The 40,788-nt window shown below is 61.7% G+C and carries 39 protein-coding genes and 2 pseudogenes; 21 read left to right on the forward strand and 20 right to left on the reverse strand.

Annotation, left to right across the window (positions count from 1 at the left end; all coding sequences use genetic code 11):
• The 3 genes and pseudogenes from JCM12178_RS07410 to JCM12178_RS07415 all read right to left on the reverse strand — a co-directional run.
• Window positions 1-1,063: pseudogene (locus JCM12178_RS07410) on the reverse strand (carbamoyltransferase family protein); the annotation flags it as partial.
• Window positions 1,064-1,072: 9 nt separating this feature from the next.
• Window positions 1,073-1,222 carry a DUF5989 family protein gene (locus tag JCM12178_RS18660; protein ID WP_172677088.1) on the reverse strand — a complete coding sequence of 50 codons (150 nt, stop codon included), beginning with the start codon at window positions 1,220-1,222 and terminating at the stop codon, window positions 1,073-1,075.
• 9 nt (window positions 1,223-1,231) lie between these two features.
• Window positions 1,232-1,639 (reverse strand): SxtJ family membrane protein, encoded by a 408-nt coding sequence (locus JCM12178_RS07415; RefSeq protein ID WP_054650127.1) that lies wholly within the window; start codon window positions 1,637-1,639, stop codon window positions 1,232-1,234.
• A gap of 104 nt (window positions 1,640-1,743) precedes the next feature.
• On the opposite strand from JCM12178_RS07415, the gene JCM12178_RS07420 reads away from it, so the two are divergent.
• Complete coding sequence (locus tag JCM12178_RS07420; protein WP_054650129.1) at window positions 1,744-3,192, forward strand: HoxN/HupN/NixA family nickel/cobalt transporter; 1,449 nt, start codon at window positions 1,744-1,746, stop codon at window positions 3,190-3,192.
• Between the two features lie 4 nt (window positions 3,193-3,196).
• On the opposite strand, the gene JCM12178_RS07425 is transcribed toward JCM12178_RS07420, so the two are convergent.
• Together JCM12178_RS07425 and JCM12178_RS07430 are read right to left on the reverse strand one after the other, a co-directional pair.
• The gene (locus JCM12178_RS07425; RefSeq protein ID WP_245628666.1) at window positions 3,197-4,276 is read right to left on the reverse strand and encodes a lytic transglycosylase domain-containing protein; all 1,080 of its coding nucleotides are present in this window, start codon (window positions 4,274-4,276) and stop codon (window positions 3,197-3,199) included.
• Between the two features lie 16 nt (window positions 4,277-4,292).
• Window positions 4,293-5,483, reverse strand: a complete 1,191-nt coding sequence (locus JCM12178_RS07430; protein ID WP_054650131.1) for a PhoH family protein — start codon at window positions 5,481-5,483, stop codon at window positions 4,293-4,295.
• 259 nt (window positions 5,484-5,742) lie between these two features.
• Here JCM12178_RS07430 and JCM12178_RS19540 point away from each other — a divergent pair.
• Together JCM12178_RS19540 and JCM12178_RS19545 are read left to right on the forward strand one after the other, a co-directional pair.
• Window positions 5,743-5,877 (forward strand): annotated as a pseudogene (locus JCM12178_RS19540) (type II toxin-antitoxin system HicB family antitoxin); the annotation flags it as partial.
• Window positions 5,878-5,929: 52 nt separating this feature from the next.
• Window positions 5,930-6,139, forward strand: a complete 210-nt coding sequence (locus JCM12178_RS19545; RefSeq protein WP_245628668.1) for a hypothetical protein — start codon at window positions 5,930-5,932, stop codon at window positions 6,137-6,139.
• Window positions 6,140-6,176: 37 nt separating this feature from the next.
• On the opposite strand, the gene JCM12178_RS07440 is transcribed toward JCM12178_RS19545, so the two are convergent.
• Window positions 6,177-6,383, reverse strand: coding sequence for a flagellar biosynthesis anti-sigma factor FlgM (locus JCM12178_RS07440; RefSeq protein ID WP_054650133.1), 207 nt, complete (start codon window positions 6,381-6,383; stop codon window positions 6,177-6,179).
• A gap of 345 nt (window positions 6,384-6,728) precedes the next feature.
• On the opposite strand from JCM12178_RS07440, the gene JCM12178_RS07445 reads away from it, so the two are divergent.
• Both JCM12178_RS07445 and JCM12178_RS07450 read left to right on the forward strand, forming a co-directional pair.
• Window positions 6,729-8,762 carry a methyl-accepting chemotaxis protein gene (locus tag JCM12178_RS07445; RefSeq protein ID WP_054650135.1) on the forward strand — a complete coding sequence of 678 codons (2,034 nt, stop codon included), beginning with the start codon at window positions 6,729-6,731 and terminating at the stop codon, window positions 8,760-8,762.
• A 12-nt stretch (window positions 8,763-8,774) separates the two neighbouring features.
• Complete coding sequence (locus JCM12178_RS07450) at window positions 8,775-10,433, forward strand: glycosyltransferase family protein (protein WP_054650137.1); 1,659 nt, start codon at window positions 8,775-8,777, stop codon at window positions 10,431-10,433.
• Here the strand turns inward: JCM12178_RS07450 and JCM12178_RS07455 are convergent.
• Window positions 10,430-11,308, reverse strand: a complete 879-nt coding sequence (locus JCM12178_RS07455) for a tetratricopeptide repeat protein (protein ID WP_054650139.1) — start codon at window positions 11,306-11,308, stop codon at window positions 10,430-10,432. The genes JCM12178_RS07450 and JCM12178_RS07455 overlap by 4 nt on opposite strands.
• A 50-nt stretch (window positions 11,309-11,358) precedes the next feature.
• Window positions 11,359-12,954, reverse strand: coding sequence for a flagellar hook protein FlgE (locus tag JCM12178_RS07460; RefSeq protein ID WP_054650141.1), 1,596 nt, complete (start codon window positions 12,952-12,954; stop codon window positions 11,359-11,361).
• 477 nt (window positions 12,955-13,431) lie between these two features.
• On the opposite strand from JCM12178_RS07460, the gene JCM12178_RS07465 reads away from it, so the two are divergent.
• Window positions 13,432-13,956 (forward strand): OmpH family outer membrane protein, encoded by a 525-nt coding sequence (locus JCM12178_RS07465; protein WP_054650143.1) that lies wholly within the window; start codon window positions 13,432-13,434, stop codon window positions 13,954-13,956.
• Between the two features lie 74 nt (window positions 13,957-14,030).
• On the opposite strand, the gene JCM12178_RS07470 is transcribed toward JCM12178_RS07465, so the two are convergent.
• The 3 genes from JCM12178_RS07470 to JCM12178_RS18235 all read right to left on the reverse strand — a co-directional run bounded on the left by JCM12178_RS07470 (window position 14,031) and on the right by JCM12178_RS18235 (window position 16,893).
• Complete coding sequence (locus tag JCM12178_RS07470; protein ID WP_054650145.1) at window positions 14,031-14,372, reverse strand: Hpt domain-containing protein; 342 nt, start codon at window positions 14,370-14,372, stop codon at window positions 14,031-14,033.
• Window positions 14,373-14,441: 69 nt separating this feature from the next.
• Window positions 14,442-15,566 carry a glycosyltransferase family 4 protein gene (locus JCM12178_RS07475; RefSeq protein ID WP_054650147.1) on the reverse strand — a complete coding sequence of 375 codons (1,125 nt, stop codon included), beginning with the start codon at window positions 15,564-15,566 and terminating at the stop codon, window positions 14,442-14,444.
• A 70-nt stretch (window positions 15,567-15,636) separates the two neighbouring features.
• Entirely contained in the window at window positions 15,637-16,893 is a 1,257-nt protein-coding gene (locus JCM12178_RS18235; protein WP_172677089.1) for an MBL fold metallo-hydrolase, read from the reverse strand.
• A gap of 279 nt (window positions 16,894-17,172) precedes the next feature.
• On the opposite strand from JCM12178_RS18235, the gene JCM12178_RS07490 reads away from it, so the two are divergent.
• Window positions 17,173-17,667, forward strand: coding sequence for an RlpA-like double-psi beta-barrel domain-containing protein (locus JCM12178_RS07490; protein WP_054650153.1), 495 nt, complete (start codon window positions 17,173-17,175; stop codon window positions 17,665-17,667).
• Window positions 17,668-17,767: 100 nt separating this feature from the next.
• Here the strand turns inward: JCM12178_RS07490 and JCM12178_RS18240 are convergent, their stop codons facing one another.
• The gene (locus JCM12178_RS18240) at window positions 17,768-18,298 is read right to left on the reverse strand and encodes a hypothetical protein (RefSeq protein WP_157054819.1); all 531 of its coding nucleotides are present in this window, start codon (window positions 18,296-18,298) and stop codon (window positions 17,768-17,770) included.
• Window positions 18,295-18,726 carry a membrane lipoprotein lipid attachment site-containing protein gene (locus tag JCM12178_RS07500; protein ID WP_054650157.1) on the reverse strand — a complete coding sequence of 144 codons (432 nt, stop codon included), beginning with the start codon at window positions 18,724-18,726 and terminating at the stop codon, window positions 18,295-18,297. Before JCM12178_RS07500 ends, JCM12178_RS18240 begins: the two co-directional genes overlap by 4 nt.
• 111 nt (window positions 18,727-18,837) lie before the next feature.
• Between JCM12178_RS07500 and JCM12178_RS07505 the strand changes: the two genes are divergently transcribed.
• From JCM12178_RS07505 to JCM12178_RS07525, 5 genes are read left to right on the forward strand one after another with little or no spacing between them, the layout of a single operon-like run.
• Window positions 18,838-19,323 carry a hypothetical protein gene (locus JCM12178_RS07505; RefSeq protein ID WP_054650159.1) on the forward strand — a complete coding sequence of 162 codons (486 nt, stop codon included), beginning with the start codon at window positions 18,838-18,840 and terminating at the stop codon, window positions 19,321-19,323.
• Window positions 19,320-20,096: a GGDEF domain-containing protein gene (locus JCM12178_RS07510; RefSeq protein ID WP_054650161.1), complete on the forward strand. Its 777-nt coding sequence runs from the start codon at window positions 19,320-19,322 to the stop codon at window positions 20,094-20,096. The genes JCM12178_RS07505 and JCM12178_RS07510 overlap by 4 nt, the downstream gene beginning before the upstream one ends.
• Before the next feature lie 26 nt (window positions 20,097-20,122).
• Window positions 20,123-23,545: a PAS domain S-box protein gene (locus tag JCM12178_RS07515; protein ID WP_054650163.1), complete on the forward strand. Its 3,423-nt coding sequence runs from the start codon at window positions 20,123-20,125 to the stop codon at window positions 23,543-23,545.
• 59 nt (window positions 23,546-23,604) lie between these two features.
• Complete coding sequence (locus JCM12178_RS07520) at window positions 23,605-26,076, forward strand: EAL domain-containing protein (RefSeq protein ID WP_054650165.1); 2,472 nt, start codon at window positions 23,605-23,607, stop codon at window positions 26,074-26,076.
• 2 nt (window positions 26,077-26,078) lie between these two features.
• Window positions 26,079-26,555 carry a thermonuclease family protein gene (locus JCM12178_RS07525; protein ID WP_083465802.1) on the forward strand — a complete coding sequence of 159 codons (477 nt, stop codon included), beginning with the start codon at window positions 26,079-26,081 and terminating at the stop codon, window positions 26,553-26,555.
• 42 nt (window positions 26,556-26,597) lie between these two features.
• Here the strand turns inward: JCM12178_RS07525 and JCM12178_RS17710 are convergent, their stop codons facing one another.
• The 6 genes from JCM12178_RS17710 to JCM12178_RS07555 are packed head-to-tail and all read right to left on the reverse strand — an operon-like array spanning window position 26,598 to window position 32,888.
• Window positions 26,598-27,026, reverse strand: a complete 429-nt coding sequence (locus JCM12178_RS17710) for a tail fiber assembly protein (RefSeq protein WP_083465803.1) — start codon at window positions 27,024-27,026, stop codon at window positions 26,598-26,600.
• Window positions 27,027-27,037: 11 nt separating this feature from the next.
• Window positions 27,038-29,260 (reverse strand): DUF7483 domain-containing protein, encoded by a 2,223-nt coding sequence (locus JCM12178_RS07535; RefSeq protein ID WP_054650169.1) that lies wholly within the window; start codon window positions 29,258-29,260, stop codon window positions 27,038-27,040.
• Window positions 29,260-30,108, reverse strand: coding sequence for a hypothetical protein (locus tag JCM12178_RS07540; protein WP_054650171.1), 849 nt, complete (start codon window positions 30,106-30,108; stop codon window positions 29,260-29,262). The genes JCM12178_RS07535 and JCM12178_RS07540 overlap by 1 nt, the downstream gene beginning before the upstream one ends.
• Window positions 30,109-30,110: 2 nt before the next feature.
• Window positions 30,111-30,308: a hypothetical protein gene (locus tag JCM12178_RS07545; protein ID WP_054650173.1), complete on the reverse strand. Its 198-nt coding sequence runs from the start codon at window positions 30,306-30,308 to the stop codon at window positions 30,111-30,113.
• Between the two features lie 3 nt (window positions 30,309-30,311).
• The gene (locus tag JCM12178_RS07550; RefSeq protein WP_054650175.1) at window positions 30,312-30,788 is read right to left on the reverse strand and encodes a hypothetical protein; all 477 of its coding nucleotides are present in this window, start codon (window positions 30,786-30,788) and stop codon (window positions 30,312-30,314) included.
• 39 nt (window positions 30,789-30,827) lie between these two features.
• Window positions 30,828-32,888, reverse strand: coding sequence for a phage tail protein (locus JCM12178_RS07555; protein ID WP_245628667.1), 2,061 nt, complete (start codon window positions 32,886-32,888; stop codon window positions 30,828-30,830).
• Between the two features lie 168 nt (window positions 32,889-33,056).
• On the opposite strand from JCM12178_RS07555, the gene JCM12178_RS07560 reads away from it, so the two are divergent.
• From JCM12178_RS07560 to JCM12178_RS07600, 9 genes are all read left to right on the forward strand, one after another.
• Complete coding sequence (locus JCM12178_RS07560) at window positions 33,057-34,079, forward strand: tRNA dihydrouridine synthase (protein WP_054650195.1); 1,023 nt, start codon at window positions 33,057-33,059, stop codon at window positions 34,077-34,079.
• Window positions 34,080-34,116: 37 nt separating this feature from the next.
• Window positions 34,117-34,731 carry a cyclase family protein gene (locus JCM12178_RS07565; protein WP_083465804.1) on the forward strand — a complete coding sequence of 205 codons (615 nt, stop codon included), beginning with the start codon at window positions 34,117-34,119 and terminating at the stop codon, window positions 34,729-34,731.
• Window positions 34,728-35,618, forward strand: coding sequence for a DMT family transporter (locus JCM12178_RS07570; protein ID WP_054650178.1), 891 nt, complete (start codon window positions 34,728-34,730; stop codon window positions 35,616-35,618). The genes JCM12178_RS07565 and JCM12178_RS07570 overlap by 4 nt, the downstream gene beginning before the upstream one ends.
• A 211-nt stretch (window positions 35,619-35,829) precedes the next feature.
• Window positions 35,830-36,984, forward strand: coding sequence for an iron ABC transporter substrate-binding protein (locus JCM12178_RS07575; RefSeq protein ID WP_054650180.1), 1,155 nt, complete (start codon window positions 35,830-35,832; stop codon window positions 36,982-36,984).
• Window positions 36,985-36,986: 2 nt separating this feature from the next.
• Window positions 36,987-38,057 carry a FecCD family ABC transporter permease gene (locus JCM12178_RS07580; protein ID WP_054650182.1) on the forward strand — a complete coding sequence of 357 codons (1,071 nt, stop codon included), beginning with the start codon at window positions 36,987-36,989 and terminating at the stop codon, window positions 38,055-38,057.
• Window positions 38,054-38,860 (forward strand): ABC transporter ATP-binding protein, encoded by an 807-nt coding sequence (locus tag JCM12178_RS07585; protein ID WP_054650184.1) that lies wholly within the window; start codon window positions 38,054-38,056, stop codon window positions 38,858-38,860. The genes JCM12178_RS07580 and JCM12178_RS07585 overlap by 4 nt, the downstream gene beginning before the upstream one ends.
• 9 nt (window positions 38,861-38,869) lie before the next feature.
• On the forward strand, window positions 38,870-39,481 hold the full coding sequence (locus tag JCM12178_RS07590) for an FmdE family protein (RefSeq protein WP_054650186.1): 612 nt from the start codon (window positions 38,870-38,872) through the stop codon (window positions 39,479-39,481).
• A gap of 78 nt (window positions 39,482-39,559) precedes the next feature.
• Window positions 39,560-39,772 (forward strand): SlyX family protein, encoded by a 213-nt coding sequence (locus JCM12178_RS07595; protein ID WP_157054820.1) that lies wholly within the window; start codon window positions 39,560-39,562, stop codon window positions 39,770-39,772.
• Between the two features lie 4 nt (window positions 39,773-39,776).
• Window positions 39,777-40,283 (forward strand): cupin domain-containing protein, encoded by a 507-nt coding sequence (locus tag JCM12178_RS07600; protein ID WP_054650190.1) that lies wholly within the window; start codon window positions 39,777-39,779, stop codon window positions 40,281-40,283.
• A gap of 41 nt (window positions 40,284-40,324) precedes the next feature.
• On the opposite strand, the gene JCM12178_RS18665 is transcribed toward JCM12178_RS07600, so the two are convergent.
• Window positions 40,325-40,788: phage connector family protein (locus JCM12178_RS18665; protein ID WP_054650197.1), on the reverse strand; the 464-nt coding region annotated here is incomplete at its 5' end.

A 40,788-nucleotide genomic window follows, 5' to 3' on the forward strand; every position in this document is an offset into this window, starting at 1 on the left:
CCACCCGGCAAGGCTGCGCCGAGCGCGCCGCCAGCGTCGCCCGCAGCGGGCTGAATCCAGACGTCGTCATACGTGCCGCGCCGGATGAGCTTGCCGTTGGCCACGCAGTTGAGCGCCACGCCGCCCGCCATGACCAGATTTCTGCACCCGGTCAGCTCCCGCGCGGTCTCGGCCAGCTTGAAGACGATCTCTTCCGTGACCTGCTGGATGGCCAGCGCAAGGTCCATGTACTCCTGGCCGATTTCGCTCTCGGGCTGCCGGGCCGGGATGCCGAAAAGCGGCTCCCACTTGTCGTTGCGGCACATGGTCAGCCCGGTGGCGTAGTTGAAGTAATCCATGTTCAGGAGCATGGACCCGTCTTCGCGCACGTCGATAAGTTCTTCGTAGACGAGCTTCTTCCAGCGTTCGATTTTCTCGGAACCGACAGAGCCATACGGGGCGAGCCCCATGAGCTTGTATTCGCCCGAGTTGACCTTGAACCCGCAGAAGGCGGTGAACGCGGAATAGAGAAGGCCGAGGGAATGGGGGAAATGCAGTTCCCTGAGGATGGTGACATCCTTGCCAGAGCCCTTGCCGATGGTCGTGGTGGCCCACTCGCCCACACCGTCAACGGTGAGGATTGCCGCCTCTTCAAAGGGCGAAGGGTAGAACGCGCTCGCCGCGTGCGAGAGATGATGCTCCGGAAAGAGCACCTTGGGCTTGCCCGGCCCGAGCTTGGCCAGCTCCTCGTTGAGCATGCGGCGCATGAAGAGCTTCTCCTTGATCCACACGGGCATGGAAGAAAGAAAGCTCTTGAGCCTTTGGGGGCGAAACCGTTGTAGGTCTCCAGAAGCCGTTCGAATTTCAGGTACGGCTTGTCGTAAAACGCCACCGCAGTCAGATCGGCAAGTGTGTAACCGCCTTCATCAAGCACGTACCTGGCCGCGTTGGCCGGAAACTCGGAGTCGTGCTTTTTTCGGGTAAAGCGCTCCTCCTGCGCGGCGGCGACGACTTCGCCGTCCACCAACAGCACAGCGGCAGAATCGTGATAAAACGCGGAAATGCCGAGAATGGCTTCTGGCACGGCGCCCTCCTAAAAGACGGTATAAATGAACGGGGCGATGGCCGAACCGCTGGTGAGCACGATCAAAGCGCCGAAAAGCAGCAGCACGATGATGATGGGCAGCAGCCAGAACTTCTTGCGTTCACGCAGAAAGCCCCAAAGATCCTTGAGAAAGTCCACGGTTATCTCCTAGAAGGGATTTTCAATTTCTTTTGCGGTGAAGTGATGGTCACGCTTGACGAAAACGGATTCATCGCCTTTCTTCCACTGCCTGAGCGCCATGGGATCATGGCCGAGAACGCGGCGCAGCAGGGCAAGGGGGGTCACGACGCCAAAAAAGATCACGGAAAGGATGACCTTTGACATGACCGTTCCCAACAGATGGGAAAAGCCGAACCACGCCCGCGCCGGTAAGCGGTAGAGCATGGGCGCGGTCATGTTCACGACGAGCAGCACCAGCGCCGCGATGAACCAGTTGCGTTCATGCGTGACAAGGCCCGCGATAAGACAAATGAGCGTCATTGCCATGCCGGTATCGACGGCCTGCCGCCTGCCGATGCACTGGCCTTCCTCGCCATGCGACTTCGTATCGATCATAATATATCCCACCCTTGCTGAAATGTCCGATCTGTCATGCCCGATGAACGGCTAAAATGCAACTCCTCTTGCCTGCCGCGAGGCCAGAGGATACAACCCGCTGCATGAAGACGCTCAAGGCTTTTATCCTCATGCTCATGCTCGCGGCATTCCCGGTGATCGCCACAGCCCACCCCCACGTGTTCATCGATACCTTCCTGACCCTTGAAGTGGATGACTCCGGCCTCACCGGCATCCGCCAGCACTGGGAGTTCGACGAAATGTTCACCCGGGCCATTCTCGGCGACCTCGGGCTGGAGCTTGACGACTCCGCCCCGGGCTGGAGCGAGACCCTGAGGAAGGGCGCCTTCGCAAACCTGCAGCACTCCAACTACTTCACCATCGTCCAGTCCGACGGATGGGAGGTAGCACCGATGCCGCCCGAGGAGTTCAAGGCCTCCCTCAACGAAAAGAACCATCTGGTCTACGACTTCCTTTTGCCGGTAGCCATTCCTGCGCCCGCAGCATTCCGGGTGGCCGTGTTCGACAAGGAATACTACGCGGACATCCTGCTCGTTGAGAGCGAAATCCGCGTCAACAACACCGGCTCGCTCAAGGCCGAGTACACCATCGGCAACGAAAAGGACCTCGCCTATTGGGCCGGATTCAACGTGCCGCGCGGCATTCACATGCAAGTCGGCACCCTGCCCGCCAGCGACATTCCCAAACCTGTCCCGCCGTCCGCCGCCGCTGCGGAAGACGAGGATACCGGACTGTTCCGCATGGCGGTATTGCAGGCGCAGCAGTGGCAGAAGACGCTCAAGAAAGAGATCACCACGCTGGGCACCGACATCCAGTCCAACCCATTCGGCCCGGCGCTATGGACCTTCCTGATGCTCTCGTTCGTTTACGGCGTCGTGCATGCCATCGGCCCCGGCCACGGAAAGTCCGTCGTCTGCTCCTATTTCCTTGCCCGGCCCGGCGACCTCTGGCTCGGCGCGCTCATGGGCAACGCAATCACCTTTGTCCACGTCGGCTCGGCCGTGGCTGTGGTGGCCCTTGCCTACCTGCTGCTCGGCGCGGGCATGGGCGGATTCCACGAGGCCGCCCGCATCATGCAACCAGCGAGCTACGGCCTGCTGATCCTCATGGGACTGTTCCTCGCAGGCAAGGCCGTCATCGACATGCGACGCGGCGGCATAATCCGCGATGTGGCAGAGGGATCCAGCTGTTCTGCCGGGGATGTGGTCAAAAGCCGGGAACGCACCGGCCACGTGCTGCTGATCTCCTTCGTGACCGGACTCATCCCCTGCCCCGGCGCGGCGGTGGTACTGGCGTTCGCCGTGGGGCTGAACATCCTCTGGGCCGGGCTTGCCGCCATGTTCGCCATGGCCGTGGGCATGGGCCTTACCACCACGGTCTTTGCCTGGGCCGCTGTCAGCGCGCGCGGCGTAACCATGAAAGTCGCCGGCCGCAACAGGACCATCCTCAACTGGACCCATGTCCTCCTGTCCACGACCGGCGCGCTGTTCATCGCCGCATTCGGCGCGAGCATGCTGGCCGCGTCGCTCTAGTCCGTTACTCCAGCCGGAGCACCTGCCCCGGATGGATGATGCCCTTAGCGCCCAGCCCGTTCAGCCGCTTGAGCCGACGGATCGACACCCCGTATCGTCTTGAGATACGCGTCAGCGAATCGCCCGACTGCACGCGGTACGTTCTTGGGCCGTGTTCCTTGCGATACTCCGCAAGCACTGCGCTGTAGCGCTTCAGGAACCCTTCCGTAGCCCCGACAGGCAGAAACACGGGATGCTCGCCCACCGGGACTTCGTCCGAAAGTAGCTGCGGGTTCAGGTCCTTGATGGTCTTGTAATAGGTGTTGGCCGACTTGGCGATGACCATGAGCGGCACGGCACGACGGGCCTTCACACGCACCCTGTCGAACATGATCGGCGTGTAGTAGTCCTCGGGCCGCAGGTCGAACCCGAACCGGGCCGGGTCCTCCATTATCATCCGGGCGGCAATGGCCCGCAGCACGTACCGCTCGGTCTCCGTTGGCAGGTGCAGACGGTAGAAGTCGTCGGTTTCCTGCTTTTCAACGGCCCGCTCAAGACCGTTTTCTCCCATGTTGTAGGCAGCGGCGGCCATGGCCCATGACCCGAACTGGTCATAAAGCTTCTGCAGATAATCCAGTGCGGCGCGGGTGGCGAAGTAGAAGTTGCGCCGGTCATCCACACGCCGATCCACGGTCAGGCCGTACTTGCGCCCGGTGGCGGGCATGAACTGCCAAAGCCCCTTGGCTCCGGCCCACGACCCGGCCTCGGGTCTGAGGGCGCTCTCGATGACCGCGACGTACTTGAGGTGGTCCGGCATGTTCCGGGCCTTGAGGAGCTTTTCGATGTGCGGGAAGTAGCGCGCCGAACGCTTGAGCCATAAAATGACCTGCGCGCGATCCCAGAGCATGAGCAGCAGCTCTTTCTCAAAGCGTTCGCGCACCTCGGCGATGTGCATGGGCACGGGCTCGCCGCAGAAGTCGGCCTCTTTGACCGAGCGTACTGCGGATTCCAGAGAGGGAAACGCCGCCGGGACGTGCCCCTGAGCGGCGTTTGCCGTTGTCGTCAGGGCAATGAGCATTGCCGCGACGCAGACCAGATGTCTCATCCGGATTTCAGTTCTCCTAAAGTTTCGACTTCAGCACGATGTCCGTGATCGGGCCGCGTGACCGGTCGCCCTTGAGCACCATGTGGGCGTAATTGCGGTACCCTTTCAGCTTGCGCACCGTCCAGTTCAGTCCGTTGTTCGATTCATTGAGGTATGGGTTGTCCACCTGCCGGGTATCGCCGAGGCAGATACACTTGACGTTCTCGCCCATGCGGGTGAGCAGCGCCCGCGTCTCGTTGCGCGAGAGGTTCTGCATTTCATCGATGATGACCACGGCGTTTTCGATGTTCATGCCCCTGATGAACGCCACCGGCTGAATCTCGAACCGCTTGGGATTGAGCTTCAGGCTGTCGGCACTCGGGTCCGCAAAGATGCGGTTGGCCGAACGCATGTCGTGCAGCTTTGCCAGAAGATCAGTGACGTAGCGCACATACGGCGTCATTTTTTCCTCGATGTCACCGGGAAGATAGCCCATTTTTGCGCCGATCTCCACTACGGGCTTCACGAGGTAGATTTTCTTGAAGGGGTTATCCTTGCGCTCCAGCACCAGATACAGGGCCGCGGCCAGCGCGAGGAACGTCTTGCCGTACCCGGCCTCGGACTGGATCGAAACCATGTCGATGCCCGAATTGAGCATAAGTTCCAGGGCGAGGTTCTGGTAGACGCTGCGAGGGCGCACGTTCCAGACCTCATGCTGATAACTCATGGACTTGGGACCCTCGGGGCCGTGGAAGACCGGTGTTCCGCTGTCCCAAACGAAACAGTTCGGCACGACCTCGTCTTCAGGCTCCACAAAGCCGGTGTACCGCTGGCTTTCGGAACGGAACGGCACCGAGTCCCGGTAGGCTTCACAGGGGATTCCGTAAACCTTGGCCTTGATCTGAAGGATACGGTCGTTGGTAATGAGAATGGCCTCTTCGGGGGCCATGTGCAGGATTTCCTTGAGGATGCGGTCGTCGTAGGTCTCGTCGGTCAGGTCCTGCGCATAGTCGGGCGGCAGGATGTCGACGTTGTCGTCGTGCAGGATGGCACCGACGGCCTTGGCAACGATGTGACCGATGCGCGGGTCCTTCTTGAGCTTGTCCAGCTCGGTGAGGACAGTGTAGGGAATGTGGATGTGGTTTTCCTGCCCATTGCGCAGGGCAGCGATGCTGTTGGGATTTTCGATCAGGACGTTGGTGTCGAGGACGAAATGCTTCTGGGCCATAATCCCCCGTCCGGTTGCGGTTGATTCATGTTGTATACGACAGCCTGAAAACCCCTTCGGGGCTTGCCTCGCCCGGTTCCATGACGCCTCCTTTTTTGATGCTATTACTATGCGGGGCTTTCGTGAAAAAGTCTAGATAAACCTTGCCCGAGCCCTGTGACCGCATCGTTTCCGCCGGGTGACGATTATGCCAACCACGGTTGCCTTTCCACGCCCGGAGGGCTAACACGGCAGCCAACACAAGAAGGAGAAGCGAACAATGCGATACATTGCTGTACTGAAAAAAGAGAAACGGGGTTTTGGCGTAACCTTTCCGGACTTTCCGGACTGCGTCACCTTCGGGGCTGACATGGACGAGGCCGTGGACATGGCCAACGAGGCGCTCTCCATGTTCGCCCTGCTCAGGCGCGAGGCTGGCGAGACGCTGCCCGAACCCCGGGGATTCGATGCGGTGCGCCCTGCCCGCCACCGGCGACGCAAAGCTGGTGGGCATCGAGCTGGACGACAACGACGAAGACTTCGAGGAAGTGGGCGTGACCTTTCACAAGCATCTTCTGGAGCGCATCGACCGATACTGCACGCACCACGGCGTGGACCCGGCTGACTTCCTCTCGGTTGCAGCGCGCGAGGCCATCCGTAACGACGTTTTCAAATAGGATTGCGGGCATTGCCGCATAACGGGCGGAGTTCGAACTAGAGGGAAGGGTCCATCGCGGACGTCAGCAGCCGGGCAATGTCCTTGATGTCCGGCTGATATTCGCCGTCCTTGACCTGCTGCTTGAGTTCCTCGATGCGGTCGCGCCGGGTGCGAGGCTCGCTTTCCGAGCCAGCAGCCGCCTCCCGATTCGAGGCACAGATGGAGTGCAGGGCCTGATCCAGGCCTTCCCATTCCCGTGACACCAGTCTCCCCTCCGGTGTTTGGATAGTTCTTTTTGTAGGATGAGGAAGGGGGAGCCCCCCTTCCTCATTCTCTCCCCGTACCCCGCTTCAGGCCTTCCGCACACGCTCTGTGCGGGAGTTTCCGGCCTGTCACCGGGCGTGTTACCTCTCTTATCGGTCACCTCCGAAAACAGATTAGCCCTCTCGGGAAGGTTATTTGCCCGAGCCCTGACAACTATCCGACATTACTGCCAAAGGCTCCCAGCAAACAAAACAGGCACCACAGAAGGGGTTGTGTTTTCCGACCTTTTGCCGATATGTACGTGATACGGCTCGAATTTCTACAATGAGTTAAGGGGACATGGCATGAAGACAATCAAGGCGAAACTCATATTCGGATTTGCACTCGTACTGATCCTGACGTTTGCCGTGGGCAGCATCGGATTCTACCAGATCTACGTCAATTCCAAGAAAAGCGAGGCCATGATCGAGTACGAGCTGGAATTCTCCAGAGCATCGATCAACCTGCAGCGGCTCATTCTCCAGCACCGCCGCTACGAAAAGGACTTCCTGCTCAACTCCGGCAAATTCGCCAAGCAGGACAGCTACCTGAAGAAATTCGACCAAGCGGCCATGAGGCTGCGTGAGGAAGTGCACAAGCTGCGCGAACTCGCCGAGAAAATCCCCCACGTCAGCAGCGCTGAACGAAAAGCCCTTGAGACAATCCTCGCCGATTACGAACGCTACTACTCGTCCTTCCGCAAGAAGGCGGTCATGATTCAGGCGCGGATGATGGACCCCATCAAGGGCAACGAGGAGCTTTCGGAAACCAAGGACCACATCTACCAAGTCGAGGAAGCGATCCGGAAGTCAGAGCTCGGAGATCACGTTGTCAGGCATGCCATCAGCGACATCATCGACAACAGCCGAATAGCCGAGATTGAACTTGCAGTGCTCACCTCGGCGGCAGTCGTCATCGGCCTGATAATATCCTTCTTCATTTTCCGCTCGGTCGAGATCCCGCTCAGGCGAATGGTCGACTACGCCGACCACGTCAGCAACGGGGATTGGGACGCCAAGGTGGACGTTCCCGACCACGGCGAGATGGGCCACCTGAAACAAGCCCTGCAAGCGCTTGTCGCCACCATGAAGAACCGTCTCGGCTTCACGGACGGCATTCTCAAAGGCATGACCAACCCGTGTCTGGTGGTGGATCGCGACGAGAACCTGACCTTTGTCAACCAAGCCTACATGGATCTTTACGAACGTCAGGGCGACACCGAGGACTTCCTCGGCATGCGTCTTGGCGAGTTCTTCTACGGCGACCCCGACCGCGACACGGTTGCAGGCGAAGCCATGCGCAAACGCGCACCGTTGGTGAACAACGAGATCGAAAGCTCTCTACCGAGCGGCAAGACCATCTACGTCAACTACGACGTGGCCCCGCTGTTCGACCTTGACGGTGAGCTCATCGGCGCGTTCGCCATGATGAACGACCTCACGAGCATCAGGAATACGCTGCAGCAGATCGAGGAAAAGAACGCCACCATCGAGGATGCGGCCAGCCGCGCCAACCATGTGGCCGATCAGGTGGCTTCGGCCTCGGAACAGCTTTCGGCCCAGATCGAACAGTCCAGCGCCGGTGCGGAGCGTCAACGCGAAAACGCCTCGGGCACGGCAACGGCCATGGAAGAGATGAACGCCACGGTCTACGAGGTCGCCAAGAACGCCTCCGGGGCTGCGGAAATGGCCGACAAGTCCCGCGAGCGCGCCCAGCAGGGTGCCGAAGTGGTGGACATGGTGGTGGAGACCATCAAGCAGGTCCACGGCCACGCCACCGAACTCAAGACAAACATGGACGAGCTGGGACAGCAGGCCGAAAGCATCACCAAGATCATGAACGTCATTACCGACATCGCGGACCAGACCAACCTGCTGGCGCTCAACGCGGCCATCGAGGCTGCCCGCGCAGGTGAGGCGGGCCGTGGATTTGCAGTGGTCGCTGACGAGGTCCGTAAGCTGGCCGAGAAAACCATGCAGGCCACCAAGGAAGTGGGCGACAATATCGGCGCCATCCAGAATTCGGCCCGCAAGAGCATCACCGGAACGGAACAGGCCACGCAGGCCATCGACCGCAGCACGGAACTCGCCGACCAGTCCGGCGCGGCCCTTTCGGAAATCGTCACGCTCGTTGAAAACACCGCGGATCAGGTGCGCAACATCGCCACCGCAGCCGAGGAACAGTCTTCGGCAAGCGAGGAAGTGACCCGCTCCACCGAAGACACCAGCCAGATCGCCACGGAAATGGCTCAGGCCATGGCGGAATCAAATGAGGCGGTGACATCCCTGGCCAAGCTGGCGCAGGAACTGAAAGTGGTCATTGAAGACATGCAGCGATAAACCTGCCTGACCATGACCGCGCAACGCATCTGCCTGATCGACGCCAGCGTCCCGCTCATTGAGGGTTTCAAGGCTCTCGGCTGCGAGACGCTGGCGCTGCGCCCCGCACCGGGCGAGACCCTTCTGGACCTTCCCGCCGCGCTTGAGAAGCACGGGTTTGAACCGGAACTGGTCTGCCAACAGGAAAACCTTGCCCGGCGCATCTTCATTACCGGTCTCGAATCGGTTGACTGCCCGAGATTCTTCTGGGCGATCGACCCGCATCTCAACGCCTACTGGCATTCCTGCTACGCCAAGCTGTTCGACCTGACCTTCTGCACACAGGACCGCTGGCGCGAAGCCGTGGGTGCGCACGGAGCCCGAACCGCGCATCTGCCATGGTACGGGCAGCGCATGGAATGGCGACCCTTTTCCACCCGGAGCACGACGCTGGCCTTTGCAGGGAGAGTGACGCCCCAGCGCCCCAGCCGCCATTGGATGATCGAAACGCTCAGGGAACGTTACGGAGAACGGCTCACTGTCCGCGACGACATGACCGTCCCGGAAATGATGGACTTTTATGCGGATGCGAGGATAGCCCCGAACGAGTCGATCCTCGGCGAGGTCAACTTCCGGCTCTTCGAGGCCGCCTCTTGCGGCTGCCTGCCGGTGACGCAGAACCTCGGATCGGAACAGGACGCCCTGTTCGAACCCGGAGTCGAGACAGCCGTCTACTCGGACGTTGCAGAAATGCGCGCGGTCATCGACCGTCTGCTCGCAGACGAACGCGGCTGCCAAGCCATGGCCCGCGCCGGATGGGAACGGCTCAACCGCGACCACCTGCCGGAGCACAGAGCTAAGACGATTCTCAATGCCGCCGACGACGTTGCGGCCTCGGCCGCCGCGCCGGAAAGGGAAAAATGGTTTGTGCTTGCAGCCGCGAGGCTGCTTGAGTGCGGCCCGGCCATGCTGGACAACCATGCCCTCCTCAGACGTCTGGGCAAGCTGGGCGATGATCCGGACGTTATGGCCGCACAGCTGCGGCTTCAGGCCTTGGCGGGCGACACAAGCGGGCTTGCCGCGTCGGCAGCGTCGCTCCTTGCGGCCAATCGGCACCCGTCACATCTGGATATCAACCTCTGCGCATCCATCGGGGCACTGCGCAGCGGCACCACGGGACACCCCTTTGAGCTGGCCCGGGCCTTTCTTCTGCGCCAGTTCGCATCCGAAGGACGCTCCCTTCGCTCCACGCCGGATTCCCCGACCGCGCTCCTGCGGGAATGGGCTCGCGAACTGCTCCGGCACGGACGTGTCATCCGGCACGGCTTCCCTTTCGCAAAGGACAGACACCTGCCGGGCGCTGCCACCGACTGTCTCGTGCTGGCGCTTGACCACTCCCCTGATGATCTTGAATCCCTCAAGCTCATGGAAACGGCCACGCGCGGCCAGCGCGGACTTGAGCACGCCCGGATGGGCTACCTGTCCGCGCTCACCCTGCACCTGCGCCAGGACTGGCGGCTGGGACTGGAAACGGCGCTCGCGAACCTGCGCTGCTACCGCTACCGGCAGGGGATTGAAGAGCTGCTCGCCGCACAGGAGGCAGCAGCCAAAGCCGATGCCGACAAGGCCTTTGCCCGCGCACTGCGTGCCAACGATCCCGGCGGCCTGCTCGCGGCCGCCCTCTCCCTCTAGCGGCCGCTGCCCAAAAGATTCAGGCACTCGGCCAATCTCCCTTCCGGCTCCACCGGAAGGTTGCCGAAGTGCTTTTCAAACAGCTTGGAGGCCCGGCCCGCCAGCTTCACGGCCTCACGGTGCTCGCCCAGCGCGCGCAGGGACAGTGCCAGCCCGGCAAGAACCGGAATCAGGGCCTGATTGTCCTCGGTCCACTCGCTTTCCAGCAGGTCCTTGCAGCGGCGAAAGGTCATGACCGCGTTCTGATGGTCCTCGGCTGCGGCCAGTATCGTGCCCAACCCTTCAAGGTCGGCGACGATGTCCGGGTGTGCCTCGGGCTTGAGGGCAAGGTCCACGGTCAGGGCCGCGTCCACAAGCTCGGCTGCTTCGTGATGGCGTCCGGCGAAATGCAGGGAAAAGCCGTACTGGTGCAGAACACGGTTGACGTCGGGCGTTGCAAAACCCTCACGGGCAAGGTCAAGGCAGACCTGAACGTGCGGGGCAAGGACCTCGAGCACTGGGGTATCCGGGTTTGCGTCGGGCACGGCAAGGGAGAGCGCGTGGATCGCCCGGGTCTGCCAGCGCAGGGTTTCATCGTCACTCATGGTGGCCCGCACGGCAGTTCGCACGTCCGGTGGCACGCTAAAGGTGCCCGTGGTGTGGTCCATCTCCGCAAGGCCTCGTGAACACAAGGGATCAAGCGTGGCGGCCACGGCGAACATGGCAGCAGCAGGGTTGATGAGGGCGGGGTTGTGCATGGCCCCTTCTGCGGCAATAGCCATCTCAAAGGGGATCGGGGCCTCGGCCAACAGGCTGGCGCAGCAAAGCGCTTCGGCTGCTGCCGGGGATTCCTCAGCGATTTCCGCAAGGGCGCGTTCGACGGTCTCGGATTTCATGGGCACCTCCAACGCATGGGGATACCTGTCCGAAGCCTCGGCCTCAAGGACTATCTCTTCACGTTGATGGTCGTGTTGAGAATGGAATCCGAGGTGGTGATGACCTTGGTGTTGCTCTGGAAGGAGCGCTGGGTCATTATCATCTTGGCGAATTCCTCGGCCATGTCGGCGTTGGACATCTCCAGCGAGTTCTGGTTGGTGGTGCCGAACGCCGGGTCGCCCGCTCCGCCGGATATCATGGTTCCCGAATCGGGCGTGGCCGAAAAGAGGTTGCTCCCCTCACGGCGCAAGCCGAAATTGTTCTGGAACCGGAAGAGCGTTATCCGGGCCAGCCGCTCGGTCTCCCCGTTGGTGAAGAACCCTTCCAGATACCCGTCTGTGCTAATGCTGACGCTGCGCAGATACCCTTCCGTGTATCCGTCCTGGTCCATGAACTCCGTACGCGAGCCGTTGTCGTAGGAGGTAGTGTTGGCCACGGCCGGAGTCGGCGAATTGAGACCGGGCAGCGCGTCCACATTGGTGCCCACGCCCGCAGCGTTGCTGGCTCCCCCCGCTGCCCACGATGTGTTTGAAGTGGTCACGCCGAAATTCAGCCCCACGCTCTGGACAGCCGTTGCCCCGTTGGACGAGACAAAGGCCACGTCGAGCATTGGCATGCCGTTGGAACTCACGAGCCCGAGATCGGCCCTGCTCCAGTTACTGAGCGAGCCCGGCGCGTCGGCAGTGAAGGCGCTGATGTCCCTGAGCGCACCATCCGGCCCGAAGGTCATGGTCCCAAGCGCCAGAAGACCTGCCTGCGAAGTGCCCTGAAAGCCTGCCCGACCGTCCTCGGACGAAGGGATGGCAACCGCGAACTCCCAGAAGGTCTCGCCGCCGCCGGCATTGGAAAGCTGTGCCGTCGAGACGGGATCGTAATAAATGCTCAAGGCATGAGAAGCACCGTTCTCGTCATATACCTTCAAGGAAGACGAATAGGCGGGGATGCCGTTGCCGAAAGGAGAAGCATTGGAGGCGCTGTAATTGTTAAACAGCGCAAAAAAGGGATTGGAACTGCTGGTGACGGTATCGGGCGAGTTTCTGTCGAGGTTGGTGATCATTGTCACTTCAGACGTCTCGCGCGGCGGGCTGATGGCCGTGCGGATGGTCTGTCCGTCCACGACCACGTCTTCCATGGGCAATTGAATGTCCGTGATGGATTCCGTGTAGAGGCCCGTGTCCCGATCGATTTCATAGCCCTGCAGCCGGTGGCCGTGAGACGTGGTCAGGTACCCGAACTGGTCGAACCGGAAATCCCCGGCGCGCGTGTAGTACATGTCTGACGTGTCGGCAGGCGAAACACCGAAGAAACCGTGGCCCTCAATGGCGATGTCCGTGACTTCGTTGGACGACTCCATGGCCGACTGCCGGAAGTTGGCGAGCACGGCGGCCACGCCGACGCCCTTGCCCATCTGGCTCGCCTCCATGACGCCGCCGGGCATCCGGTTCGTCCCGGTCGCCATCTGCGAGTACATGAGCGAGTTGAAATGGATATCCGCCTTGCGGTATCCGATGGTGTTGACGTTGGCGAGGTTGTTGCCCACGACCTGCATGCCGTCGCTGTAGGCCTTGACCCCGGTTGCGCCAATATACATTGATCCGAAACCCATGATTTCCTCCTTCGGGAACTGCCCGGTTCCCCAACCCGGCATTTCATTCCCGATCTTCTCCGACATAACTTAAAGCAACAGCCGTGCCACCACGCAAATCGCATGATTACAATATGTTAGCACCAAAGCACAGCGGAACAAATTGCCATCCGGCAGTTCATGCGCCGAAGGAAAAACGCCTCCTTCTGGACAAGACAGGGGCCATTGCGTAGGGTGTCCGGCAATTGAAACTTCCAGCAACGGAGTCGAAATGGCTCGCACGCTCTTTCGGAGCGCCTTCCCACACACTCTCGGCTTTCCCGGACACGCAGCACCGCCCGCCTCGCTGCAGGCACGGTTGCCTCGGATGGAGTTGTCCGCGAACCGATTGTGCGCGAGGCCCGAGAGGGTACGGCAGGCTTGCCATTTGGTCCCCCCGTGCGTAGACAATTATTCTTTGAACCAACGAACCCAACAAAATTAACGGAGTCTCATCACATGAAACGCTTTGTGCCCGCGCTTTGCGCTCTCGCCCTTCTGATTTCCCTCGCCGCCTGCAACCAGCAGCAGGCCCCGACCCAGACGATCGGCGTCGTGGACGAAACCGTGGCCTTCCAGAAGAACAGTGCCACCACCGAGGCCATGGCCTATCTGCAGAAAAAGGGCGAAGCCCTTCAGGCAGAAGCCCAGCAGGCTTACGAGGCCGTGCAGAAGGAAGAGTCCGAAGAGAACGTGGCCGCGTACAAGCAGGCCATGGGCAAGCTCCAGCAGACCATGGGTGCAGAACAGAAGCGCATCTTCGGCATGCTCAACGACGAGTTCGTCAAGGTCCTTGACGACTACCGCCAGGAAAAGGGTCTGGACATCATCCTGCCCAAGCAGTCCACCCTGTCCTTCGGCGACGCCATCGACGTCACCGACGAAGTGGTGGAACGCATGAACACCATCAAGATCGATTTCAACGCCAAGGGCGATATCAGCGAAAACGCCAAGAGCGAAGAAAGCGAGTCCGCCGAGCAGTAGCTCGCGGCAAACCGCATGCAAAAGGCCCCGTCCGCAACAAGCGGACGGGGCCTTTATTTATCTGAAAAAAAACTCTAGAGCGTTTCCCGGAAGTGGTGCATTTCCCCAAGGGCGGTGGCGAACGCCTGATCGAACTCGGCAAAAAGCTCCTTGAGCCGCTCGACCTTCTCCTCCTTGGCTGCCATCTCCATGCCCAGAGCCATGTCGACAAGACCACCTGCCCGGACAACGCCGGACATGCCCTTGAGCGAATGTGCGGCCTTGGCGGCTACGGCGCAGTCGCCGTTGTTCACGGCCTCAAGCAGGGTGGCCCTGCGCACCGGGCTGTCTTCCAGATAGGCGTCCATGAGCTCCGCCGCCAGCTCGGCATCTTCCCCAAGGCTGGACATGAACAACTTGGAATCAAAAAACGTCATACCCTCTCTCCGAATCTACTTTTTGTGGAACAGCGTTCACACCATGCACTATCTTTTTCCTAAAGGAAATTATTTCCGCAATGACTGAAAGAATCGCACATATCGATCCGTAATGGAAGGCAACGCGTAGTCCCGGACCATTCTTTCCCTGCCGCGCTGCCCCATATCCCTGCGCGTCCCCGAAGGCATGGCAGCCATTGAGAGCAGGCTCTCTGCCAGCGCCTCGGGGTTTTCGGGGGGACACAGCAGGCCGGACTCCCCGATAATGGCCCGCGACTCGCCCACATCCGTGCTCACGCACGGGACCTCGCAGCACAGCGCCTCGCTCAACACGTTGGAAAACGCCTCTCCCTTCGAGGAGAGGACGAGCATGTCCAGCCCCGCTATGAAGCCCGGCATGTCCTCGACCCTGCCGAAAAGATGTGTCCTCTCTCCCACTCCGGCCCGGTCGATCAGGCCCAGCAGCTCGGTGTTGTCCGTTGTCACCCCGTCGCCGCAGAGTACAAACCGCAAGGCCGGGTTGCGTTTCAGGGCCACCCCCGCCGCACTCATGAACGTGGCGTGGTCCTTCATGGCATCATATCGCCCTGCCAGCCCGACGACGATGTCGTCCTTTCCCGCTCCCACCGAGGCCCGAAGCCGCCGCCTTGCATCCGGATCGGGTCTGAAGCGGTCCGTGTCGAACCCGTTTGGAATGACCTCGGTGCGTCTGGGCCGATAGCCGAGGGTTTCATGAAAACGTATGGCCTCTGTGGAATTGCTGATGACCGCCTCGGGAAGTCGAGACAGCAGGGCGCACAGGCGTACTGTCCACGCAGTGGTCCGGCGGTATTGGCTAAAATCCATGTACGAGCAGCGCAGGTTCCATGCCAGCGGCACGCCGCCCGCGAGCCGGGTGGCGACGGCGGCCATGAGATCGGCGTGATAGAGCCATGAGAGAACGGCATCGGGTTTTTCCCGCCGGATGATGCGGACCAGCCTGACCAGCGCGGCCGGAGAGGGTACTCCCCGCCGCATTCCCAGAGAATGAACGGGCACGCCGAGCGCCTCGATGTGCGGAGCCAGCGGACCGGGCTGCAGAAGCGAGACCACGCTCGACCGCACGCCGGAGGACGCAAGCCCCCCCGAGAGCCTCAGGAGCATGTTCTCGGCCCCGCCCGTGTTGAGCCCTGTAATGATGTTCAGTACGCGCACGCTGCCTCCTGCCGCATGGTGGCTGCGGCAGCGATTCGACTAGCACGTTTTGCGGGCGAAGGCGAGAACGTCAGCCGCAGACATTGCCGGAAAACACCAGCCAGCCGTCCTCATCGAGCCGCGCCACGACTTCCTTGAGCAGTTCGCCGCGACAGTTCACGCAAAACGCGCGCGGCATCCCCATGAACCAATCCGAACACTTTCGGGTTGAAGGCGAATATGAGGCAACCCAGACGTGATCCTCAGGGCGCTCTGTCTCAAGCAGCGGATAGACCCTGTCGCAGGCAGGGCTGCCGTGCCTCGGGACGGCGATGAGTGTCGGCCTGTCCAGCGCCAGTTTCCCTCCCGGTCCGATAAACGGAAAGACCGAATCCGAACAGAACAGGACGGCACCGGCGGCCGTGCCGAACCGGTATACGTTGCAGAAACGGTCGTCCGAAGCGCCCCGGACCACGGCGGCCAGCGCTTCCGGGGCTGTGTCAGCAGGGACGCGGCTTACGGAAGGCGCGGTCTCGATACCATTGAGGCATACCATATGATGATGTGGCACGAGATGGTCGGTCCTGTAGTCCTCGCAACTGAAGAAACGGATGCGGCCCGGAAATTCTCCCAAGAGTATTGCCGCCCGTGAAAGCAGTGAAAGTGTCGCCCCTAGGGATGCGTCCGGGTCCGAGACCGCAGCGCGACCGCATACGGCTCCAGCCAGCACTGCGCAGAGCAGGTGCGCATCGTCGGTGCCGCATGATGCGCCCAGCGTACCCAGTTCGTCCAGATCGACAAGCCCGCCCTGCGACAACATGCGAATGAGTTCGTCGCGGCTCAGGGCGGGGTCGTGCAACCTCGCGCGATGCCTCTCACGGTCCTCGTCGCCAAGGGCCGCCACATGGCCCATGCAGCAATCTGCCGCAAGTCTGGCGAGGGCCCGTCCGCCCTCGACCAGTACCCTGCGGACACCTGCGGGCTCTCCGTCCGACGGTTCATGCCGAACCGAAGCCGTCCCCGCCACACCCGACCCGCCCACTGCGCGTCGCCACGCGAGGGCATCACAGGGCAAAGAGAGCGCCACGCGGCAAGCCTCGACGAGGGATGAGGGCACCCAACACTCCGTCATGGGAAATCTCCCGGCCAGAAGCGCGATCACCCCTTCGGCGTGCTCGACATCGAAATGGGTGATGACGGCCGCCCGAAGACGACGGATTTTCCTGCTACGGAGCAAGGTCGCCAGTCCTCGACCATGGCCCCCTCCGTCCACGAGATACGCCCCGCGCCCGGAAACGAGCAGATGCGCGTCGCCCTCCAACACGGGCAGGCCCCTATACTCCAACATCCGTCCTCCTCTCATCGAATGGTCGAATTAGGACAGACGTTATTTAAAAAGTCAACTTATATCGAATATCTTGCGGCATTATTATTTCAGGGGGTGCCCAACGTCCTGAAATTGTTTGTCGGCCTCTGGACCCTTTTCCCTAAAATCAACAACAAAGCATTTTAATTTCAAACCCTTGGACTAACACGCGCCTTTGGTGAATTGTAACATTTTTTTATTTGACACGATCTTTTTCCCTACTTATATGCCTCAATCCGCGAAACCAAAACGGAGAGTATCATGCGTTTCTTTACAATAATGATCGCAGCACCGCTTATGTGCACGGCCCTGGTGATAATGGGCGGAGTCCTGGTGTGGCAGAACATGCAGATGGACTCCCTGCGCCACAAGCTCGCTCTGGCCCAGCGCACGGCAGAAGCGCGCAAGCAGATGGTGGAGGAAGCCCGACTGCTGACCAAGGCGGTCTCTTCCCCCAATGTTCTCAACGTCACCGTCACCGCCTACAACCCCGTTGAAGACCAGTGTGACGAGGATCCGCTCATCGCAGCAAGCATGCGCAAGGTCCGCGAGGGAACCATTGCCGTATCCCGCGACCTGTTCGATCAGGGCTGGGTGTTCGGCAAGAAGGTCCGCATCGAAGGCCTCGGCATCTTCGAGATCAACGACCTCATGAACAAGCGTTATTCCAAACGCATCGACATCTTCATGTGGGACGAGGGCAAGGCCAGACAGTTCGGCAAGCGCGCCTCCCGCGCAGCATTGCTTGAAATTTAGCCGCACTGACGGGCTGAAATGAAAAGCGGGGCGCGACCGGAATGGTCGCGCCCCGCTTTTTCCTTTTCATTACGGATGGACTAGGGTTTCAGGTGCTCCATTACCGTGGGCAGGACCACGTCCATGACGCTGCCGAGCGCCTCGTCCAGCAGCTCCTCGCGGGTGGCAACGCCGGGCAGCACCGGCTTCTCCACTTCTGCGAAGCCCTTTTCAGCATAGACCTTCTCGCCGTCCCGTTCCACCACGAAGCGCACTCGCACCGAGCTTTCCACGTCGTATTGCCGGTGGGCGTCAGGCTCGCCTCAAGCACTTCGCCCTTGATGGTGGCGTCCGCCGAAAACGCGCCGTCTATCTCATGGTAGCGAACATCGCAGCCGTGGTTTCCCAGCTCCGTGTACACTGCGCGGGAGACCCATACGGCCACGTCGCCGGACGCCATGACCGGATGGTCCTTGGCATCCCGGCCCAGCTCATCCACGCCCCGGGCATCCTCGAACTTGATGATGCTCACGGAGCCGGGACACTCGCCTCTTGCGGCGTTCACCGCCGAGTACTGCAACGGCACGAGGCCGCTCCCCGCGCAGCCCGCCAGAAGCAACAGGGCGAGCAGCACGCCGGTCATACGTTTCATATGGTTTTCTCCTCTGGCTTCGGAGCGCCATCAGCGGGCGGCTCCTCGATCTTTTTCAGTTCCTGTTCAATTCGTTCCAGCACGGAGCGGGAGATGTCCAGCAGCCGCTCAAGGCTCTCGCTTGCAAACTTGCGGGCCTTGCTGTCCAGCTCTTCCTTGGTGACCTCTCCGTCCTGTGCGGACGTGTCTCCGCCAGTTTCCGGGGCCTCCCCTTCCAGTCCGGCAAGCCCTTTCTCGATGGCGGTAAGGCCGCCGAGCGCCTCCGCAAGGCCGCGCTTCAAGGCGCGGGTTTCCTTCTCGAGCTTGTCCACGCGTTCCTGCAAAGCCTTCACGGCCTCCCTGTCCTGCTCGGCTCGCTCATCGGAACCGCCCAACGAGCAGCCCGCAAGCAGCAAAACGGCGAAAAACGCAACAATGATCCGTTTCATGAGGCCTCCCTTTTTGCAGGATGATTATCACGGCCTCAACCGTCTTGCCAACGTCCGAAAGCTTGCATTTCACGAGATAGGCTGTACAATTTCCGCACAATGGAGGCTCGTATGAAACGCATTCTCGTCACGCTCGCAATACTGCTCGCATTCGCCGCAACCCCGTTTGCTCAGGGCTTCAACGCTGCCCCGCCGCCCGAGGACTTCCGCGGCATGGTCTGGGGCACGTCCATCGAAAATCTGCCCGACCTCGCCCCGGTTCAGGAACAAGGGTTTCCCAACACCTATTTCCGCAGGGACGAGGATCTCAGCATGGGGCAGGCCCGGCTGATTTCCATAGCATACTACTTCAAGGACGGCCGCCTTTACCGCGTGGGGGTCGCCTATAAGGGCGGCACCAACCATTTCTTTCTCAAGGAGCAGCTCATGAAGCGCTACGGCAACGGTCGACAGATCGGTGCCCGGCAGGGCTGGGTCTGGCCGAACTTCTCGGTTGAGATCGCCTATGACTCCGGCTCGGACCGGGGCGCGGTGTTCTACACGTGGGAAGGCGACCCGGCCAAGGCTCCCGGAGCCCTTGCGGAGGCTGGCCAATGAGCCGGAAGCCGTCCGGTGGTCCGGGGTGGGAGAAAGCTCCCCTTCTCTTCGGGATATCGCTGTTCGGCCTCGTTGCCGTGCTGCTGCTTGATTTCGGCGTCATCTATACCCTCGCGCTCGATCCGTCACAGTCCTCCGGGCTCATGAAGATGGCCTACTCCCTGACCGTCGCCGGGCTGCTCATCGCCACGTTTCAGGGAATTCTCGTGTACCGGGGCATTCTCGACAGGCTCGGCAAGGACCGCAGGCTGGCCGAAGAGATGGCCGAACGCATCGGGAAACTGACCGTCATCGACAGCCAGACCAAGGCCTTCAACCGCAAAAAGTTCGATACCGTCATCGTTCGTGAGCTTGAGAACACGCGCCGCTACGGCAACCTGCTCTGCGGCATCCTCTTTGACATCGACAACTTCAAGGAAGTCAACGAGCATTACGGGTACGGCACGGGGGACAGGCTGCTCATGAACCTTTCCCGCTTCGTGGGCAGCAGAATCCGCAACACGGACTACCTTTTCCGCTGGCGGGGAGGGAAATTCCTCATCCTCATCCCGCATCTTGACGTGGACAAGGCGGCCATTGTCGCAGAAAAGCTCAGAAAGGCTGTGGAAAGCACGGAGTTTGTCGAAGACATCGCCACCACCATCAGTCTGGCGGCGGCTCAGGCCCGGGCCGAGGACACGCCGGAACTCTTCATCCAGCGCCTGCAGAACGCTCTGGCGGGTGCAAAAAGCAAGGGGCGCAATCGGACAGAAGTAGCGCGAACCGGGCAATAACAAACCAACAACCCCAAAAGGCAGCAATGCGCAAGACCGTTCGGGAGTTCCTCATACTCTTTGCGCCCATCGCGATGGGAATCATCATTGCCGCCATATGGTTCCTCAACACGCGCAGTGCCGACTATTTCGACAAGGTTTCTGCCGCCCAGCAGGACGAACTGCTGCAGCACAAAATCCGGCTTGACGACTCAATAATGGAATACGCGGGCGACTCCGCCTTTCTTGCCCGTTTCATCGCAGACCGCTATCAGGGATTGCCTGACCGCGAGTTCCTCGACGACCTCCTCTCGCGATTCAGCATCAGCCGCAAGGCATATGCCCAACTGCGGGTACTGAACTACCATGGGATGGAGTATGTCCGCTTCAACGCCAGCCCGGCAGGTCCCATCCGGGTGGCGCAGGAAAACCTGCAGGACAAATCCGACCGGTCCTACTACCAAAAAGCGATTGTGGCCCCCATGGGGGCGGTCTACATCTCGGCCCTCGACCTGAACATGGAGCACGGCAGAATCGAAGAGGGCAACCACCCTATGATCCGCTTCGCAACCCCCATCAGGACAGCTTTCGGAACCGTAGGCCTGGTCGTGCTCAACCTCGACTGCACAAGAATGCTCGCCTTACTGCGCGAAAACTCGGCCCCGTATGGCCCGTGGCTCATCAACAACGACGGGCACTGGCTCGTGGGCCCCTCGCCTTCAAAGGAATGGGGTATGATCCACACGGAAACCGACGGGCCGACCTTTCAGCAGGACTACCCCGAGGCATGGAAACGCATCATGGCGACCCGTTCCGGACAGTTCCTGACCAGCCGAGGATTGTTCACTTTTTCCAGGCTGGACACGCCGGTGGACATGGTCATCCGCCCCGGCCGCAGGGTCTCCGCGGTGCCGGGACACGGCCTACGGCTCGTCTCCTTCGTGCCGCCGGAACAGCTCAAGCCAGAATGGTACGGAATCTTTCAGCTCCTGACCGCGATTCTGCTTGCAACCCTCGGCCTCTCGGTGTGGCGGCTCTCCGTGCTGCGCATCACCCGTCGCAAGGCAGAGGCCGAACTGCGGGAAAGCGAAGAACAGCTCAAGGCCATCAGCCTTTCGTCCCACGACGCCATCGCAGTCATGGACAACAAAGGGCTGGTGCGATTCTGGAACCCGGCAGCGGTCGAACTCTTCGGCTACAGCGAGGGGCAAATGCTCGGCAACCCCCTGCACGACCTCCTTGCGCCGAACGATGACCAACACCTCATAGATCAAGGCATTCGCGATTTCGCCCGCACCGGCCGGGGCAAGCTGGTCGGCAATGTCAACGAAATCCGCACCCGCAGGGTCGACGGCAAGGAGATTATGGTCGAGCTGGCCATTTCCTCGGTTCGCATTGGCGATCAATGGCATGCGGTGGGCGTCATGCGCGACATCACCAAACGCAGGGCCGCTGAGGAAAAGCTTCGGGAAAGCGAGGCCGCTGCAAGGGCGCTTCTCAATGCGCCGCCGGACGCAGCCATGCTTCTCAACGGCGACGGCACGCTGCTGGCGCTGAACAACATGGCCGCGACCCAGCTCGGCACCAACGCCGATTCCCTGATCGGGACCAACATCTTTGACCGCATGCCGGCAGAAATCGGCAGGCCCCGCCGCAGCCACCTCAATGAAGCGCTCCAGACCGGCATGCCCACCGAATTCCGCGACTCCCGCGACGACCGTTTCTATCACGGAACCTTTTATCCATTCGTCAACACCAGAGGAACGCACCGCGCCGCCCTCTTCATCAGGGACATCACCGAAGACACGAAGAACCGGGAACGGGTGGAGACGCTCTCCAAGGCCGTTGAACAAAGCTCTGCGGCCGTATTCATCACCGACGCGAAAGGCGTCATCCTCTACACCAACCCGCGCTTTTCCCAGATGACCGGGTACACCAAGGAAGAGGCAAAAGGACGACACCCCGACATCATCGACTCCCCGGATCAGAACGTACGCTTTTTCGATGACATATGGGAAAGCGTCAGTCAGGGGAAAGACTGGCGCGGCGAGATTCGGCACCAGAAAAGTAGCGGTGCGACCATTTGGGCCCTGCTTTCCGTGTCGCCCATAGTGGATGAACACGGGGAGATTTCACATTTTGTCGGCGTAGGGGATGACATCACCGCCCTCAAGCAGAGCGAGACCGCCCTCAAAATATCCGAAGAACGGTTCCGGGACGTCTCCGAAGCCGTCGGCGAGTTCATATGGGAAGTGGATTCGACGGGACGATTCTCGTTCGTGACCGATGACGTGGAAGCCACCACGGGATATGCCCCCGAGGAAATACTCGGCCACTCGCCGTTTTCGTTCATGCCGGAAGAGGAAGGGCGGGAGTTGCGCATGTGGTTCAGGGAACTTCGCGGCACCATCGCAAGATTCACGGACATCGAACACCGCTTAATCACCAAGGACGGCAGAACGCTCTGGCTGCTTGCCAACGCCATCCCGTTCACGGACGAGCACGGCAACATCATGGGCATGCGCGGCGCGTCCATGGACATAACCGAGCGCAAACGGGCCGAGGAGGCCCTGCGCGCCAGTGAGGAAAAGCTTCGCGCCCTCGCCGAAGCCGCATACGAAGCCATCGTCATGATCGACTCCAATGGCACCGTCAGTTTCTGGAACGGCGCTGCCGAGAGGCTTTTCGGCTACAAGGAGCAGGAAGCGCTCGGGAAAGACCTGCACACCCTCATAGCGTCGCCCGAAGATCAGGAAAAAGCCATGAACGGCATGTACGGCTTTGCCTTTACCGGAGAGGGCAAGGTTGTCGGTTCCATCGGCGAAGTCGAGGCGGTCCGCAAGGACGGCAGCCGCTTCCCCGCAGAACGCTCCGTGGCCTCATTCCGCCTCGGGGACAAATGGTATGCGGTGGCCACGGTCCGTGACATCTCGGAGCGCAAGCTCGCGGAGCAGCAGCTCAAGGAGATGGCTACCACCGATCCGCTGACCGAACTGTTCAACCGCCGCCGCTTCCTTGAGTTGGCTGAACAGGAATTTGCCAAGGCCCGACGTTACGGCAGGCCGCTGACCCTGCTCATGCTGGACCTCGACCACTTCAAGGACATCAACGACACCTATGGCCACGACGTGGGAGACATCGTCCTCCAGTGCATTGCAGAGACGAGCGCGGGGCAGTTGCGTGACACCGACATCATGGGGCGCATAGGGGGCGAGGAGTTTGCGGTCATCCTCCCGGAAACGGACATCCTTCAGGCCCAGGAAGCTGCGGAGCGAATCCGTTCCTCAATAGAAAGAACTCCTATAGGCACCCCTGCCGGGGACCTAAAGCTCACCATCAGCATAGGGATTTCCGCCTACGCCGAGGGCGCAGAGGAGTTCAAGAGCATGCTGAAACAGGCAGACACGGCTCTCTACGCCGCCAAGCATGCAGGCCGGAACACTGTGAAAAGCTTTGATAATTCAAAATAATCCCCTTTCATATTCCCGTTCTATCACGTAGAGTCACGACAAACACTGAAAGCGTGGTCATGAAAGCGTTAAAAAAACTCCCGATTCCAGGCACCGTCTTCGGCGTGGTCCTCCCCGCTCTGGTTGCGGTCGCCCTGCTCTCCACCTCCATCTGGGTATACCTGCTGCCCAACATGAAGGAGGCCGTGATTCAGCGCCGCAAGGAGACCATCCGGGAACTGACGCAGACCGTCATCACCCAGCTCGGCTACTTCGAGGATCAGGTGCGGACAGGAAGGCTAACCATGCCGCAGGCCAAACGACAGGCCGCGGCATTGATCCGCGACCTCCGCTACGGCAGCAACGGGAAAAGCTACTTCTGGATCAACACCCTCGACGCTGTCGTGATTGCCCACCCATACCGACTCGACCATGAAGGGCGAAACCTCTCGAACTACACCGACCCGGACGGAAAAAAGATTTTCCTCGAATTCATCCGCGTAGCCAGAAACGGCGGCGGATTCGTTTCCTACACATGGCAGTGGAACGACCAGCAGGACAGGGCCGGGCCGAAGACCTCCTACGTGGACATATTCAAGCCATGGGGATGGGTCGTTGGCACGGGCGTCTATCAGGCCGACATCGATGAGGAATTCACGGTCATCCGCAACAGGGCCTCAGCCTTCATGATCTTCGTCATCGGCATCACCGCCGGCCTCGCCGTGTACGTTGTCATGCGTATCAGGCGCGCCGAACGAGGGGTCAACAAGGCCATCCGCCAGCGCGAACGGCTCATTGCCGCCCTCAAGCAGGGCGAAGAACGCTACAGAACCATTGCGGACTTTGCCTACGACTGGGAAGTCTGGGTCGGCACGGCAGGAGAAGTGAACTACTGCTCGCCGTCCTGTGAACGCATTACCGGCAGGCCGCCCGAATCATTCTTCGAGCGCCCCAGACTGATGCGGGAAATCGTTTCCCCGGAAGACAGGGACTCATGGGACGCCTACGTCAAGTCCTTCCAGAAACGGGAAAGCGGCAGCCTCGATTTCCGCATCAGGCACCCGGAACTCGGTCAGCGATGGCTATCCGCGTCCGGGCAAAACGTCTTCGGCATCGGCCTCAAACCGCTCGGCATCCGCTTCAGCATCCGTGACGTGACAAGCCGCAAACACATGGAAGACCAGTTGCGCCACCAGGCCCTTCACGACCCGCTCACGGGACTGGCCAACCGGAACCTCTGTCTGGACCGCGTCCATCAGGCCATGGAGCGTTCCAAGCGACGCGACAACTACTTCTTCGCTGTGGTATTTCTCGACCTCGACAGGTTCAAGCTCATCAACGACTCCCTTGGGCACCACTACGGCGATAAGGTGCTGACCGAAACAGCCCGCAGGTTACAGAAGAGCGTTCGCGGGCTGGACACGGTGGCCCGCTTCGGCGGGGACGAGTTCGTCCTGCTGCTTGACGAACTGGTCACGCCCGGCGAGGCCATTCGCATCGTCAAACGCGTCCGCAAGGAGCTGGCCCGACCTTTCGACATAGACGGACACGAAGTTACGACCTCCGGCAGCTTCGGCATCGTGCTCAGCCCCACGGACTACGAGCAGCCAGACGATCTTCTGCAGAACGCGAACATCGCCATGCACCACGCCAAGGAAGCGGGCCGCAACCATTTCAAGGCCTTCACCTCGCGGATGCTGGAAAACGCCATGGAACAGCTTACGCTGGAAAACGACATGCGCAAGGGGCTGGAGTCCGGAGAGTTCTTTGTTGAATATCAGCCCATCGTGCTTGCAAAGGGCAACATGGTCATCGGCTTCGAGGCGCTGGCACGTTGGACACATCCGAAAAGAGGGTCGATCGCACCGTCCGAATTCATTCCCGTGGCGGAAGAAACCGGCATGATCAACGAGCTGGGCATCTTCGTACTGCAACAGGCGCTCAAGACCCTCGGCCGAATGCGGGCCAAGAACCCCAACGCAGTCCCGCTGTTCATGGCCGTGAACATCTCCGCAAAGCAGTTCTCGCAGCTCGACTTCTTCAACACCGTCTCTTCGGTGATTCAGGAGTCCGGCATGCCCGGGAACCGCCTCAAGCTGGAGCTGACCGAGTCGGCCATCATGAACAACCCCAACCACGCCATCCGGATTCTGGACAAGCTCAAGCGCTCCGGCGTCATGCTTTCCATCGACGATTTCGGCACCGGGTATTCGTCGCTCACCCAGCTGCAACACCTGCCGGTGGACACCCTCAAGATCGACCGCAGCTTTGTCTCCCGCATGGTGGACGACCACGGCAGTCAGGAAATCGTGAAGGCGATCATTGCGCTGGCCCACAGCCTTTCCCTTGATGTGGTGGCCGAAGGCGTGGAGTATGAGAGCCAGTTGCAGGCCCTTCGGGAGCTGGGGTGCGAGAGCATTCAGGGCTTCCTGCTGCACCGCCCGCAGTCCGAGCAGTCAGTGGTGGAAATCATCGACAGGCAGGCTCCCCTGCCCTCATGGTACATCGAACGCCTCGGTCAACGCAGAGCCAGACACGATGACGGGGCCTGATCGTGCTCCGTTCTTTCATCGCATTTCTTTTCCTAGTCCTCCTTGCTCCCTCTGCGCTTGCCCAGGAAGCCTTTCTTGAACGGGTCATCGATGGCGACTCCATCAGGCTGGTCATGAACGATCAAAACGTGGAAATCCGGCTCATCGGCATTGATGCACCTGAATACAGGCAGGAGTGGAGCAAGGCGGCCAAACGGTTCGTGGTAGATTTCCTGACGGGCAGACACATCGAAGTCCGTTTCGACAAACAGCGTCGCGACAGGTATGGCCGAACGCTTGCATATGTATACGCCGACACCGCCATGCTCAATGAAGCGCTGGTGCGAAACGGACTGGCACTTGCCTACCCGATACCTCCGAACCTGCGGCACAAGGTCACACTTGCCCGGGCAGAGGCCGAAGCTCGCAAGGCTCGGGCTGGATTCTGGAAACAAGGCGGGCTGCGTCTGACTCCGCGCGAGTTCCGAAAACTTCACTAAAAAGGGCGACTCGTTCGAGCCGCCCTCTGCATATCCAACAGGTCAAACCGCTTCCGGCCACTCAACCACATCCGGAAATCCCGTCTGTTGCGGCACATCCCTAAGCGCCTGCCTGTAATCGGCCCACGCGGTTTTCTGCGCGTCGTCAAGCGGTGCATCCGCGAGCTGAGTCCAGTCGGACAGGCGCAGCCGCTCGTCTCGCTCTTTGCGAACGGTCACGGCCTCGGCATCCAGCCGCGCCGCCTCGTCCACCACCGCCGAAACAACCGTCTCGCGGTAGATCAAATCCTCACCCTTGCCCCACGTTGTTTCGTAGGTCGTGTACGGCTCGCGCCGGAGCGCCACGGCCTCGTTGTAGCCCTGCGCGTCCAATTCCTCGCGTGTCAGGTCCGCGAAGCTGCGGACAACGCCGCCCATGACAATCTGTTTCGGCGGGTTGGCCCTGAAAGAACCATCGGGAAATCTCCACATGATATATCTCCTTAAAATGCGTTGCTGTATTTGAAGGGCTGCGCGGCCCATGCGATGCCGACCGTGAGCTGACCGCTCCCATTCATGCGCGTGGATGTCGATCCGTTTTTGATGCCATTTGAGTGCGCCATGAACATACCAAGAGTCCATTCATCTCTGTCCGAACTAGGATAGAGCAACTGGTTGATGTATGGGTCATTGTACGGATTGCGCACCGTGTCATACAGGTGCCACGGCTGCACCGCGTCCGCGCTCTTCGCCAACACGATCAGCGGAGTGAATCCGAAGTCATCCCAAGGTCCGTCCGTGCTGCCGTTCCCAATATGGCTGAACACCTTGGAGAAGCCGGGAACCGAGCGGAAGAGGTAGGCGACATAGCTGCCAGTTCCCAAACTACTCGGTACGCAAAACTGTGTGCTTGTGTTGACAACCCAAAACCCTGCACTGGTGGTAGCCGCTTGCGTCAGGTTCAAGCAGAGGTATTTGTCTGCGCCCAAGTCGCGGTGGAACAACCACCAGTGGTCTACATCATCCAAACGTCTGACAAAACCGAACTCAACGGAGTCGCCTAGTGCGTGATCGAATGGCGTGGGGTTGCCGCTGGTGTGATTGATGCCCGAAACAATATCAAAACCGAACTCCGGCCCGCGCTTGAGGCAGAGGTCGATATACGACGAGCCGAGGTCGTTGGTGATGGATTGGTTGCCGAGATCGTACCCATCCGCGTTGAACGCCGGGATTGCGCCGGGCTTAACATCTTCGGCATTGGTCAGGTCTGTGAAAAGACAGTTTTCAGGACCGCGCACCCTGTCTTGCAAGCACCACGAACGGGTGTTGTAGCGGTCCTTTGTCAGCACAGAGTCAGGGCCGAAGCCCAATCCGCTCACCGTTACATCCGAACCAGTACCGTTACGCAGCACCACGGCCACGCCAGTAGACGGGTCAAGCACATCCGGTTCCGGCAAGCTCGCGGTGCAGAGAGCCTTGAAGCCAGCGGGCGGCGCGTAGGTGAACCCGGTCGCGCCGTTAATGAGCGTGATACTGTTCGTGCTTCTGGCGTTCACGAACGGCGTAAGCGGCTTCACGGAGTTCACGCCATACACGCCCTGCAAGGCGTTGTTGAGCCTGACTTGAACCTCGTTCGTTTCGGCATTGTAGGCAAGAGAGATAACGTCACCGTCACCCCACGCGCTCACCGTTTCGACAAGCGAACCGTCCACCATGATATTCCCGTTGGCGTGGTAGTAGATGTACGCGGAACCCGCCCCTATCGGCCCGAACCTGTCATCATTGCACTCAGACAGCCCGACAAGTGACGCGCCGGGAGCGCCCGCGTTCTCGAACTCCAAGTACGCATTGAATCCGTCTATCGCGAAGGTTCCCCGCTGGTATCTGCTACCCGTCCCGTCACCCGTTGCGGTCAGGTTCCCGTTGGACAGATCGGCAGGGTAATAGCAAGTGAACGGGTTGAACGTGACGTAGTTGTTCCACGGCACGTCACCACTCTGCACAGGCGCACCGTTCACGGTCCAGTCGTTGCCGTTGCCGCTTGCGTCTTTGCCGAGGTCGGCGGCGTCCGCGAAGTCCGGGTAGCTGCCGTTTACGCCGTAGGCTCCAGTGTATCTTTTAGCCACCCACAACCCGGACACGACACTGGACCACTCGCCAAAGTGTTCGGGGCCGAGAGCCACATCGCCTATGAACTTCGTGTCAGCGTAATAACCGGAGTTAGAGAACGAGTCTGACCCCCTCTTGTTTATTCGGTGTTCCGTGACGCTGTTAAATCCACCCTCGCCATTCAACGCGGGCCACGCTGTTACGGGGCTTCCGGTTATCCGAGAACCGTTGAGATACATCTTGACCCGGTCCTCTTGCGCGGCTTGCGTTGTATCCACGGCAACAACGATATGAGCGTAGTGCGTTTCGTCTTTGATTATTGCGTCAGCCCGCAGTGTGTTCACACCGCCAAAGATCAAGTTGAGCTTTCGCACACCATCCCCATCGCTCAGGAGAAGGTAATCCGACCCTGCATAGAATAGAACTCCATCGTTAATGTCGTTCGGCTTTACCCACGTTGAAAACGTCCACTTCTTTCTATCCCCGGCGATGGCAGGGGTGAACGAGAGGTAGTCCGTTTCTGTGAACAGCGCGGCACACCCGTCCGTGTACGGATAGACGTTCAACGCCGCCTCGCCACCGCCGACCCCCGAAAGCGGATGATCGAATGGCCTCATTACGCCACCGCCTTGAAGTCGTTGACGAGCATGGCGCGAATTGTGCCGCCGCGCTCTGTGATCGTCAGCACGTCCACGGCGTTCGCTTCAGCGGACACTTCCCCCGGCACTCCGCCCGGCCAATGCCACGATGCGGGCCACGCCACCGTGCGCCCTCCGGTTGCGTCTTGTGTCAGCGTGAGTTCGCCGGGGCCGGGATTCGTCACAGTCCACGTTGTGACGTCCTCAGACAGTGTGATCGCCGCCTTGGGCTTGTCTTCCATGTCCCACGCAAGGTCGCCCGCACTGATGGCGAGCGAGGTCTCGCCGTACCGCTGGGCCTGCGTCCACGTGTTGGCGGCGGCGAGCGGGGCGGCGCCAATGTCAGCGCAAACCTGCTGCGGCGTTCGGCATTCATACGCCTGCGTGGCCGCATCCACCCGAAGCAGGGCCAGTGCTGAAAGCTCTGCTGGGTCGGGGAGGAACCCGGCCCCCGCCGCCTGCACGGCCTCGTCTCTTGCCGTTTCGGCAGCCTCCCGGCACAGCCGCGCCAGCTCGGCATGCTCGTAGGCCTCGGCAATATCCAAAGCTGACGGCCCGTTGGCGAGGTTGCCTTCCGTGTTCCAGCACAGGGCGGCCCCGTCCTGCGGGTCAGGCATCTCCACGCCCGACACCGCCGAGGAGACGCGCAGGCTCACGGCCCGGTCCAGCCGCTCGGAAAGGGACTGGCAGATCATGGTCAGCCGGTCCAGCGCCCGCTCATGGGTTTCAGCGGGAAACGGCCCGTTCTCCATGTAGTCCACTTCCTGCACGATGGCCGGATTGCGCCGAATCACCAGCGCCTCGCCTTCCGCAGGCGGCACATTCATGGTCAGGGTGCCGCCGTAGCGTCTCCTGCACCTTCGAGCATGTAGTCCACGCCCCGGTCCAGCACGTGCTCGGCCCCGTCGATGCCACGCAGCACGGCCTGCACATCAGCCTCCGCGATGAACAGGAACGGCACCGCGAACGCCTTGGTTGAGCCGTTGCCCCCGTAGGTGCAGCGGTTGGTTGTTGAAGAAATAGTCATGCATTACCTCCTGTTGCCATACAGTTTCGCGCCAAGCGAAAGCGCGGTTTTTCGGGGTTCAAGCCCTGCGGCCAACCGCCGGGAGTCGGCCTTTCTGCGCCCGGTGCGAAGGATGTCATCCGCCTGAAGCCGCGCCTCGTCGCGCACTTCCTGCTCCTCTTCACGGGCCTCGGCGGTAAGCGCGGCATCCACCAATGCGCGCGAACCGCTCATTGCCACGCCTGACCGGGCCTTACGGGCCCGAATGGCCCCGAGACCGCGCTCCCCGCGCTCGCGCACTTCACGAGCCTCTTTTTCCCCTTCGCGCACGGCCTCCGATGCGTCATGCCGGGCCTGTTGTTCCTCAAGCAACGCCTGCTGCCGGGCGATGCTTTCACGGTCGCCCTCTCCAGTTTCGGATTGCAGGCCGGAAACTGCAGCGCCCGAGAGCATCCGCACTGCCCCGGTCATCTCCGAAGCGAGCTGTTCGTCCATTCCCATTGAATTCTCCTGATTTGGTTTTTGGCCGTGAAACCCGGCCTATTCGTTGATGACCAGCTTCGGGACAATGAGCAGAACCGTCATGGGCAGCGGCTGGTCCTGAACGACAAGGATCGAGTCGTCACGCTGCCAGCCTCTGGGAAACGGTACACTCCTGTCGCCGCTCCATGGCTGCGGCGCTTCGCCCATGGAGGTCTCCGGTGTCCTGAAGTGGATGCGCTCCAATCGTTCCGGTGTGGAGCCGACTTTGCCGCCCAGTGTCTCGTAGAACCGCACCGACACATTGAGCACGCGCTTGCGCTTGGTCTGCGCGGTGCCGCGCGCCGAGCCTGCCTCCAGCCGCATGGGCCGAATGGTCGAGGAGTACCCCAGCCCGGCGTGGACGACGGACGCCTCCAAATCGAGCTTCAGCGTACCTTCCGGGCTGACAGTCACGTCCCGGTGCACTGCCCCGTCCGCAAGGACGCTCACCGTGCGCCCGGCCAGATGCGCCAGCCCCTCCACCTCGTTCGACGGGTCGCCCTCGCGCGTCACGCCGCTGTCCACAAAACGCCTGCGCCGGATCGCCGCCGAACTCCGGATCCAGCCGCTCCACGTAGCGACGCTCCACGCCGCCCGTGGTCCTGCGCACGATGATCCACAGCTCGTCGCGCCCCGCTCCCGGTGAGTGAACGCCGCAGACCGTCTCCACAAAGCCTCGGTGACGATGCGCGACCACGCGGTCACGTCCTGATCCCGGTGCCGGGTCAGGGCGCACAGGATGCCGTCGCGCCGCAGGCAGAAGATGATGGGGTCCGGCTCCTGCACGCAGGCCAGCGCGGTAACGCCCGGGCCGGTCACGTGGCCGGAGAGCAGGGTCAGGTCCGAGGAGACATAGGCATCCGCATCAAAGCGATAGGCCATCTCGCGGACCTTGCGGCCACCGCGCTGAATGAACAGCGAGGCGAAGTCGAGGGTCTCGGGCAGGTGCTGCTCGGCCCCGCAGGTACCTTCGTGCGCGGCGCGCACGCCAGCCGGGGTGATGGGCTCGCCCGAACCCGCCCCGCTCACCGTCCATTCACCGCCGGAGCAGCCCACCCAGAGGCGGGCCTTGGACACCAGAAAACGAATGCCGTTGGCCTGTCGCCCGGAGAGCGTCACTTCCACGGCGTCATCGTCCAGCGGCTCCTCGCCCGGAGGCGCTTCCACGCGGTCGCCCACCTCGCAGCAGACCCAGCACTCCTCGTCCAGCACACCGTCCGCATCATGAACGGCCTCGATGTCCGTGCCGAACGTGACCGTCCGGTCTGCCCCGTCCGGCTCGAAAATCTTTCCGCCCACATACTGGTAGTACCGAAGCTCGTCGTCCGCGTTGCGGCCTCGAAAGCCACAGCCCTTCTCAAACAGGCCGCCGTCCTTGACCGTGATGCTCTCGCCGCTCTTGCCCATGCCTGTTCCGGAGCAGACGAAATCGCGCCAGTCTGAGAGCGGGGCCTCGCGGGTCTTGAGCCGCATGTCGGTCTTGTCGCCCACGCGGGTAAGCCAGATGGTGGCGGGCCGGTCGGGCGTGGCGGCGAGCACCAGCCGTTCCTCGTGGAAAGCCACGCAGGAGGGATAATTGCCATCCTTCCAGCATTCGGGGGCACCCTTGAAGACCATGGTCTCAAGCAGCCAGTCGGCCGCGCCGTTGCAGGTCAGGGTTTTGGGGGGATGGGCCGGATGGACCACCACCAGATGGTCGCCGGACTGGGCGTATCGCAAAGCGGCGAGTTCTTCCGGGGCATAGGGCAGGTCGAGGCGGTATTCCGCGCCTTCGGCCATGACCGGTTCGCCCGCGTGAAAGACGCGCATGCACACGCCCTCATCCACCACGCCCAGCTCCAGCAGGTAGGTGTGTTCCTCGTTGAATTCAAAGGGGATGAACAGCCCGGGGCCGTCTCCCAGCGCCTCTGCCATGAACCGGAATCCCGATCTGCGCCACGCCCCGCCATGGGGATGGACTAGAAAGTTCTCCAGTGTCCGGCAGCCGTTGAAATAGCGGGAGATGTCCACCCGGCCCTCAAGCCGTGGACTCAGCTCGCCCGCTGTGAAGTTGGTCAGTGCCGGTGTTGCGATGCTCATGTGCGCTCCTTGTTTCGCGGCCGGTCTCCCGGCGGGTTTGCGCGGCAGTATACCCCCGGGTTGCGGCCCCGGAAGAAAATGGACGCTCAAAGGAACGAAAAGGAGCAGGATTACCGCTTGACAGGGGTGAAGAAAGCGGCTGAAAACCGCCTGCACGGGAGCCACCTCATGAATGAACTGAAAAACCGCCTGAACACGCCGCTTACCCTGCGCGGCAGAACCGTTGCCAACCGGCTCTGGCTCGCGCCCATGGCCGGGCTGGGGCACATCGCCTTCCGGCAGGTGCTGGACGGCTTTGGCGGCTGCGGTCTGATGATGACCGAGATGACATCCGCGAAGGCGCTTCCCAACGAGAACCCGAAGATTTCTCCCGTGTTCCGCTGGCGCGAGGAGGAGCTGCCGCGGCTCGTGTGCCAGCTCATGGGCTCACAGCCGCAGGAGATGGCCGACGCTGCCCTGCGGGTGCAGGACGAAGGGTTCTTCGGGGTGGACGTGAACATGGGCTGCTCGGTCTCGGCCATCGTCAAGCGCCGGGCCGGAGCCGCGCTGCTGCGCGAACCGGACAGGGCCGTGGAGATCGTCCGGGCCATGCGCAAAGCCGTGGACATCCCGCTGATGGTCAAGTTCCGCACGGGATGGGAGAACGACCCGTCCGGGGCCGTAGAGCTGGCCCGCCGTTTCGAGGACGCGGGCGTGGACTGCCTCGTCTTTCATCCGCGAGTCTCCCCCGACCGCCGGTCCCGCCCCCCGGTCCTTGAGCACCTCCGGCAGGTCTGCGAGGCCGTGGACATCCCGGTCATCGGCAACGGCAACGTATTCCTGCCCGTAGACGGCCTGAAAATGCTCGACACCACCGGCTGCGACGGCCTGTCCCTCGGCCGCATGGCCGTGGCCCGCCCATGGCTCTTTTCAAGCTGGTGCAGTAACTTCACGCCCGGAGCCGACATCCACCGCATCACCGCGCTCGCCATGCTCGACGCGCTGGAAGAGCACTATGAACCGACCCGCGCTGTTAAACTGTATAAAAAGTACGCGATCTACCTCGCGGCCAACTTCTCATTCGGCGTGCGGCTGCTGCCCAAACTCACCGCCGGTGACTCCATCGAGCAGTTCCGGGAAAACGCCCGACGCGAGCTGACCGGGGAGCAGGCCCTCGCCACCCGGCCGAACATCCACCTTTTCACGCGCTGAGCATTGACACCCGCTCCCGCCGGTTTTAGCAAGGCGGATGATGCGCGCCCTTGATCTCTCCCATCCCCTTGAACCCGGCATGCCGGTTTACCCCGGCGACCCCAAGACGGACATACGCACTGCGGCCACAGTCAAGGAAGACGGCTTTGCCAGCGCATGGCTCGGGCTGCCCTCCCATGCCGGGACGCATGTGGACGTTGCGGCGCACATGCTGGCGGATGGCACCGACGTTGACGCGCTCTCTCCCGAGGCGTTCATCGGAACCGGTGTGATGATCCACGCGCCAAAGGGAGCCATCGGGCCGGAAGTCCTTGAAGGCCAAAACGAGGCGGACTTCATCCTGCTCCGCACCGGCTGGGACCGTTTGTGGGGAACGCCGGGCTACTACAAGGACCACCCGCACCTGTTACCGGAAACGGCTGAAGCGTTGGCCCGCCTTGCGCGAAAGGGCGTGGGCATGGATTTCCCGTCCCCCGACCCGATGGGCCGGACCGAGGCGCATGAACTGTTTTTCGGTGCAGGACTGGTCATCATCGAAAACCTTCGCGGGCTCGAAGCCCTTGCCGAGACCATCTTCACCTTTTCCTGCCTGCCGCTGAAACTCACTGGCGGGGGCGGCGGTCCCTGCCGAGCCGTGGGGATACTGCCATGAACCGGGAAGGCAACCTCTTCATCTACCTCCTCCTAGTCGGCACCATGGCCCTCTGGGGCGGCACATGGATCACCGGGAAGATGCTGGCAGGCTCCATGGGACCGCTCTCGGCCTCGTTCCTACGCTTCATCTCGGCCTCGGTGTTTCTGGTGGCCATGGCGTGGCGGCAGGAGGACCGCTTTCCGGGCATCTCCCTGCGCCATGTCCCGCACGTTTGTTTTCTGGGGCTGACGGGCGTGTTCATGTACAGCTGGTTTTTCTTCAAGGGACTCCAGACGGTCCCCGCCAGCCGCGCCGCGCTCATCGTGGCCTGTATCCCGGTCTGCGTGGCCTCGGTTTCCGCCCTGATCTTCCGGGAGCGGTTCGGCCCCATCCGCATTGTGGGGACGCTGCTCTCCCTCGCCGGGGTGGCCATGGTCCTCTCGGACGGCGACCCGATCTCGCTGTTTGAAAGCGGTGTCGAGACAGGGGATCTTTTGATCCTCGGCTGTGTGGCCGCGTGGACCGGCTACTCCATCGGCGGACGGGTTGCCATGCAACACCTTCAGCCAGCCCGAGCCGTCATGTGGTCGTGCGTCTTCGGCAGCCTTTTCCTGCTCGTCCCGGCCCTGCAACAGGGGCTTGTCGCGGACGTGACCCACTCCACCCTCACCGACTGGGCGAACATCCTGTACCTCGGGGTGGCCGCAACCGGCGTCAGCTACGCATGGTACTACCGGGGCATTCAGGCCATCGGTCCGGCCCGCGCTGCCATCTTCATCAATCTCGTGCCGGTCTTCGCCATCCTCTTCGCCACCATCCTGCTGGGTGAATCCGTTGCCCTCTCCCTGCTCGGCGGCGGCGCCATGGTCATTGTCGGCGTTACCCTGACCAACCGCTTCAAGTAGCCTCTCCACATCCCTTCACACCAAAGAACGGGGCTTTGCCTGCCCCAATGTCTCTTTTCGTCCATCCCCAAAGCGCTTCTTTTCCGCATTCAAGCAAAACGGGTTGCATTGCACCATCGATTGCGCACCGCTGTTGACACGATTTTTCATCCAATATACGCATAACAAAACTCAATTTACCAAGTTTATTCACACCGTTCACGGAGGAAATATGCGCCGTTTTTGGATTCTGCCGCTTCTCGCCCTGCTTCTCTGCGCCTGTTCGGAAAACGGCACTGAGCCGACCCAGCCAGCCACAGAAACCGTTACCATAACCGACGCCCTTGGCCGGTCCGTGACCATCCCCAAGGTCGTTGAGCGTGTGATCTGCTCCGGACCGGGCTGCCTGCGCTACCTGACCTATCTTCGCGCGCAGGACCGGGCCATTGCCGTTGACTCCATCGAGAAACGCAAGACCCGCATCGACGCCCGCCCGTATGCCATGACCAACCCGCAATTCAAGAAGCTGCCCCTGTTCGGCGAATTCCGCGGCCGCGACAATCCCGAACTCATCGCCGCCCTTGACCCGCAGCCGCAGGTTATCTTCAAGACCTACTCCACCTCAGGCCACGACCCGGAAGAATTGCAGGCCAAGACCGGCATCCCCGTGGTCTGCCTCGACTACGGCGACCTCGGCCTGCGGCGCGACGCGGTTTACGAATCCCTGACCCTGATGGGCATGGTGCTCGGCGTGGAACAACGCGCCGAAGAGGTGATCGGCTTCCTGAAGACCACCATCGCCGACCTTGCCGCACGGACCGAAGACGTATCCGAGCGCCCCACCTGCTTTGTCGGCGGCATTGCCTTCAAAGGCCCGCACGGCTTCCGCTCCACCGAACCGGGCTACCCCCCGTTCCTGTTCCTGAACGCCGCCAACGTGGCCGCCCCGGAATCCGGCAAGCCGCCGCGTCATGCGGACGCCACCAAGGAGCAGATCGTCACCTGGAACCCGGAATACATCTTCGTTGACCTCTCCACCATCCGGGCCGGGGCCGAGTCCAATTCACTCTATGAACTGGCCAACGACGAGGCGTACAAGCACCTTACCGCCAACAGAGAAGGCCGGGTGTTCGGCGTCCTGCCATACAACTGGTACACCTCCAACCACGGCAATACGCTGGCCGACGCTTATTTCATCGGCAAAACGCTCTATCCCGAACGCTTCGAGGACATCGACCCCGTCTCCAAGGCTGACTCGATCTATACCTTCCTTGTGGGCGGTCCGGTCTTTGACGAACTGAGCAAGGCGTTCGGCAATCTGGCCTTTACCAAACTCGACGCATCGTCCATCCGCATCGGCGACGACGCGGAAGTGCTGGAGCAGTAACCATGCACTTTGCGGACGGTCAGGTACCCGAGGAGTACCGGCGGCACACGGCGCGTCGGACATGGATGGTCGCGGCGGCCGGGGTCGGTCTCGTGGCGGTCCTCGGCTACGCATTGTCCATGGGCGCGGCCCAGCTCTCCCTCAGCGCGGTCTTCCGCGCGCTGGCGGGACTGGGCGTTGAACCTCGCGTCAACACTATCGTCTGGAACATCCGCCTGCCGCAGGCCCTCGCAGCGATTCTTGCGGGGATGGCCCTGTCGTCATCAGGTGCGGTCATGCAGTCGGTGCTGCGAAACCCCCTCGGGTCGCCGTTCACTCTCGGCGTGACCCACGCGGCCGCCTTCGGCGCGGCGATTTCGGTCATGCTGCTCGGCAGCGGCACCATGCACTCCACCGGCGGCGACGCCGTGGTCATCAGCAACCCATACGCCACCACCACCGCAGCCTTTGCCATGTCCATGGTCGCCACGTTCGTGGTGCTCGGCGTGTCCCGCCTGCGAAGCGCCTCGCCCGAGGCCATGGTGCTGACCGGCGTGGCCCTCGGCTCGCTCTTCACGGCCGGGACCATGTTCCTGCAATACTTCGCGGACGACGTACAGCTCGCGGCCATGGTCTTCTGGACCTTCGGCGACACCGCTCGGGCCGACTGGGCCGAACTGGCGGTCATTGCAGGCGTGACCCTGCCCGCCCTCGGATTCTTCCTCTACAACCGCTGGAACTACAACGCCATCGACGCGGGCGACGAGACCGCCAAGGGCCTCGGGGTCCGCGTGGAGCGCGTCCGTCTTTTCGGGATGCTCGTGGCCGCGCTGGTCACGTCCGTGGTCACGGCCTTTCTCGGGGTCATCGGCTTCGTGGGGCTGGTCTGTCCGCACATGGTCCGCCGCTTCACGGGCGACGACCACCGCTTCCTGCTGCCCGGCTCCGCCCTTTTCGGCGGCCTGCTTCTGCTCACGGCAGATACCGCTGCGCGGCTGATGCTCGCCCCGCACGCGCTGCCCGTGTCCGTTCTGACAGCCTTCATCGGCGCGCCCATGTTCCTGTGGCTCGTCATGCGAGGGAGACGCTCATGATCCTTACCGTCAACAACGTCTCGTTCTCCTACGCCTCCACCCCGGTGCTCGAGAACGTCGATTTTCATGTGGACCCCGGCGAAATCCTCGCCATCATGGGGCCCAACGGCGCCGGCAAGACCACGCTGCTCAAGTGCGTCAACGCCATCCACCGCCCGTCTTCGGGCGCGGTCATGGTGGACGGTACCGACGTTCTGCGCCTGACCGCCGAACAGACCGCCCGGCGCGTGGGCTACGTGGCCCAGAAAACCGAGACCGGCAACATGACCGCCTTCGACGCAGTACTGCTGGGCCGCAAGCCGCACATGCGCTGGCGCGTATCGGAAAACGACCTGCGCATCGTGGAGGCCGCCATCCGGCACCTTGGCATGGAGCACCTGACCATGCGCACCCTCGACCACATGAGCGGCGGCGAGGTCCAGAAGGTCGCCATCGCCCGTGCGCTGGTGCAGGAGCCGCGCATCCTGATTCTGGACGAACCCACCAGCGCGCTGGACATGAAAAACCGCACCGAAATCCTCGGCATGATCGGCCACGTGGTGCGCGAGCACGGCATGGCCGCCGTGGTCACGCTGCACGACGTCAATCAGGCGCTTCGCTTTGCGGACCGCTTCATTTTCCTCCGGGACCGCACCATCTTCGCCGCTGCAAAGCGCGGGGAAGTCACCGCCGAGATGATCGAAGGCGTATACGGCCTGCCCGTGGTCCTCGGCGAGGTGAACGGCCTGCCCGTGGTGGTCCCGGCAGATGAAACGATCCGCCCCCACAAGCACGACCACACCGAAACAATGCTCGACCAATAGGAGCCTGCAATGACCTGCACCATAGACAGCAAGAAGATCGACGACTGCATCGAATTCCACGGCCACGTCTGCCCCGGCCTGTCCATCGGCATCCGCGCCGCGGAGTACTGCCTTCAGGCGTTCGGCCACAACAGCGACGAGCCGGTATGCGCGGTCTGCGAGACCGACATGTGCGGCGTGGACGCCATCCAGTTCCTGACGGGCTGCACCTTCGGCAAGGGCAACCTCATGCACCGTGACTGGGGCAAGACCGCCTTCACCTTCTACCGCCAGCGCGACGGCAAGGGAGCACGGCTGACCATGATCCCCGGCGCGCTGGGCAAAACCCACGAACGGGCCGCCGAGCTGATGAAGAAGAGCGTCGACGGTTCGCTTACGGCCGAGGAAAAAACCGAACTTGCCGGGCTCCGCGTGGCCCAGCAGACCAAGCTCATGGAAATGCCGCTGGAGGAACTCTTCGAGATCAATGAGCCGCAGACACCCATGCCCCGCGGGGCTCGGATTCTGGAGACACTGACCTGCGCCGAGTGCGGCGAGGGCGTCATGGAATCGCGCAGCAGGCGAATGGGCGGGCAAACCCTGTGCATTCCATGCTTTGAAGGCATGGACCAGAAACGCTGATTCCCCTTGGCGGCCGTGCGGAAGCGCGGCCGCTTTTTTCGTTTTCCCGGCAAGGGCGGTGTGCTAGAACTCGGAGCCATGGAAGATAGAATCGAACGACTGGAAAGCATTGTCTCCCTGCAGGAGCGGACCATAGAGCAACTTGACGGGGTGGTCACCGACCAGCAGCGGCAAATCGACGAACTGGAACGGAAGCTCATGCTCCTCGGCCAGCGGCTCAGGGACATGCAGACCGATGACGATCCCGAAGGCCCGGAGCCGCCGCCACCGCATTACGGAGGAGGCCGCTAGCTTCATGCAGTACACCGCTGAAACCATCATCAGGGAACTTGGACTGGTGCCGCACCCCGAGGAAGGAGGCTTCTTTCGCGAAACCTACCGCGCCGAAGAGACCATCACCCATACGGCTCTGCCCGACGTTTACGACGGCCACCGCCACCACAGCACGGCCATCTACTACCTGCTGACTCCCGAGACATTCTCGCACCTGCACCGCCTGAACTCGGACGAGGTGTTCCACTTCTACATGGGCGACCCGTGCGAGATGCTGCAACTGCATCCTGACGGTCGGGCCGAGACCGTGGTGCTCGGCCACGACATCCTCGCGGGCCAACACCCGCAGGTGCTGGTTCCCAAGGGCGTCTGGCAGGGGATGCGTCTGCTGCCGGGCGGGACATACGGCCTCATGGGCTGCACCGTGGCTCCCGGATTCGAGTTCGTGGACTACGAACACGCGGACCGCGCCGAACTGCTTCGCCAGTATCCCGAGGCCGAAGCCGACATCATCCGCCTGACGAAATAGCCGAAACGGGGCACCCGCAAAGAGCGGATACCCCGGACAGGCTAGGCCAGCTTGGCCCCCAGCCAGCTCATGGGCATGGTGGTTTCCGGCACGCCCTCGCGCGCATCAACGCCGCGCGCCTCACAGAGCTTGTCCCGGTAGGCCTGCCAGCAGGCATCCGCAAGGCTGGTAGAACCGGACAGCGGATAGGCCAGCATTGCCCCCAGCCGGGCGGACATGGCCTCGGAGAGCATTGCGTCGTACCGGGCCGGGTCGCTTTCGCGGCGCACATAGGAAATGAAAAGGGGTGCCTGCTCGTTGCAGAGAATGAGCCCGCCCTGGATCTCCCACTGCCCCACATCGGTCCCGTCCGAGGCCACCACCCGCACCACGCGGATGACGTCGGAGGGCAGCGAGTACACATATTCCCAGCGCCACAGGGGTGCCTCGGTTCCGGCCGCGAGCTCTGCCTGAGCCATGGCGCAGTTCCACGGGTGCGCCCGCAGCACCGCGTCGCGCACGGCGG

Origin of the sequence: Salidesulfovibrio brasiliensis JCM 12178 (assembly GCF_001311825.1) — a bacterium.
Taxonomy (GTDB): Bacteria; Desulfobacterota; Desulfovibrionia; order Desulfovibrionales; family Desulfovibrionaceae; genus Pseudodesulfovibrio; species Pseudodesulfovibrio brasiliensis.

Bases quoted from the DNA above. Each gene is read 5' to 3' on its own strand.
- JCM12178_RS07515 (WP_054650163.1), top strand. From the start codon at position 20,123: ATGCGCAAGACCGTTCGGGAGTTCCTCATACTCTTTGCGCCCATCGCG.
- JCM12178_RS19545 (WP_245628668.1), top strand. From the start codon at position 5,930: ATGCGGTGCGCCCTGCCCGCCACCGGCGACGCAAAGCTGGTGGGCATC.
- JCM12178_RS07460 (WP_054650141.1), bottom strand. From the start codon at position 12,954: ATGGGTTTCGGATCAATGTATATTGGCGCAACCGGGGTCAAGGCCTAC.
- JCM12178_RS07445 (WP_054650135.1), top strand. From the start codon at position 6,729: ATGAAGACAATCAAGGCGAAACTCATATTCGGATTTGCACTCGTACTG.
- JCM12178_RS07415 (WP_054650127.1), bottom strand. From the start codon at position 1,639: ATGATCGATACGAAGTCGCATGGCGAGGAAGGCCAGTGCATCGGCAGG.
- JCM12178_RS07560 (WP_054650195.1), top strand. From the start codon at position 33,057: ATGAATGAACTGAAAAACCGCCTGAACACGCCGCTTACCCTGCGCGGC.
- JCM12178_RS07500 (WP_054650157.1), bottom strand. From the start codon at position 18,726: ATGAAACGGATCATTGTTGCGTTTTTCGCCGTTTTGCTGCTTGCGGGC.
- JCM12178_RS07450 (WP_054650137.1), top strand. From the start codon at position 8,775: ATGACCGCGCAACGCATCTGCCTGATCGACGCCAGCGTCCCGCTCATT.
- JCM12178_RS07590 (WP_054650186.1), top strand. From the start codon at position 38,870: ATGACCTGCACCATAGACAGCAAGAAGATCGACGACTGCATCGAATTC.
- JCM12178_RS07520 (WP_054650165.1), top strand. From the start codon at position 23,605: ATGAAAGCGTTAAAAAAACTCCCGATTCCAGGCACCGTCTTCGGCGTG.
- JCM12178_RS07510 (WP_054650161.1), top strand. From the start codon at position 19,320: ATGAGCCGGAAGCCGTCCGGTGGTCCGGGGTGGGAGAAAGCTCCCCTT.
- JCM12178_RS07430 (WP_054650131.1), bottom strand. From the start codon at position 5,483: ATGGCCCAGAAGCATTTCGTCCTCGACACCAACGTCCTGATCGAAAAT.
- JCM12178_RS07545 (WP_054650173.1), bottom strand. From the start codon at position 30,308: ATGACTATTTCTTCAACAACCAACCGCTGCACCTACGGGGGCAACGGC.
- JCM12178_RS07505 (WP_054650159.1), top strand. From the start codon at position 18,838: ATGAAACGCATTCTCGTCACGCTCGCAATACTGCTCGCATTCGCCGCA.
- JCM12178_RS07555 (WP_245628667.1), bottom strand. From the start codon at position 32,888: ATGAGCATCGCAACACCGGCACTGACCAACTTCACAGCGGGCGAGCTG.
- JCM12178_RS07465 (WP_054650143.1), top strand. From the start codon at position 13,432: ATGAAACGCTTTGTGCCCGCGCTTTGCGCTCTCGCCCTTCTGATTTCC.
- JCM12178_RS07585 (WP_054650184.1), top strand. From the start codon at position 38,054: ATGATCCTTACCGTCAACAACGTCTCGTTCTCCTACGCCTCCACCCCG.
- JCM12178_RS07595 (WP_157054820.1), top strand. From the start codon at position 39,560: ATGGAAGATAGAATCGAACGACTGGAAAGCATTGTCTCCCTGCAGGAG.
- JCM12178_RS07420 (WP_054650129.1), top strand. From the start codon at position 1,744: ATGAAGACGCTCAAGGCTTTTATCCTCATGCTCATGCTCGCGGCATTC.
- JCM12178_RS07490 (WP_054650153.1), top strand. From the start codon at position 17,173: ATGCGTTTCTTTACAATAATGATCGCAGCACCGCTTATGTGCACGGCC.
- JCM12178_RS07565 (WP_083465804.1), top strand. From the start codon at position 34,117: ATGATGCGCGCCCTTGATCTCTCCCATCCCCTTGAACCCGGCATGCCG.
- JCM12178_RS07470 (WP_054650145.1), bottom strand. From the start codon at position 14,372: ATGACGTTTTTTGATTCCAAGTTGTTCATGTCCAGCCTTGGGGAAGAT.
- JCM12178_RS18235 (WP_172677089.1), bottom strand. From the start codon at position 16,893: ATGTTGGAGTATAGGGGCCTGCCCGTGTTGGAGGGCGACGCGCATCTG.
- JCM12178_RS07535 (WP_054650169.1), bottom strand. From the start codon at position 29,260: ATGAGGCCATTCGATCATCCGCTTTCGGGGGTCGGCGGTGGCGAGGCG.
- JCM12178_RS07580 (WP_054650182.1), top strand. From the start codon at position 36,987: ATGCACTTTGCGGACGGTCAGGTACCCGAGGAGTACCGGCGGCACACG.
- JCM12178_RS07425 (WP_245628666.1), bottom strand. From the start codon at position 4,276: ATGAGACATCTGGTCTGCGTCGCGGCAATGCTCATTGCCCTGACGACA.
- JCM12178_RS07600 (WP_054650190.1), top strand. From the start codon at position 39,777: ATGCAGTACACCGCTGAAACCATCATCAGGGAACTTGGACTGGTGCCG.
- JCM12178_RS07540 (WP_054650171.1), bottom strand. From the start codon at position 30,108: ATGAATGTGCCGCCTGCGGAAGGCGAGGCGCTGGTGATTCGGCGCAAT.
- JCM12178_RS18240 (WP_157054819.1), bottom strand. From the start codon at position 18,298: ATGAAACGTATGACCGGCGTGCTGCTCGCCCTGTTGCTTCTGGCGGGC.
- JCM12178_RS07550 (WP_054650175.1), bottom strand. From the start codon at position 30,788: ATGGGAATGGACGAACAGCTCGCTTCGGAGATGACCGGGGCAGTGCGG.
- JCM12178_RS07575 (WP_054650180.1), top strand. From the start codon at position 35,830: ATGCGCCGTTTTTGGATTCTGCCGCTTCTCGCCCTGCTTCTCTGCGCC.
- JCM12178_RS07570 (WP_054650178.1), top strand. From the start codon at position 34,728: ATGAACCGGGAAGGCAACCTCTTCATCTACCTCCTCCTAGTCGGCACC.
- JCM12178_RS07455 (WP_054650139.1), bottom strand. From the start codon at position 11,308: ATGAAATCCGAGACCGTCGAACGCGCCCTTGCGGAAATCGCTGAGGAA.
- JCM12178_RS17710 (WP_083465803.1), bottom strand. From the start codon at position 27,026: ATGTGGAGATTTCCCGATGGTTCTTTCAGGGCCAACCCGCCGAAACAG.